The organism is Lentilactobacillus sp. SPB1-3 (genome assembly GCF_026913205.2).
Taxonomy (GTDB): domain Bacteria; phylum Bacillota; class Bacilli; order Lactobacillales; family Lactobacillaceae; genus Lentilactobacillus; species Lentilactobacillus terminaliae.
On sequence record NZ_CP168151.1, the window covers coordinates 749,730 to 807,400 of the forward strand.

Annotated in this window: 60 protein-coding genes and 1 other RNA gene (2 of these 61 cut by a window edge); 54 read left to right on the top strand and 7 right to left on the bottom strand. The window is 37.9% G+C overall.

Translation table 11 applies throughout. The features are described 5' to 3' along the window. The 10 genes from mprF to O0236_RS03775 form a co-directional block, all read left to right on the top strand. Positions 1 to 879: the final stretch of a bifunctional lysylphosphatidylglycerol flippase/synthetase MprF gene (gene mprF / locus O0236_RS03730; protein ID WP_268912779.1), read on the top strand. 1,707 nt of this gene lie to the left of the window's left edge; 879 of the gene's 2,586 nt are visible here — the last part of the coding sequence; its start codon lies off the left edge, out of view; it ends in the stop codon at positions 877 to 879. A gap of 240 nt (positions 880 to 1,119) precedes the next feature. Then, entirely contained in the window at positions 1,120 to 1,548 is a 429-nt protein-coding gene (locus tag O0236_RS03735) for a hypothetical protein (RefSeq protein WP_268912780.1), read from the top strand. Between the two features lie 20 nt (positions 1,549 to 1,568). Continuing rightward, entirely contained in the window at positions 1,569 to 2,171 is a 603-nt protein-coding gene (locus O0236_RS03740; RefSeq protein WP_268912781.1) for a hypothetical protein, read from the top strand. A gap of 42 nt (positions 2,172 to 2,213) precedes the next feature. Next, the gene (locus tag O0236_RS03745) at positions 2,214 to 2,531 is read left to right on the top strand and encodes a hypothetical protein (RefSeq protein WP_268912782.1); all 318 of its coding nucleotides are present in this window, start codon (positions 2,214 to 2,216) and stop codon (positions 2,529 to 2,531) included. Between the two features lie 16 nt (positions 2,532 to 2,547). Beyond that, positions 2,548 to 2,766, top strand: a complete 219-nt coding sequence (locus O0236_RS03750; protein ID WP_268912783.1) for a hypothetical protein — start codon at positions 2,548 to 2,550, stop codon at positions 2,764 to 2,766. A gap of 352 nt (positions 2,767 to 3,118) precedes the next feature. Next, positions 3,119 to 3,283 carry a hypothetical protein gene (locus tag O0236_RS03755; protein ID WP_268912784.1) on the top strand — a complete coding sequence of 55 codons (165 nt, stop codon included), beginning with the start codon at positions 3,119 to 3,121 and terminating at the stop codon, positions 3,281 to 3,283. A gap of 426 nt (positions 3,284 to 3,709) precedes the next feature. Then, on the top strand, positions 3,710 to 4,876 hold the full coding sequence (locus O0236_RS03760) for a galactokinase (protein ID WP_268912785.1): 1,167 nt from the start codon (positions 3,710 to 3,712) through the stop codon (positions 4,874 to 4,876). 21 nt (positions 4,877 to 4,897) lie between these two features. Next, the gene (gene galE, locus O0236_RS03765; protein ID WP_268912786.1) at positions 4,898 to 5,899 is read left to right on the top strand and encodes a UDP-glucose 4-epimerase GalE; all 1,002 of its coding nucleotides are present in this window, start codon (positions 4,898 to 4,900) and stop codon (positions 5,897 to 5,899) included. Between the two features lie 7 nt (positions 5,900 to 5,906). Next, positions 5,907 to 7,367: a UDP-glucose--hexose-1-phosphate uridylyltransferase gene (locus tag O0236_RS03770; RefSeq protein WP_268913301.1), complete on the top strand. Its 1,461-nt coding sequence runs from the start codon at positions 5,907 to 5,909 to the stop codon at positions 7,365 to 7,367. 91 nt (positions 7,368 to 7,458) lie between these two features. Beyond that, entirely contained in the window at positions 7,459 to 8,454 is a 996-nt protein-coding gene (locus O0236_RS03775) for a D-2-hydroxyacid dehydrogenase (protein WP_268912787.1), read from the top strand. A 35-nt stretch (positions 8,455 to 8,489) separates the two neighbouring features. Here the strand turns inward: O0236_RS03775 and nrdF are convergent, their stop codons facing one another. From nrdF to nrdH, 3 genes are all read right to left on the bottom strand, one after another. Beyond that, positions 8,490 to 9,446, bottom strand: coding sequence for a class 1b ribonucleoside-diphosphate reductase subunit beta (gene nrdF / locus O0236_RS03780; protein ID WP_268912788.1), 957 nt, complete (start codon positions 9,444 to 9,446; stop codon positions 8,490 to 8,492). Between the two features lie 13 nt (positions 9,447 to 9,459). Further along, positions 9,460 to 11,625 (bottom strand): class 1b ribonucleoside-diphosphate reductase subunit alpha, encoded by a 2,166-nt coding sequence (nrdE, locus tag O0236_RS03785; protein ID WP_268912789.1) that lies wholly within the window; start codon positions 11,623 to 11,625, stop codon positions 9,460 to 9,462. A gap of 95 nt (positions 11,626 to 11,720) precedes the next feature. Beyond that, entirely contained in the window at positions 11,721 to 11,951 is a 231-nt protein-coding gene (gene nrdH, locus O0236_RS03790; RefSeq protein WP_268912790.1) for a glutaredoxin-like protein NrdH, read from the bottom strand. 173 nt (positions 11,952 to 12,124) lie between these two features. Here nrdH and O0236_RS03795 point away from each other — a divergent pair, with 173 nt between their 5' ends. From O0236_RS03795 to tsaD, 16 genes are all read left to right on the top strand, one after another. After that, the gene (locus O0236_RS03795; protein ID WP_268912791.1) at positions 12,125 to 12,736 is read left to right on the top strand and encodes a class I SAM-dependent methyltransferase; all 612 of its coding nucleotides are present in this window, start codon (positions 12,125 to 12,127) and stop codon (positions 12,734 to 12,736) included. Next, positions 12,737 to 13,216 carry a tRNA adenosine(34) deaminase TadA gene (tadA, locus tag O0236_RS03800; protein WP_268913302.1) on the top strand — a complete coding sequence of 160 codons (480 nt, stop codon included), beginning with the start codon at positions 12,737 to 12,739 and terminating at the stop codon, positions 13,214 to 13,216. A 47-nt stretch (positions 13,217 to 13,263) separates the two neighbouring features. Beyond that, positions 13,264 to 13,350: signal recognition particle sRNA small type (ffs, locus tag O0236_RS03805), an RNA gene on the top strand. Between the two features lie 131 nt (positions 13,351 to 13,481). After that, the gene (gene dnaX / locus O0236_RS03810; protein WP_268912792.1) at positions 13,482 to 15,362 is read left to right on the top strand and encodes a DNA polymerase III subunit gamma/tau; all 1,881 of its coding nucleotides are present in this window, start codon (positions 13,482 to 13,484) and stop codon (positions 15,360 to 15,362) included. A gap of 21 nt (positions 15,363 to 15,383) precedes the next feature. Beyond that, a complete protein-coding gene (locus O0236_RS03815; protein WP_268912793.1) occupies positions 15,384 to 15,695 on the top strand; it encodes a YbaB/EbfC family nucleoid-associated protein in 312 nt (103 codons plus the stop codon). A 21-nt stretch (positions 15,696 to 15,716) separates the two neighbouring features. Then, the gene (recR, locus tag O0236_RS03820) at positions 15,717 to 16,316 is read left to right on the top strand and encodes a recombination mediator RecR (RefSeq protein ID WP_268912794.1); all 600 of its coding nucleotides are present in this window, start codon (positions 15,717 to 15,719) and stop codon (positions 16,314 to 16,316) included. Positions 16,317 to 16,332: 16 nt separating this feature from the next. Then, the gene (locus O0236_RS03825; RefSeq protein WP_372791688.1) at positions 16,333 to 16,602 is read left to right on the top strand and encodes a YaaL family protein; all 270 of its coding nucleotides are present in this window, start codon (positions 16,333 to 16,335) and stop codon (positions 16,600 to 16,602) included. 114 nt (positions 16,603 to 16,716) lie between these two features. Continuing rightward, positions 16,717 to 17,364 carry a dTMP kinase gene (tmk, locus tag O0236_RS03830; protein ID WP_268912796.1) on the top strand — a complete coding sequence of 216 codons (648 nt, stop codon included), beginning with the start codon at positions 16,717 to 16,719 and terminating at the stop codon, positions 17,362 to 17,364. Positions 17,365 to 17,369: 5 nt separating this feature from the next. Next, entirely contained in the window at positions 17,370 to 17,696 is a 327-nt protein-coding gene (locus O0236_RS03835; RefSeq protein WP_268912797.1) for a cyclic-di-AMP receptor, read from the top strand. 23 nt (positions 17,697 to 17,719) lie between these two features. Further along, the gene (holB, locus tag O0236_RS03840) at positions 17,720 to 18,727 is read left to right on the top strand and encodes a DNA polymerase III subunit delta' (protein WP_268912798.1); all 1,008 of its coding nucleotides are present in this window, start codon (positions 17,720 to 17,722) and stop codon (positions 18,725 to 18,727) included. Between the two features lie 15 nt (positions 18,728 to 18,742). Beyond that, positions 18,743 to 19,072, top strand: coding sequence for a DNA replication initiation control protein YabA (locus O0236_RS03845; RefSeq protein ID WP_268912799.1), 330 nt, complete (start codon positions 18,743 to 18,745; stop codon positions 19,070 to 19,072). A 21-nt stretch (positions 19,073 to 19,093) separates the two neighbouring features. Further along, positions 19,094 to 19,981 carry a 16S rRNA (cytidine(1402)-2'-O)-methyltransferase gene (gene rsmI, locus O0236_RS03850; RefSeq protein WP_268912800.1) on the top strand — a complete coding sequence of 296 codons (888 nt, stop codon included), beginning with the start codon at positions 19,094 to 19,096 and terminating at the stop codon, positions 19,979 to 19,981. An 11-nt stretch (positions 19,982 to 19,992) separates the two neighbouring features. After that, complete coding sequence (locus O0236_RS03855) at positions 19,993 to 20,748, top strand: acyl-[acyl-carrier-protein] thioesterase (protein WP_268912801.1); 756 nt, start codon at positions 19,993 to 19,995, stop codon at positions 20,746 to 20,748. Beyond that, positions 20,749 to 21,468: a tRNA (adenosine(37)-N6)-threonylcarbamoyltransferase complex dimerization subunit type 1 TsaB gene (tsaB, locus tag O0236_RS03860; RefSeq protein ID WP_268912802.1), complete on the top strand. Its 720-nt coding sequence runs from the start codon at positions 20,749 to 20,751 to the stop codon at positions 21,466 to 21,468. Next, on the top strand, positions 21,452 to 22,027 hold the full coding sequence (gene rimI, locus O0236_RS03865; protein WP_268912803.1) for a ribosomal protein S18-alanine N-acetyltransferase: 576 nt from the start codon (positions 21,452 to 21,454) through the stop codon (positions 22,025 to 22,027). The genes tsaB and rimI overlap by 17 nt, the downstream gene beginning before the upstream one ends. Before the next feature lie 13 nt (positions 22,028 to 22,040). Further along, positions 22,041 to 23,063, top strand: a complete 1,023-nt coding sequence (gene tsaD / locus O0236_RS03870; RefSeq protein WP_372791693.1) for a tRNA (adenosine(37)-N6)-threonylcarbamoyltransferase complex transferase subunit TsaD — start codon at positions 22,041 to 22,043, stop codon at positions 23,061 to 23,063. 45 nt (positions 23,064 to 23,108) lie between these two features. Here the strand turns inward: tsaD and abc-f are convergent, their stop codons facing one another. Then, positions 23,109 to 25,052, bottom strand: coding sequence for a ribosomal protection-like ABC-F family protein (gene abc-f, locus O0236_RS03875; RefSeq protein ID WP_268912805.1), 1,944 nt, complete (start codon positions 25,050 to 25,052; stop codon positions 23,109 to 23,111). Positions 25,053 to 25,224: 172 nt separating this feature from the next. On the opposite strand from abc-f, the gene O0236_RS03880 reads away from it, so the two are divergent. The 4 genes from O0236_RS03880 to O0236_RS03895 all read left to right on the top strand — a co-directional run bounded on the left by O0236_RS03880 (position 25,225) and on the right by O0236_RS03895 (position 29,990). Next, positions 25,225 to 25,857, top strand: a complete 633-nt coding sequence (locus O0236_RS03880) for a redox-sensing transcriptional repressor Rex (protein WP_268912806.1) — start codon at positions 25,225 to 25,227, stop codon at positions 25,855 to 25,857. Positions 25,858 to 26,032: 175 nt separating this feature from the next. Next, positions 26,033 to 26,317, top strand: coding sequence for a co-chaperone GroES (groES, locus tag O0236_RS03885; protein ID WP_191984815.1), 285 nt, complete (start codon positions 26,033 to 26,035; stop codon positions 26,315 to 26,317). A gap of 45 nt (positions 26,318 to 26,362) precedes the next feature. Continuing rightward, entirely contained in the window at positions 26,363 to 27,979 is a 1,617-nt protein-coding gene (gene groL, locus O0236_RS03890) for a chaperonin GroEL (protein WP_268912807.1), read from the top strand. Between the two features lie 169 nt (positions 27,980 to 28,148). Then, a complete protein-coding gene (locus O0236_RS03895; RefSeq protein WP_268912808.1) occupies positions 28,149 to 29,990 on the top strand; it encodes an APC family permease in 1,842 nt (613 codons plus the stop codon). A 149-nt stretch (positions 29,991 to 30,139) separates the two neighbouring features. Here O0236_RS03895 and lrgB read toward each other — a convergent pair whose 3' ends face one another. Further along, a complete protein-coding gene (lrgB, locus tag O0236_RS03900) occupies positions 30,140 to 30,877 on the bottom strand; it encodes an antiholin-like protein LrgB (RefSeq protein WP_268912809.1) in 738 nt (245 codons plus the stop codon). Between the two features lie 30 nt (positions 30,878 to 30,907). Next, positions 30,908 to 31,336, bottom strand: coding sequence for a CidA/LrgA family protein (locus tag O0236_RS03905; RefSeq protein WP_268912810.1), 429 nt, complete (start codon positions 31,334 to 31,336; stop codon positions 30,908 to 30,910). Positions 31,337 to 31,595: 259 nt separating this feature from the next. On the opposite strand from O0236_RS03905, the gene O0236_RS03910 reads away from it, so the two are divergent. After that, positions 31,596 to 32,687, top strand: a complete 1,092-nt coding sequence (locus O0236_RS03910; RefSeq protein ID WP_268912811.1) for a glycosyltransferase family 4 protein — start codon at positions 31,596 to 31,598, stop codon at positions 32,685 to 32,687. 58 nt (positions 32,688 to 32,745) lie between these two features. On the opposite strand, the gene O0236_RS03915 is transcribed toward O0236_RS03910, so the two are convergent. Next, entirely contained in the window at positions 32,746 to 33,387 is a 642-nt protein-coding gene (locus tag O0236_RS03915) for a YigZ family protein (RefSeq protein ID WP_268912812.1), read from the bottom strand. A gap of 264 nt (positions 33,388 to 33,651) precedes the next feature. Between O0236_RS03915 and O0236_RS03920 the strand changes: the two genes are divergently transcribed. From O0236_RS03920 to uvrA, 23 genes are all read left to right on the top strand, one after another. Beyond that, positions 33,652 to 34,758 carry a DEAD/DEAH box helicase gene (locus tag O0236_RS03920; protein ID WP_268912813.1) on the top strand — a complete coding sequence of 369 codons (1,107 nt, stop codon included), beginning with the start codon at positions 33,652 to 33,654 and terminating at the stop codon, positions 34,756 to 34,758. Between the two features lie 157 nt (positions 34,759 to 34,915). Beyond that, the gene (locus tag O0236_RS03925; protein ID WP_268912814.1) at positions 34,916 to 35,446 is read left to right on the top strand and encodes a ComF family protein; all 531 of its coding nucleotides are present in this window, start codon (positions 34,916 to 34,918) and stop codon (positions 35,444 to 35,446) included. A gap of 125 nt (positions 35,447 to 35,571) precedes the next feature. Further along, positions 35,572 to 36,144 (top strand): ribosome hibernation-promoting factor, HPF/YfiA family, encoded by a 573-nt coding sequence (hpf, locus tag O0236_RS03930; protein ID WP_268912815.1) that lies wholly within the window; start codon positions 35,572 to 35,574, stop codon positions 36,142 to 36,144. A 225-nt stretch (positions 36,145 to 36,369) separates the two neighbouring features. Further along, complete coding sequence (gene secA / locus O0236_RS03935; RefSeq protein ID WP_268912816.1) at positions 36,370 to 38,733, top strand: preprotein translocase subunit SecA; 2,364 nt, start codon at positions 36,370 to 36,372, stop codon at positions 38,731 to 38,733. Between the two features lie 64 nt (positions 38,734 to 38,797). Continuing rightward, positions 38,798 to 39,920 (top strand): peptide chain release factor 2 gene (gene prfB, locus O0236_RS03940; protein WP_268912817.1). Its coding sequence is split into 2 segments (ribosomal slippage): positions 38,798 to 38,875 and positions 38,877 to 39,920, totalling 1,122 coding nucleotides; the frame shifts between segments, so codons are not numbered across the junction. 146 nt (positions 39,921 to 40,066) lie between these two features. Continuing rightward, positions 40,067 to 41,224: a PDZ domain-containing protein gene (locus O0236_RS03945; RefSeq protein ID WP_268912818.1), complete on the top strand. Its 1,158-nt coding sequence runs from the start codon at positions 40,067 to 40,069 to the stop codon at positions 41,222 to 41,224. Between the two features lie 13 nt (positions 41,225 to 41,237). Beyond that, a complete protein-coding gene (locus O0236_RS03950; RefSeq protein WP_268912819.1) occupies positions 41,238 to 41,945 on the top strand; it encodes a response regulator transcription factor in 708 nt (235 codons plus the stop codon). 1 nt (position 41,946) lies between these two features. Then, on the top strand, positions 41,947 to 43,299 hold the full coding sequence (locus tag O0236_RS03955; protein WP_268912820.1) for a sensor histidine kinase: 1,353 nt from the start codon (positions 41,947 to 41,949) through the stop codon (positions 43,297 to 43,299). A gap of 153 nt (positions 43,300 to 43,452) precedes the next feature. Continuing rightward, positions 43,453 to 44,337 (top strand): phosphate ABC transporter substrate-binding protein PstS family protein, encoded by an 885-nt coding sequence (locus O0236_RS03960; RefSeq protein ID WP_268912821.1) that lies wholly within the window; start codon positions 43,453 to 43,455, stop codon positions 44,335 to 44,337. Position 44,338: 1 nt separating this feature from the next. Then, positions 44,339 to 45,268: a phosphate ABC transporter permease subunit PstC gene (gene pstC / locus O0236_RS03965; protein ID WP_268912822.1), complete on the top strand. Its 930-nt coding sequence runs from the start codon at positions 44,339 to 44,341 to the stop codon at positions 45,266 to 45,268. Beyond that, positions 45,265 to 46,152 (top strand): phosphate ABC transporter permease PstA, encoded by an 888-nt coding sequence (gene pstA, locus O0236_RS03970; RefSeq protein ID WP_268912823.1) that lies wholly within the window; start codon positions 45,265 to 45,267, stop codon positions 46,150 to 46,152. The genes pstC and pstA overlap by 4 nt, the downstream gene beginning before the upstream one ends. A 10-nt stretch (positions 46,153 to 46,162) precedes the next feature. Next, entirely contained in the window at positions 46,163 to 46,972 is an 810-nt protein-coding gene (gene pstB, locus O0236_RS03975) for a phosphate ABC transporter ATP-binding protein PstB (RefSeq protein WP_372791703.1), read from the top strand. 11 nt (positions 46,973 to 46,983) lie between these two features. Next, complete coding sequence (gene pstB / locus O0236_RS03980; protein ID WP_268912824.1) at positions 46,984 to 47,742, top strand: phosphate ABC transporter ATP-binding protein PstB; 759 nt, start codon at positions 46,984 to 46,986, stop codon at positions 47,740 to 47,742. A gap of 9 nt (positions 47,743 to 47,751) precedes the next feature. Continuing rightward, positions 47,752 to 48,408, top strand: a complete 657-nt coding sequence (gene phoU, locus O0236_RS03985; RefSeq protein ID WP_268912825.1) for a phosphate signaling complex protein PhoU — start codon at positions 47,752 to 47,754, stop codon at positions 48,406 to 48,408. An 81-nt stretch (positions 48,409 to 48,489) separates the two neighbouring features. After that, complete coding sequence (locus O0236_RS03990) at positions 48,490 to 48,804, top strand: PspC domain-containing protein (RefSeq protein WP_268912826.1); 315 nt, start codon at positions 48,490 to 48,492, stop codon at positions 48,802 to 48,804. A 2-nt stretch (positions 48,805 to 48,806) separates the two neighbouring features. After that, on the top strand, positions 48,807 to 49,160 hold the full coding sequence (locus O0236_RS03995) for a phage holin family protein (protein WP_268912827.1): 354 nt from the start codon (positions 48,807 to 48,809) through the stop codon (positions 49,158 to 49,160). A 54-nt stretch (positions 49,161 to 49,214) separates the two neighbouring features. Further along, entirely contained in the window at positions 49,215 to 50,249 is a 1,035-nt protein-coding gene (gene hprK / locus O0236_RS04000) for an HPr(Ser) kinase/phosphatase (protein WP_268912828.1), read from the top strand. Between the two features lie 11 nt (positions 50,250 to 50,260). Next, positions 50,261 to 51,106: a prolipoprotein diacylglyceryl transferase gene (lgt, locus tag O0236_RS04005; protein WP_268912829.1), complete on the top strand. Its 846-nt coding sequence runs from the start codon at positions 50,261 to 50,263 to the stop codon at positions 51,104 to 51,106. Further along, positions 51,106 to 52,122 carry an NAD(P)H-dependent glycerol-3-phosphate dehydrogenase gene (locus O0236_RS04010; RefSeq protein ID WP_268912830.1) on the top strand — a complete coding sequence of 339 codons (1,017 nt, stop codon included), beginning with the start codon at positions 51,106 to 51,108 and terminating at the stop codon, positions 52,120 to 52,122. Before lgt ends, O0236_RS04010 begins: the two co-directional genes overlap by 1 nt. A 23-nt stretch (positions 52,123 to 52,145) precedes the next feature. Then, entirely contained in the window at positions 52,146 to 53,048 is a 903-nt protein-coding gene (gene galU, locus O0236_RS04015) for a UTP--glucose-1-phosphate uridylyltransferase GalU (protein ID WP_268912831.1), read from the top strand. Between the two features lie 74 nt (positions 53,049 to 53,122). Then, positions 53,123 to 54,067: a thioredoxin-disulfide reductase gene (trxB, locus tag O0236_RS04020; RefSeq protein WP_268912832.1), complete on the top strand. Its 945-nt coding sequence runs from the start codon at positions 53,123 to 53,125 to the stop codon at positions 54,065 to 54,067. A 162-nt stretch (positions 54,068 to 54,229) separates the two neighbouring features. Then, positions 54,230 to 56,233, top strand: coding sequence for an excinuclease ABC subunit UvrB (gene uvrB / locus O0236_RS04025; protein ID WP_268912833.1), 2,004 nt, complete (start codon positions 54,230 to 54,232; stop codon positions 56,231 to 56,233). A 13-nt stretch (positions 56,234 to 56,246) separates the two neighbouring features. Then, a protein-coding gene (gene uvrA, locus O0236_RS04030) for an excinuclease ABC subunit UvrA (protein ID WP_268912834.1) crosses the window boundary here: on the top strand, positions 56,247 to 57,671 show its beginning. 1,431 nt of this gene lie beyond the right edge of the window; 1,425 of the gene's 2,856 nt are visible here — the first part of the coding sequence; the start codon lies at positions 56,247 to 56,249; the stop codon falls past the right edge of the window.

Below are 57,671 nucleotides of genomic sequence, written 5' to 3' on the forward strand. Positions count from 1 at the left end.
GTCATGGGAGAACCTGTTGGGAATCCAGAAAAATTCAGTGTGGCAATTGACTATTTTATGGAACAGGCTGATAAACAAGGATATAAATTAGTATTTTATGAGATTAATGAAGATTTAACGATGTTATTGCATGAAAAGGGATTTGATTTCATCAAAACTGGTGAAACAGGCCTTGTGGATGTGCAAAATTTCACTCTCGCGGGAAAGCGTCACCGTGGTGAAAGAGCGTTAATGAACAAATTTGATCGTGATAATTACTCTTTCGAGATTTTACAACCACCTTTCTCTAAAGAATTTATTCAGAGGCTTCGAGAAATATCGGATGAGTGGCTAGACGGCAAGGAAGAGAAGGGATTCTCATTAGGATTCTTCGACGAATATTACTTAAATCAGGCACCAATTGCCGTTATGAAAACGCCTGAAGGGAAGATAGTTGCCTTTGCTAATATTATGAGTAGTGGCAACTCTTCTGTTACCTCAATCGATTTAATGCGTTCAAGTGCAGATGCGCCTTCTGGAATCATGGATGGTATTTTCGTTAACCTGTATAACCAAGCCAAAGATGACGGCTATCAGTACTTTGATTTGGGAATGTCGCCACTTTCGAATGTTGGTACGTCTAAATTTAGTTTTTTTGAAGAAAGAATCGTCCATATCATTTATGAATATGGTGCCAGTCTGTACAGTTTTGAAGGCCTCCGGTCATATAAAGATAAGTATGTTGATAAATGGGCTCCAAAATACATTTCTTATTTCAAAGGATCATCATTGGCCTTTGCGACGCTTCAAGTGTTTACAATCGTCAATCGAAGAGCGGATAAGCAACCTGGAAAGCTAAAAATAATTAAATATTTACCGTTTACTGAAGGTAAATGGTAGATAAAAGTATATATCTAATTAATCTGTATTTTTTAAGTAGGTGGAGTTTTGCTAATGTTTTGGCAAAATTCCACTTTTTTTAATAAATTTATTTTTTTAAATGAATTAAGAATGATATAACTAATGTATACATCATAAAAGTCATTGTATGATATAGATGTAAAAAAACATTTTAAACATTATTTGCTTCGCTGATTGAGTGATCCAAGTAATGTCGAGAATGGAGCGGGGGAGAGAAACATGAAAAAAAAATTAATTTTTTTATCAACATTGATTGGAACGATTTTGGGTGGAGGGGCTTTAAGTGTATCTGCTAATAGCAGCCAATATAAACCATTTGTTCCTAAAAAATTGGGAATTATTAAAGATTCAAATGTTATTAAATACAACAGCGTTAACTGGGGCTGGTATGATAGTGTTTATCAGAAAAAATATTTTACCAGTAAAAAAAGTACGACATTTATATATAACAAAAATAGTAGAACCATGATTATTCGTTACGTGAATACCAATAAACATAATTCCAAAGTGAAATTCAATTATATGAAGTTAGTGTTTAGTCACGGACGTAAGAATCCTACTATATCCTACTATTACAAATTAAATAATCATAAATTCAAATTTATAAATTCCGTTAAGTATCATTTAAAGAACAGTGGTAATTATTAAATTTAAAGGGGGATTTTTGTTTGAAATCTTATATTAAGCAACTTTTTTCTGTGAATAAGTTCGTAAAAATTTGGTTGGTTTTAGTTTTGGCAGTAGCCATTTTATTAAGTTTTAAAATTTCAGGAGATAGCGGATCATTTTCGGATAACAGTGGTGTCATTACCAGTGATAATTATTTTTCAAGTTATGTCATTGGATTAGAGAGTGCTTTACACATAGTTGTTAGTATTTTGGTTCCATCGCTGTTCCTTTCGATAATTCCAACCTATATTACTTCATCAATATGGATATTTTTATACGGTGGATTGACAATGACTTTTAATTTTTCAGTAATGTTTAGTATTATTTGGAGTTCAGCATCAAACTTTAATAGTTTTATGGCTGCAATAGTGCAAGTAATATATTCATTGGTCACCTTATACTTCATATTGATCATATTTAAGCTTGTGGCATTAATTTCTGATGTATTTATGGATAATCTAAGATTTAGAACTTACGGCAACTTATTTTCGAATTGGCTGCACGCGATTTTTAAAGTTGTTTATTCACAAAGAGTCGAAATCGTATTATCGACCGTCGCTGTTTTTTTGGTTAATTTGTACTTGATTGGTGGCTTTATTTGATTCCAATGTGAAGTAATTCAGCAAATAGCTAGGATAGGTTTAATGAACAAAATTATAAGAAGAGTTCTAATTGCAATATTGATTTCAGTGGCTTTCGTCCTGATGTTATCAACATCTTCAAAAATGGCAGTTAGACTTGATTTATTATTGTGGGGAAATCCAATTTATGCAATTGAATCTAATCCTTACAATGATAAAGATGCAGCAGAATTGTTTCCACATAAAAAGGGAATAATGGTTTATTCCGTTTCTCCAAAATATAGTATTGATCCCTTTTATAGTACAGGTGATCCATTATACACATTTATCATCCACAAATATTGGATATTCAAGGTTGCCGAACCGACTATGACACCTTAACTTGGTGGAGATTATAATGAAAAAATTTGTAAAAAGATTGCTGATGGGACTTTTCATAGTTATAGCGTTCATTTTAATTTTATCAATATCACCCAAGCTTTCTGTTCGCACGACTATGGCATTTTCGGGACATCCAGTTAAAGCGATAATGTGTGATCCGAAACACATTGTGAGTGATGATGCCTTCGGTGAAAAGTATTATGCGATTACTGATAGATATTGGTATAGAGGTTAAGATATCACCCTCCCAATAGTATCTGCATTTAGAGTTCATAAATATTTTATATTTAATCTCGCATTTCCCACTGAATATCCTGATTAAAGTAAAGTGTATTATTGCGAATTGCTCGCTTATTAACCATTTAATACTCGAAAGGAAACCAGAGTGAAAAAAATAATTTTACGCATTATGATAATTTTAATCACATGTGTCGCTGTGTTTTTTGTTCTTATGTCATTAACGCCTAAGAACGCTGTTCGAACCAGAATTATACTATCAGGACATGTTATAACTGCTTTAAAATGCACTCCACGTAAAGAAAATTATGAAATAAATCCTGGTCACATAAAAATTTGGAGAATTTCAAATGAATACAGATATCCAAGCTCGGATGAAACATATCATATACAGATATTTGCAATCCAACATTTTTTATTTTTCTATCGCGCAGTATCGGCGCCTGGTTATGGATAAAGTTATGTTAGTTGTTAACATTGTCCCTAGAGAATTTAGAAGAGATCAAATAGCTTAATTGAAAAGCATGTGTTGCATGGTCGTATAGTTCATAAGATTTTTCGAACCAATTAAAGCTAAGTCAAAGCGTAATACATATGTTTTTATGTACTCTGAATAATTTTAAGTAGTAATTTATCATTAGATTAACGGTAAATTACTATTTTTTTGTATACATTTTTTTATTTGTTCAGTTATTAAATTTTTTTGGAATCCATTGGCATGAATGAAGAAATTTTACTATGTTTTACTAGTCAACTTAATCTAACGGAAGTGTAAAATCATTCTCTGAATGTAATTTATTTGCAAATGCTTACATGGCGCTGTAATAGGGAAAGTAATTTCAATACGAAACCAATTTTTTATTCAACAACATTGACAGTCACTAGTAAAAAGAGTAAATTTTAGTTAGTAAAAATTTAGTAAAATAAAAAGGGTGATTAATATGATTAATGATGATGCAAAAACCAAATTCAAAGAATTATACGGTAACGATTCGACGCGTCTTTTCTTTGCACCTGGAAGAATTAATTTAATTGGTGAACATACTGATTATAATGGGGGAAATGTTTTTCCTTGCGCAATCAGTTTGGGAATCTACGCCGCCTACGCTGATCGGGACGATGATGTCATTAGAATGTATTCGATGAATGTTCCAGATCAAGGTGTCATCGAATTTTCATTAGATGATTTGACTTATAACAAAGCCATTGGCTGGGGCAATTATCCTAAGGGTATGGTTGCAGAAATCATTAGTCATGGTCACAAAATAGGTCACGGCTTTGATTTAGTTATGAATGGTAATCTGCCGGATGGCGCTGGATTATCTTCTTCTGCTGCAATTGAATTATTGATGGCTGAAATTGTTAACGATGTATTTAAACTAGGAATTGACCAAAAAGAATTAGTTGAGTATGGTAAATTAGTTGAGAATAATTTCATTGGGGTCAACTCAGGAATTATGGATCAATTTGCTATCGGAATGGGTAAAAAAGATAAAGCCATTCTTTTGGATACCAACACTATGAAATATGAGTACGTTCCAGTTGAACTTGGTAACCGGGTAATTGTCATTATGAATACCAAGAAACATCGAGAATTACAAGATTCTAAATACAACGAACGCCGTTCAGAATGTGAAGAAGCTTTAAAACGTCTTCAAACAGGGATTGATATTCAATCTCTTGGTGATCTTGATGAATCTAATTTTGATCAACATAGTTATTTAATTAATGATGATATTTTAATTCGCCGAGCTCGCCACGCCGTCTTTGAAAATCAACGGACGTTGCAAGCTAAGTCGGCATTGATGAAGGGCGATTTAAAGACATTTGGTCACTTAGTGGATGCTTCTCATGTTTCATTGCATTATGACTATGATGTTACTGGGAAAGAATTGGATACTTTGGCTGAAACTGCATGGAAGCAACCAGGAGTGATTGGTGCGCGAATGACAGGAGCTGGCTTTGGTGGTTGTGCAATTGCGATTGTCGACAAAGACAAGGTTGACGACTTCATTAAAAATGTTGGCGAAACTTATGAACAAACCATTGGTCATCCAGGAGAATTTTATATTGCTGAAATTTCTGATGGTCCAAGAGAAATCAAATAAACTTTTTGGAGGTATTAATAAATGGCTGTATTAGTTTTAGGTGGTGCTGGTTATATCGGCTCACACACAGTTGATCGATTAATTATGAACGGCTACGACGTCGTGGTTGTCGATAATTTGGTCACTGGACATGTGGCTGCGATTAATGAAAAGGCAAAATTTTATCAAGGCGATGTTCGTGATAAAGAATTCTTGAATGATGTTTTCAGTAAAGAAGATATTGAAGGAGTTATTCATTTTGCTGCGTTCTCTATTGTTCCTGAATCAATGGAAAAACCTTTAAAATATTTTGATAACAATACTGGTGGCATGATCACTTTGCTTGAGGTGATGCATGAGCATAACGTTAAGTTCATCGTCTTCTCATCAACTGCGGCCACTTATGGAGAACCAAAACAAATTCCGATTAAGGAAACAGATCTGCAAGTGCCAACTAATCCATACGGTGAAAGTAAGCTAGCAATGGAAAAAATTATGCACTGGAGTGACGTTGCCTACGGAATTAAATTTATCGCTCTTCGTTACTTTAACGTTGCGGGTGCTAAAGCAGATGGATCAATTGGTGAAGATCATAATCCCGAGACTCACTTAGTACCAATTATTCTTCAAGTCGCAGCAGGAGAACGAGATAAATTAACTATTTTTGGAGACGATTACGACACTAAAGATGGTACTAATGTTCGTGACTATGTCCATGTAGTTGATTTAGCAGATGCTCATATCTTAGCTCTTGAGTATCTTAAAGATGGCAATGACAGCCAAGCCTTTAATCTTGGTTCATCAACTGGATTTTCAAATAAAGAAATGCTTGAAGCTGCAAGAGAAGTTACTGGTAAAGAAATCCCTGCTGAAATGGGACCTCGCAGAGCTGGTGACCCTAGCACTTTGATTGCCTCTAGTGATAAGGCTCGGAGTATTTTGGGATGGGATCCTAAATTTGATGATGTTAGAGAAATTATCAAAACCGCTTGGAACTGGAAAGTCACACATCCAAACGGATATAACGATAGGGAAGGAAAGTAATTCTGTGATGGAAACGGCAGTTGATAAATTCGTTACTTTAATTATTAAATCTGATTCACCTTATTCTGAAATTGATCGGATCTACGTCACTAATTTGATTTTTCGTTTGATTGGTGATGGCAAGGGAGAAGCAACCAATGATGAAGAACCAGTTGATTTAGCAAATGATCTGGTGGATTTAGCAATCACTCATGGAGTAATCGATGATTCGATTACTAATAGAGAAATTCTTGAAGATCAGTTAATGGATTTGCTTACACCGATTCCATCAAAAGTTAATACTATCTTTTGGAATAAATATAATATTAGTCCCGAAACTGCAACTGATTACTTCTACAAGTTAAGTCAATTTAATGACTATATTAAAACAAGGGCCATCGCTAAGAATGTTTCTTATGAAACAGATACCCAATACGGTAAGCTAGAAATTACTGTGAATTTATCTAAGCCTGAAAAGGATCCTAAGGCAATTGCGGCGGCTGGCAAGGCAAAGAGTAACACGTATCCAATTGGACCGTTAGCCATCGAAAATGAGGGCTATTTGGGCCGCTTGGGTTATGCTGCTAGAAGCAATCATCGAGTGATTAGGATGATGATTGGTGGTCAGCCATGGGGGTTTCAATATTCGCCATACGCTTACTTTGGTGAACATGCCATTTTTCTAAATCAAAAACATGTTCCAATGGCGATTAATCAACAGACGTTTATCAATTTAGCTGATATTATTCGCCAATTCCCACACTATTTTGTTGGTAGTAATGCTGATTTACCGATAGTTGGTGGATCTTTATTGGCACAGGACCACTATCAGGGTGGTCGCCATACATTTCCAATGATGAAAGCTGCAATCGATAGACAAATCGATTTGGGAATTGATGGACTGCAAGCCGGGATTGTTAAGTGGCCAATGTCGACAATTCGCTTAGCTAGCAGTGATGCTACTAAGGTAATTACGGCAGCTAACAAGATATTCTTGAGCTGGATGAACTATTCTGACGAATCTGTTGATGTTCGAGCATATACTGATAAAACTCGACATCATACCGTTACTCCTATCGCAAGGATGGATGGAGATCAGTTTGTTATGGATATCGTTTTGCGTGACAATCAAACGTCAGCAAAGTATCCTGACGGAATTTTTCATCCACATAAAGACGTCCAACATATTAAAAAAGAAAATATTGGATTAATTGAAGTCATGGGAAGAGCAATTTTACCCGCAAGGTTAAAATTAGAGATGAAAGAGGTTGAACAGTACCTATTAGGTAAGCCTAACGAAATCGCTGATTATCACCGGGAATGGGCTGACACAATTGCAGATAATAATTCAATTGATGAAGATAATGTTGAAACAATTGTCAATCGAGAGGTTGGTTTAGTCTTTTCAAGAGTTTTAGAGGATGCTGGAGTTTTCAAATGGGATGATCAAGGACAGACCGCATTTGATAAGTTCGTTTCTCAAATCTAATATTTTGATGATAATACACTGGGAAAGCCATTTTTCCAGTGTATTTTTGATAAAATTAAGGAAATAAGATTAACGAAAGTAGGGTAACACCATGAAGCTAATTGCATATAATGTGCGTGATGACGAAATTCCGTTTGTTAAAGCTTGGGGCGAAAAAAATAACGTTGAAGTTAGTTATTCTATTGATACATTGAATGCTGAAACTGTTAAGCAGGCTCAGGGATACGATGGTATTTCTGGTTTACAGACTATTCCTTATGATGAGGCGCTTTTTTCCGAGATGAAAGAGATGGGCATTTCAATGTTGGCTTTGAGAAATGTTGGCTTAGACAATGTTGATTTAACTGCCGCTAAGAAGGCTGGCATAGTTGTGACTAACGTTCCAGCATACAGTCCTGCAAGTATTGCCGAATTCGCAGTTACATTGGCATTGGCAGTTAATCGCAAGGTCGGGTATATGTACCATCAGCTTCATGAATTAGGTGAATTCCATTTTTCACCAGACTTTATGGGTCAATTAATTAGTAATCAAACAGTTGGTGTAGTGGGTACTGGTAGGATTGGTCGTGAAGCAATTAGAATGTTCACAGGATTGGGAGCAAAAGTAATCGCGTACAGCCAATCACACTTAGATGATTCCGACTTGAATTTTACTTACGTTGATAGTTTAGAAGAACTTTTGGACCAGGCAGATGTGATTGATTTACATATTCCTGGAGTGCCTGAAAATGAGCATTTATTTGATGAGAAAGCATTTAAGCACATGAAATCATCAGCTATTCTTATTAATACAGCGCGAGGGTCAATCGTTGATACGCAAGCATTAATCTGCGCTCTTGAAGAAGGAGAAATTGCCGGTGCAGGTATCGACACTCTTGAAAATGAATCTGCTGATCTGCAAAATTCTCGTTCTACAGCTCAGGTGACTGATTCAAATGTTTTGAAACTAGCTAAGATGCCTAACGTAATTGTTACGCCACATTCGGCCTTTCATACTGATGAAGCGGTCATGAATATGGTCAACATTTCATTTAATAATTTAAAACAACAATTAACGGGCGGCGAAGTTGATAATTTGGCCAAATAAAAAAAGCGCGTTGAGAAATTCTCAACGCGCTTTTTTTAGATGTCGTAATCACTATCATTCATTGATTCAACATTTCCAAGAAGGTATCCATTACCAACTTGGGAGAAGAAATCATGATTAGAAGTTGATGTAGAAATTCCGTTCATAACAACCGGATTAACATCAGCAGCAGTATCAGGGAATAGCGGATCTTGACCAAGATTCATCAAGGCCTTATTGGCGTTGTATCTGATAAATGTTAGCACTTCATCAGTCCAGCCAGTTTGATCATATAAAATATGAGTATAATTTTCTTCGTTTGAATACAATTCATACAAGAAATTGTACATCCAATCTTTTAGTTCCTGTTGTTTTGCTTTAGGTAGTTGATTGAAGGTAACTTGGAACTTGTAACCGATATAAGTTCCATGAACTGATTCATCACGTAAAATCAATTTAATGATTTCAGCGACGTTAGCCAATTTGTTATGACCCAAGTAATAAAGTGGGGTATAGAATCCAGAATAGAATAAGAAAGTTTCCAAAAATACACTGGCAATTTTCTTTTTGAGTGGATCAGATTCCTGAGTGTACAAGGCTTCAATCTTCAATGCTTTATTTTGTAAGAATTCTTCACTGTCACTCCAGTCAAAAATTTCATCAATTTCTTCTGGTGTGTTCAATGTAGAAAAGATTGAAGAATAACTTTTAGCATGAACAGATTCCATGAATTGGATGTTGTTTAACACAGCAGTTTCGTGCATGGTTTTAACATCTTTTCTCAATGAAGCCATTCCTTCTTGAGATTGCAATGTATCAAGTAAAGTCAAACCACCGAAGACATGACCTACGACCCATTTATGGTCGTCATCAAGTTCTCGCCAATCGGAAAGGTCATTAGATAGTGGAATTCGGGTATCTAACCAGAATTGTTCAGTTAGCTTTTCCCAAGTTGCTTTATCAATTTGATCATCAATTGCGTTCCAATTGATTGCTTTATAATTTTCAGTCATCAGAGTACCCCTTCTAAATTACACAACTTTCACATTCGTTTGAGCCGACTTCTTGTTGATCATCAGTAAATGTCCGAATGTAATAGATAGATTTGATTCCTTTTTTATGAGCATAGTTTCTTAAAATATTTAAGTCACGAGTGGTCATCTTGTCTGTTCGACCATCTTTCCAATCATAGATGCCTGCAGGGATGGTTGAACGCATGAATAAGGTTAAGCTCATTCCTTGGTCAACATGTTCCTGTGCAGCAGCATAAATATCAATAACTTTTCTCATATCCATATCATACGCCGATTTGTAGTAAGGCATAGTGTCATTTGATAAATATGGTGCTGGATAATAAATTTTACCGATTTTTGATTCTTGTCGTTCTTCAATTCGATTGATGATTGGGTGCAAGCTGGCAGTGGTGTCGTTAATATATGAAATTGAACCATTAGGTGCAACTGCCATTCTGTTTTGATGATAGAGGCCATCCTTCATTACGGCTTCTTTAAGAGTTTGCCAATCTTCTTTAGTAGGAACTGGAATATTGGTGAATAATTCAGCTACTGTATCTGTCTTTGGTGCGAAATCTTCTGATAAGTACTTATCAAAGTAAGTGCCGTCAGCGTATTTGCTCTTTTCAAACCCAACAAATGTTTGGTTGCGTTCTTTAGCAATTTCGTTAGAAGCCTTTAAGCTCCAGTAGTTAAGAAGCATAAAGTAGGCACTCGTAAATTCTAGTGATTCGGGAGAACCGTATTCCATATGGTTCTTAGCAAGGAAACTGTGAAGACCCATTGCTCCTAAACCAATTGAGTGAGATTCATTATTACCCTTTTGAATTGAAGGGACAACATCAATGTTTGAGTGATCAGTAATAAAGGTTAATGCTCTAACCATAGTCTCAACAGAGTGACCAAAGTCAGTTGCTTGCATCAAATTATTAATGTTAGTTGATCCTAAGTTACATGAGATGTCCTTACCAAGTGTACTATACCGTTGTTGATTATCAACAGTGGATGGTGTTTGTACTTGAAGGATTTCAGAACATAAATTACTCATAGTGATTTGACCATCGATAGGGTTAACACGGTTAGCAGTGTCAATATTAATTACGTAAGGATAACCAGATTCCTGTTGTAACTTACTGATTTCTGTTTCAAGATCACGTGCCTTGATTTTTTTCTTGGCAATGCTTTCGTTAGCAACCAAATTATCGTATTCAGCAGTAATGTCAACGTAAGCAAATGGCTTACCATATTCGCGTTCTACATCGTATGGACTAAATAGGTACATATCTTCATTGTTCTTGATCAATTCGTAGAATTTATCAGGAACGATAACACCAAGTGAAAGGGTCTTAAGTCTGATTTTTTCATCAGCATTTTCTTTTTTGGCAGCCAAGAAGTCAATAATATCAGGATGGAAGACACTTAAATAAACAACTCCGGCACCTTGACGTTGGCCAAGTTGGTTAGAATATGAAAAACTGTCTTCTAATAACTTCATGACAGGAACAACTCCTGAAGCCGCACCCTCAATATGCTTGATTGGTGCGCCAGCTTCACGAAGGTTGGTCAAGTTAATTCCAACACCACCACCGATTCGAGAAAGTTGTAAGGCGGAGTTGATTGTTCGACCAATCGTGTTCATGTCATCGGTGCTTTGAATTAGGAAACATGATACAAATTCACCACGGTTTTCCCGACCAGCATTCAAAAAACTAGGTGTAGCAGGTTGGTAACGTTGATGAATAATTTCATCAGCAAGATCCATAGCTAATTGCTCGTCGCCATCAGCAAAGAAGAGGGCATTAGCAGCCACTCTGTCGGTGAAGGTTTCCAGATATGAGTCATTATCATTAGTTTTTAAAGCATATTGAGCATAAAACTTGTATGCAGCCATAAATGACTTGAACTTAAAATGTTGTTGGCCTAAATAATCATATAATTTTTCAATGAATGCAAAGTCATACTTATTGATAAAAGCCTCTTCATAATAGTTATTATCGATCAAGTAATCGAATCGGTCTTTTAAGGAATCAAATTTAACTAAATTAGGTTCGACATTTTCTTTAATAAATGCGTCGAGGGCCTCTTTATCTTTATTTAGAGGGATTTGACCGTCAACTGGAATGTTGATTTGATTATTTAAATCGAAGTATGAGACATCCTGCAAATTGTGTAAGGACATGCTATAAACCACTCTTTCTTTGAATTTTGAATAATAAAATAGCGGGCTTGAATGTTGCCCGCTTTGGTAAACTAGTGTGTTAAAATGGACAAAGGCTAATTAGCGATTGACTGAAGTTGATCAGGACGGAATCCACTAAAAGCTTGTTGACCATCAACATCAACAACAGGAACGGCCATGAATCCACGTTGTTTTAAGTAATCAACGTATTCAGGTTGTTCGTTAATGTTGTGTTCTTCAAAAGAGATGTTATGTTCAGTAAGGTAACGCTTAGTCATCTTACATTGCATGCAGTTGTTTTTTGAGTATACTGTGATTTTTGCCATTATATGCACCTTCCTAATGGAAATAATTCCTTTGTTCTACGATTTATAGTTTACACTACCCGCAGGGAAAATCAAAGACAAAGCACAAGATATTGTGATATTTTTTCACGATAATACTAAATATAGGCATCTGTAGGCGTTAACGGCAGCTATTAATCTTAAGGAGTTTTATGATGACAGATAATCAATTTTACTATTCAGAGCACCCAGATGTTGTCTCTGACCCACAAAAATGGAACTTTACGTTGTTAGGAAACAACATTTCGTTTACTTCAGACAACGGAGTGTTTTCTAAGAAAACAGTGGACTATGGAAGCCGCGTGTTAATCGATAACATTGATTATGATAAGATTCCTCAGGGTCACATTCTGGATTTAGGTTGTGGTTATGGTCCAATCGGACTGGCGATTGCCAAAAAGTTCCCTGAACGGCATGTGGACATGGTTGATGTAAATGAACTTGCTTTGTCACTTGCACGACAGAATGCAACTGACAACGGAATCACTAATGTAAATATTTTTACTAGCAATGTGTATGAAAATGTGACTGATCAGTATGCCGCAATTATCACTAACCCGCCAGTTAGAGCTGGTAAAGACGTGGTTGATAGTATGATTGCAGAAGCAAAAGCGCACTTGCTTGCTGATGGAACATTAACAATTGTTCTGCAAAAAAAGCAGGGCGCACCATCGGCTAAGAAATTGATGGAAAAAACATTTGGAAATGCAGACATTCTGAAACGAGATAAGGGATATTATATCGTTCAAAGTATCAATGAAGGGTAGATAAATTTGGAAGCTGAACAAACTTATTTTATGCAACAGGCATTAGTTGAAGCGAAAAAAGCTTATTTGATTAATGAAGTGCCCATTGGGGCAGTGGTCGTTCATGATGGCAAAATCGTTGGTAGAGGACATAACCTTCGTGAATGGTTAGAAGATGCTACGGTGCATGCGGAATTGGTAGCCATTCAAGAGGCATGCAGGACATTAAATAGTTGGCGTTTAGTCGATTGTGATTTATATGTAACGATTGAACCATGCCTGATGTGTTCTGGTGCCATCATTAATTCTCGAATCAGTAGAGTATTTTATGGTGCTCCAGATCTAAAAGCTGGCGCAGTTAATTCTTTATATCAGACTTTGACTGATTCACGATTAAATCATCAAGTAGAAGTTTTTTCGGGGCTATATGCAGATAAATCAGCACAGTTGATGAAGGATTTCTTTAAAGCAGCTAGAAAAAAACGAAAATCGGTAAAATAAGCTGGTATTTGTTTCCATAATTTGTTATGATATTTAATGCCGTAAGGCCTTGAGACAAAGGTTGACTTACGAATTGTGTCAGGTCCGGAAGGAAGCAGCACTAAGTATTTTCGATCTTGTGTCTCTCGTTTATAGAAATTTAACTCCTGACAAGGTTTGTCAGGAGATTTTTTTTACGATTAATTAAGAATGTCTTGATTGGAAAGTTTCAAGCATTCATACTATAATTGTTTAGACGTGAACCAATATTTCGGGAGGAAAAACGATGAGTTATCAAGCTCTTTACCGGGTATGGCGACCACAACGATTTGGTGATCTAGTTGGTCAAGAAATTATTACTCAAACATTAAAAAATGCGTTAATTACTGGTCAAACGAGCCATGCTTATCTGTTTACTGGTCCTCGAGGAACTGGTAAAACTTCTGCGGCTAAAATTTTTGCAAAAGCAGTTAATTGCCATTTTCTAAAAGATGGTGAGCCCTGCAATGAATGTGAAACTTGTAAGGCCATTACAGATGGTAGTCTAAATGATGTAATTGAGATTGATGCGGCTTCTAATAACGGTGTCGAAGAAATTCGTGACATTCGGGATAAAGCAAAGTACGCTCCAACGATTGCAGATTATAAAGTCTACATTATTGATGAAGTTCATATGCTATCAACTGGAGCATTTAATGCCTTACTAAAAACACTTGAAGAACCACCTGCCAATGTCATTTTTATTTTGGCAACAACTGAACCTCATAAAATTCCTGCTACGATTATTTCTCGGACTCAGCGCTTTGATTTTAAACGAATCAAACCTAAGACGATTCTAGAACGGATGGAATACATTTTAGATCAAAAAGGTGTTACCTATGAGGAAAAGGCTTTGAAGCTAATTGCCAAATCCGCTGAAGGTGGTATGAGGGATGCGCTATCGATCCTTGATCAAGCTATGTCTTATGGTGATAATCAAATCACGTATGACAACGCACTACTGGTAACTGGTAGTGTTAAAAATAATTTATTATTGGACTATTTACAACAAGTGATCGCCGGTCAGACTAAGGATGCATTATCTACGATTCAGGCGATTCTAGATGATGGCAAAGATCCTAAGCGATTTGTTGAAGACTTAACCAGCACATGTCAAGATTTACTACTATATAAGCAAGACACTGAAATGGTGGAAGAACTTGAATTAGGAATCGTTGACGATAAGTTTAAACAACTAAGTGAAACCATCAGTGATGAGCAAATTTATGGCATTGTCGAAGTGTTAAATGATGTCTTAAATGCACTACGGTTTACAACTAATCAAGACGTGTATTTGGAAGTACTTACAGTTAAGCTAACTCATTTGCCAGCACAAGATAATACTGGACAGGCGTCCACGGCTCAAACTTCAGTTAATCAAGGAACTGATTATCAAGATTTGATGGATACAATCAATTCCCTACAAAATCAAGTTGCTGATCTAACGAAGAAAGTTAGTCAACAACCTTCACAGACTCGGACTGTTGAGACTCCAGTTCATGAAACGAAGCAAGCCAATGCAACTCCTGCTGCGAAGAAATCAACTGATGCCAAAATTGAATTAACTAAAATATATCCAATTTTGGATAGTGCTACGCGTAGCAAATTGAATCAATTTAAGCAGGTGTGGCCTGATCTAATGGACTCATTGTCCGTTACCCAACGGGCAGTCATGCATGTATCTACACCAGTAGCTGCAGGAACTGATGGAGTGATTGTTTCGTTTGAATATCCATTCTTATTTCAAAAAGCGCAGTCAGATACTGATTTAAAAGATGCACTGGAAAATGGTCTTGATCGAATTGTTGGTCAAGTTCCACAAATAGTATTCGTCCCCGAGAATCAATGGCCATCTATTCGAAGCGATTATTTAGCTAAGAATGGTACTCCAGAAACGAGCGGTAGTGTTAATCAAAAAACTACTCCAGCTGCAGATGAGAGTCACACCAATGATTCACAGAGCAGTGGGGATGATGAGGCACCTTTACCACCTGAACCAGCAAATGCTGATTTAAATGAAAATGATTTAGATAATGAACCACAAAATGATAGTCAACAACCAAATTTAGTTGTTCAAAAAGCTGAAGAACTTTTTGGCAATGAAATCGTTGACGTTAAAAATGATTAATTATTATGGAGGATTCACACAATGATGAACGGTATGAACATGAACAAAATGATGAAACAAATGAAAAAGATGCAACAACAACTTGCTGACGAACAAGAAAACTTGAACCAAAAGGAATTTATTGGTCAAGCTCCAGACGAAATGGTTACGGCCATTTTTGATGGCGGTCGTACATTAAAGGATCTTCAAATCAAGAGCGAAGCAATTGATCCAGATGACCCAGAAATGTTATCTGATTTGATTATTGCCGCCGTTAACGATGGTTTAGCAAAGGTTGAAAAAGAAACTGAACAAACCATGGGCAAGTACACTAAGGGAATTCCAGGACTTTAATAAAGAATCGAGTAAACGACTATGCAATATCCAGAACCTATCGCTAAATTGATCGAAAGCTTTATGAAATTACCAGGTATCGGTGCTAAAACTGCTACTAGATTAGCTTTTTACACGGTGGATATGAACAAAGATGATGTTATGGACTTCTCGTCGGCATTAAAATCTACCAAGGAAAATCTGAAGTATTGTTCAATATGTGGCAATTTAACGGAAGAAGATCCCTGCGAGATCTGTCGAGATAAGTCCCGAGACCAGACAACTATCTTGGTGGTTGAACAACCAAAAGATGTGATGGTTATGGAAAGAATTCAGCAGTACCACGGTTTATACCATGTATTGCATGGGGTACTTTCTCCAATTGAAGGAATCGGTCCCGAAGATTTGAATGTCAGTTCATTAATTAAACGACTACAAAAAAATGATCAGGTTAAAGAAGTGATCGTCGCCACTAACGCAACACCAGAGGGTGAGTCCACTGCTATGTACTTATCAAAATTAATTAGTCCATCCGGAATCAAGGTTACTCGATTAGCTCACGGATTATCCATGGGTGCTGATATTGAGTATGCTGATGAAATGACACTGTTTAAAGCTGTCGAAGGTAGAACAGAGATTTAATTGGGAGTTGATGGAAATGTTTTTTGGGCGTTCAAAGCGTAAGTTAAAAGCAGATTATGATAGAGATTTATTGGATTTGATCAACACTTTAAAAGAGAAGTGGGATTATGCTCAAAAAACTCAGGATGCAATTGCCGATGCTGACAATGAGATTCAAATTGAAACGGCGTTAGCCAAGCAAAAATATTTTTATATTTATCATGAGGCGCGGTTGCGAAATATCAAGAACGATCACATTCAGCCCTCTGTGATCAATGCCGATCACAGTTATGAACATTATGATTAACTATTAAGAGTAGTTGTGATATTTAAACATCAAACAACTACTCTTTTTTATTGAATAGACAAGTAAAAATTCATCAAGTACAATTACGTTAGATTAGTTTGGGGGTATTTTAAGTTGACCGGAAAATTTATTACTTTTGAAGGACCTGATGGTGCCGGAAAAACGACGGTTATGAACAACGTGGTAGCCAAACTGGTTCCGTTACTAGATGATCAATTATTAGTGACTAGAGAACCTGGTGGAAATAATATTTCTGAACAAATAAGAACGGTTATATTAGATAAGAAAAATACGGAAATGGATGCGCGGACGGAAGCTTTGTTATATGCAGCTTCTAGAAGACAACATTTAGTTAAAACTATTATTCCAGCGTTACAAGCTGGTAAATTAGTTCTTTGTGATCGATTTGTGGACAGCTCTGTTGCATACCAAGGCGCTGGTCGGCAAATTGGAATGGACGCGGTTTATCAAATGAATCAATTTGCAACGGAAAATACGTTGCCAGATAAAACAATCTATTTTGACATTCCTGTTAGTGTCGGTTTGGACAGAATTGCTAAGTATCGTGATAAAGATGCCGTTGATAGATTGGATGTAGAAACTAAGACATTTCATGAACGGGTCCATGATGGATATCTTGAAATTGCTAAAAAAAATCCCGATAGGTTTATTATGATCGACGCAACTAAGCCACTTGAAGAAGTAATCAGTGAGACATTTAGTGTCATTAAACGTGAAGGTCAGAATTTTTTTAAGGAGTGATTAGTATGAAGTTAATAATTGCAATCGTCCAAGATAAGGATGCTAATAAGTTACGATCAGCATTTGTTGCTAATGAAATTATTGCTACTAGATTTTCTACTTCTGGTAGTTTCTTAAGAGCGGGTAACACTACTTATTTAGTTGGTGTCGATGATGATAAAGTCGAAAAGGTACTGGAACTAATCAAGGAAACTTGTTCGTCAAGAGAACAATTTATGACTCCACCAGTTAGTTTGGGCGGAGATACTTCTGAACATGCCTTTCCAATTGAAGTTCAAGTTGGTGGAGCAACAGTGATGGTGCTTCCAATCGAATCATTTCATCAGTTTTAATGAAGAATTAGTGGGTGTAAACATTGGCAGTTGATGTGTTAAAAGTTGTAAATGAACGTCAGCCACAGCTTTTTGGTCAATTTATGAAGACGATTGAGCAAAAAGAACTTTCGCATGCGTATTTATTTACCGGCGAACAGGGTGCTGGAGAATTCGAAGTCGCTTTGGGAATAGCAATGCGGCTTTTTTGTGAAAACGTTCAAAATGGTTACCCCTGTGGCGAATGTCACGAATGTCAAAGAATTCTTAATTTTGATAATCCTGATGTAGTGATTGAGAATACTGACGATCGCAGCATTAAGGTTGATCAAATTCGAAGAATTAAAGATGAATTTTCTAAATCAGCCGTTGAAGGTAATCGAAAAGTATTTATTATTTCTGGTGCCGACCGACTTACATCGGGTGCCGCCAATAGCTTACTGAAATTTATTGAAGAGCCAATTGGAGACATCGTTACTATCTTAATCACTGAGAATAAGAACTTGGTTCTACCCACGATATTATCTCGAACTCAAGTTATTGAATTTCCTCATTTAAATCGAGAGGATATTTTGGATCAATTAACAAAGGTGGGAGTTCCACCTAGTTCAGTTAATTTGATGCTAAGTTTGACCAATGATTTATCTGAGATGCAGACTTGGCTGAAAGATGATTGGTTTGAAAACATTCAAGTAGCGATTGGCCAGTGGTTTAAGTATGTAATTAAAGGGGATGCAATGGCTTTTCCCTTTATTCAAACGCATTTACTAGGAATAATTAACAACCGTGAAGAGCAGCGAATCGTGCTAGCTATCATGGTTCAAATATTTAGAGAACCCCTAATGATTAAATTCATGGGTAATGATATACCCCGAGAATTCCCTCAGTTTAATGACAGCGTTAATGCTGCGAAAGACAACTTTTCTGCTAGACAACTGACTAGTAGCATTGAATTATTGTTGACCATGAACAATAGTTTTAATGGCAACATGAATTTTCAGAATATATTAGAAGAAACTACGTTAAAATTACTTGATATTGCTAAGCGATAGTGAGGATGGTATTAATTGAATCCAAATGATCTTTATGAAAAACTAAGAGACCTAAATCATAAACTTAACGAAACAGCGTCTGAGTTTTCTGAATTACACGAGGAAATGATCCATTTGATGGAAAAAAACGCTGAGTTAGTTATTGAAAATCAAAACCTTAGAGAGCGATTAAAAACAATCAACCGTAAAGAGGATGACTCTGAAGATGGATTGTCTAGTTCTCGAAAGAATTTAGAGAAGTTATATCACGAAGGATTCCATGTATGTAATGATTACTATGGTAAACGTCGTGAAGACGGCGAGGAATGTATTTTCTGTACTGAGATTATTTACGGTCGTCGTTAATCAATGAAAGAGGTAGCAAGTTTGGAAACTCAAAAAAGTTTTGCAGGTAACCAAGAATTTGGAACGCTTTATTTAGTTCCAACACCAATTGGTAATCTTGATGACATGACCTTTAGAGCGATTAACATTTTAAAAGAGGCCGATTTAATTGCTGCAGAGGATACGCGCAACACGGCTAAATTGTTAAATCACTTTGAAATCAGTACGCATCAAGAAAGTTTTCACGAACACAATTCACATAGTAAAATTCCTGAACTGGTCGATAAGTTGAAATCTGGCATGACGATTGCACAGGTGTCTGATGCGGGGATGCCGTCAATCAGTGACCCCGGACATGACTTAGTTAATGCGTGTATCGAACAACACATTTCTGTAGTGCCACTACCAGGTGCTAATGCAGGTATCACTGCCTTAATTGCATCCGGAATCAATCCGCAACCATTTATGTTTTATGGCTTTTTACCTAGAAAGGGCAAAGAGCAAAAGGATGCTTTAAAGGATTTGGCACAAAAACCTGAAACTTTGATTCTTTATGAAGCTCCGCATAGATTAAAAGAAACGTTAAAAGTACTAGCGACGGCTTTTTCTTATCAACGACAAGCAGTACTGTGTCGGGAGTTAACCAAACGCCATGAAGAGTTTATCAGAGGATCTTTTTCTGAGTTGCTTGAGTGGGCACAAGAAACTGAAATCCGTGGTGAGTTTGTTATTATTATTGATGGTAACGATCACCCAACTGTTGGTGTGATTGATAGTGAAAGTGATGCTTTATCAGGACTATCAATTAAAGAACAGGTTGATTATTTTGTTGAAAGTGGCCTGAAGGTTAATGACGCAATCAAAAAGGTCGCTAAACTGCACGGTATCAAAAAACAATTAATTTATAGGGAGTACCATCAACTAGATTAGGAAGGCGAATCATGACGGCAAAAAAATTTTCAGAAACTCATACAGTTCCATATTACGAAGGAAATATCACTAACCACATCACTTTGGCTATGTTGTTAAATATCGTCATTTTAGTATCTGAGCATCAAAATGAAATTCTTGGTGTTGATCATAATGAATTGATCAACAATTATGGAATTGGTTGGGTAGTCACATCTTATTCAATTAAAATTAATGAATTACCCAAAATCGATCAGACCATTAAGTTAACTACCAGAGGAACATCATACAATAAATATTTTGCTTATCGAGAATTCTGGATTGAGAACGAAGATGGCGAAGAACTTGTTAAGATCGATAGTATCTGGGTATTAATTAATGAAGAAACTAGGAAAGTTAGTCCGATCGATAACGATTTAATTGCACTATATGAGTCTGAAAATGTTAAGCGATTGCCAAGATTACCGCGACCAGAAAAGCTGGGGGATGAATTAGATTCCTCTAAAAAATATCAAGTGCGGATCAATGACATTGATTTTAATGGTCATGTCAATAACGCTCACTATATGGATTGGATGTTGGATGTCTTTTCAATAGACTTCATCACTTCACATAAACCAGTTCAAGTTGATATTCGTTTTGAAAATGAAGTAACTTATGGCAGCTGGGTGGAAAGCTCTGTGAAAATAGAAGCTATGCCAGATGGCCTTACTAAGACAGTTCATAGAATTGATTCTGGTAATGAAGTTTCAGCAATTGCCACAATCATCTGGGGGGACATTAAGTAAATGAAAATTTTAGCGATAGATACCTCAAATAAGCCGTTGACTGTTGCAGTTTTAGATAATAATGAATTGTTGGCCACGGAAACAATTACCACTCACCAAAAGCATGCCGAATTTTTGTTACCAGTGATTGAAGATTTAGTCAATAAGGCGTCATTAAAGCCAGTTGATATTGACAGAATCGTTGTTGCTACTGGTCCGGGATCATATACTGGGGTAAGAATGGCTACCACGGTTGCTAAGACATTGGCTATGACACTTAATATTGAGTTAGTACCTGTATCTAGTTTATTAAACATCGCATTGACAGTTGGCAAGGTCGACGGTTTTATTAATCCCATATTTGATGCTAGAAATGATAATATGTATACAGGATTATATAAATGGGATGGCGAAAATTTAGCTGAGGTTTTACCAGATCGGCATACAAACATTCAGGAGTGGGGTAAGCAAATTGCCCAACTCAATGATCCGGTCACGGTAGTTGCTAATACTGATAGCTTTGACGAAGAGTTAACCAACAACGATGCAGATACATCAATCGTTGATCATTTTAAGGTTGTACCCAGTGCAACTTTATTAGGCAGGTATGGAGCTAACTTAGAAGCAGTTACTGATATTGATGCAATGGTTCCAAGGTACCTCAGATTAACTAAGGCTGAAGCTGATTGGCGTCAAAATCATCCTAATGAGGACGAGAGTAATTATGTGGAAAAAAATTAAATCGTGGTATTCTGAACGCCTCATGGACAAAGAAGGTTCATTAAGACGACGCTATTTAGATATTAAAAATCATGATGTTGATATCAACGGCACCGAATTCTTTTTAGCGAAAGCAATGATTCCGGATATTCCAGAAATTCTGGGAATAGAACGGGCAGTGTATGGAGGCCAAACTCCATGGGATGATCGTGCATTTCGTGGTGAATTGATGCGAAAGAATGACCGTCTCTATTTGGTATTACGTCGAAATGATTGGCTGGTGGCCTTTATTGGCTGTTCCTTGAATTTTAAAACTAAAGATTGTCATATAACTAACGTGGCTGTCGCACCCAATTTTCAAAATCATGGATTGGGATATTTTTTGGTAAACACGATTGTGAAAAAGGCTCGCCAAATGGAATTTGAAAAAGTAACTCTTGAGGTTAGAATGAGTAATACTCGTGCTCAAGATTTATATCGAGACATCGGTTTTGTTGATAATGGTATCAACAAGGGATATTATTTCAATGATCGAGAAGATGCTTTGAACATGAAAATGGATATAACAAAGCTTGGATAAAAGAGAGGTAAGCATGGATAATAATTTAATTCTTGCGTTTGAAACTAGTTGTGATGAAACATCTGTTTCAGTTATTAAAGATGGTAATCAAATTCTTTCAAACATCGTTGCCACACAAATCAAGAGTCATCAACGATTTGGCGGAGTGGTTCCTGAAGTTGCTAGTCGCCATCATATCGAACAGATTACAAGCTGTGTGGAAGATGCCTTAAGCCGAGCTAACGTAACCTATGATGATTTGGATGCTGTCGCAGTCACTTACGGACCAGGTTTAGTGGGAGCATTATTAATTGGTGTTACTGCTGCCAAGACAATTGCTTGGGCTCATGGATTACCATTGGTTCCAGTTAATCATATTGCTGGCCATATTTACGGTGCTCGGTTGGTTAAGCCAATCGAATTTCCAGCAATGGCACTAGTCGTTTCAGGAGGGCATACGGAATTAGTTTACATGCCTGAAGAAAACAAATTTGAAATTATTGGTGAGACCAGGGATGATGCTGCGGGTGAAGCTTACGATAAAATCGGTCGAGTTTTGTCAATCAATTATCCAGCTGGCAAGGAAGTTGACGAATTAGCTCATCAAGGTGAAGACACATTTAAGTTCCCAAGAGCTATGGATAATGAAGATAATTTTGATTTTAGCTTTAGTGGTTTAAAGAGTGCTTTCATCAACACTGTTCACCATGCGGATCAAATTAACGAAACATTAAACCGTTGTGATTTGGCAACTAGTTTTCAACAAGCTGTCGTCGATGTATTAGCTGATAAGACTAATCGTGCGTTAAAACAGTTCCCAGTTAAGCAACTTATTCTTGCTGGTGGAGTGGCTGCAAATAAAGGGCTTCGTGAACGATTAACTGATGAGCTAACTAATTTTCCTAACACTGATTTAGTATTAGTTCCGTTATCTCTTTGTGGAGACAATGCTGCTATGATTGGAGCTGCTGGAGAAATGTTATATCGGCATGGAGTTCGCGCCGATGCAACTTTAAACGCTGATCCATCTTTAGAATTTGATTTAATCAATGATTAAAATTAAAAAAGCCATGACATTTTAAATGTCATGGCTTTTTGTTTACTATAAGTCTTCTAATTCCATACTTTTACTTTCCCAAAGTTCCTCTGTGTTTTCAATTTGTTCATTGATATTGTTGAGCTGATTTTGCAAATCAGCCGATTTTTGAACATCGTTGAAATTTTCTGGCAGGGTCATTTGAGATTCGACGTCATCTTTTTGAATTGTCAAAGTATCTAATTGTTCTTCTAATGCGGCAACTTCTCGAGTCAGCTTACGAACTTGTTTTTGGGCCTCTTTGTTGTTTTGATAATATTGTTTATCAGAGCTGACGGCTTGAGGAGCAGATTGAGTAGGTGCATTTTGTGATTCTTCTCGCTCCTTGTAAGCCAATTGTTCAGCTTTTTTATCAACATAATAGTCGTAATTACCAAGGTAAGCATTACTACCAGTGGCAGATATTTCGACTGTTGCAGTAGCCAACTGGTTAATAAAGTATCTATCATGTGAAACGAATAAGATGGTGCCTTCAAAGTCTCTCAAGGCACGTTCAAGCACTTCTCGGCTGTCAATGTCCAAGTGATTAGTTGGTTCATCGAGAATTAAGAAGTTATTGTGTTGCATAGCTAATTTAGTTAATAGTAACCGAGCTTTTTCACCACCAGATAAGTCCGCGACTAACTTGTCGACGTCATCACCTGAAAAGAGAAAACTACCTAGGATACCGCGGATATCACTTTCGTTAACAGTTGGATGATCGTCCCATAATTCATTGAGAACCTTTTTATTTTTGTGCAGACTTTGCTGTTCCTGATCATAATATCCAGTATCAACGCCGGTTCCAAAACTAATCGTTCCTTTGATTAAAGGAATTTTTCCTAAGATACTTTTAAGTAGAGTGGACTTACCAACGCCGTTAGGACCAACTATGGCAATTGCCTGGTGTCTTTTGACTTCTAAGTTAACCGGTTCGCTTAATATATGGTCATATCCGATAGCGGCGTCTGATACCTTCAAAACATTCTCACCACTTTTTTTATTAGTGGTAAATAAAAAGCGGGCTACTTTTGTGTAATCTACTGGTTTTTCGATCACATCCATTTTTTCTAGCTGTTTTCTGCGGGCCTGAGCTTGTTTAGTAGTTGAAGCTCGCACGATGTTTTTGTCAACGAATTCTTGAAGCTTGGCAATTTTAGCTTGTTGCTTCTCATATTCGCGCATCCTGGTCGTATTGCGCAGTTCTTTTTGATTTATGAAATCAGTGTAATTACCTTGATAATGAGTAAGGGTTTTATGCGCCATTTCATAAACTTCATTAACGATTTGGTCGAGAAAATATCTATCATGAGAAATAATCAGCAATGATCCAGCATAATTTTTGATGTAGCCTTCCAACCAAGTGATAGTTTCAACATCCAAATGGTTTGTAGGTTCATCTAAAATCAGTAGGTCAGGTTTCTCTAACAATAGTTTTGCAAGTGCCAGTTGAGTTTTTTGACCTCCTGATAATTCGTTGATGGGGTGGTCGTAGTCTGCTTCACCAAAGCCGAACCCGTGGAGAACACCTCGAATTTCGGCTTCGTACACGTAACCACCGTTTGATTCGAAGTCAGCTCTCAAATTGTCATAGGTTTTTGATATCTCAGCAAACTCTTCTTCACTCATTGTTGAGTTGTCTTGACTTATTTGCACTTCTAATTTGTGAATTTTGCTTTCGGTTTCTTTTAAAGAATCAAAAACAGATTCCATTTCATCATAAATTGTTTTATTTGAATCTAATCCAGTATCTTGAGCTAGATAACCGATAGTTAAGTTTTTCTTCTCAGAGATTTGGCCTTCGTCTGCGGCCATTTCTCCCATAATAATTTTTACTAACGTTGACTTGCCGGCACCATTTTGGCCAACAAGGGCAATTCGACTTTTTTCCTGGATATTTAAGTTAACTCCGGAAAAAATATTCTCGCCATTAAAACGTTTTGCAATGTCTTGGACCTGCAAAATAATCATGCGGCATCCACCTTTCTGAGTACTAATATTCTAACACATATCAAGATTTTCGGAAAAAGTGCAATTAATATTTGAATTTATTTTCACAAGCGGTAATACTATGGTAGAATAATTAAAGAAGTGAGTTTCACAAAGTTTTTTAACAATCAATAGATGTAAGGAGGAGTTATTCGTGACGGCTGAAAGCATTCCCAAGGCAACCGCTAAGCGATTACCAATATATTACCGTTATTTAAATATTCTCCATGATACAGGAAAAGAAAGAATTTCTTCAACGGAACTTGCTGACGCTGTTCAGGTTGACTCAGCAACTATTCGACGTGATTTTTCTTATTTTGGAGCATTAGGTAAACGGGGCTATGGCTATGATGTTGATAGCTTACTTAGCTTTTTTAAACAAATTCTAAATCAAGAACATCTGACTAATGTTGGATTAGTTGGGGTTGGTAATTTAGGCCATGCCTTATTGAACTTTAATTTTCACAAGGATGGTAATGTTAGAATTTCCGCAGCTTTTGATTCAAAGGATGATATCGTAAATACCATCCAAGATGGGGTTCCAGTTTACCCAGTTAGTGATTTAGCTGATCAATTGCAAGAACAACAAATTCAGGTGATTATTTTAACCGTACCATCTGATTACGCACAAGGGGTTGCTGATCAAGCAGTAGCCGGAGGAGTTCGCGGGATTCTTAATTTCACACCAATTAGAATTTCAGTTCCAGACCAAGTGCTTGTTCAAAATGTCGATTTAACTAATGAATTACAAACATTAATTTACTTCATTGAAAACTTCAGCAAATAATTTTTAGCCCGAGCGAATTTACCGCTGGGGCTTTTTTTGTATTCATTTATGAAGATTTTTTGGTGTTGAGGGTTGCATTTTAGAGCGGATAATAATATTATTAATGTCAGTGATTAGCACTTCTGACAAAGGAGTGCTAACGTTGCTAAAAATAACTATTTATGGAGGGACTAACGTGTTAAAACCATTAGGAGATCGCGTTATCATTGAAACGCAAGAAGAAGAAGAAAAAACAGTTGGTGGAATTGTGTTAGCAAGTAACGCAAAAGAAAAGCCTCAAACTGGTAAGGTTGTTGCTGTTGGCTCTGGTCGAGTTTTGGACAACGGTAATACTGTTGCCCCAATCGTTAAAGCTGGGGACGAAGTAATGTTCGATAAATATGCAGGTACTGAGGTTGAAGACGGCGACAACTCCTATTTAGTTTTACATGAAAAAGATATTGTTGCTATCGTTGAATAGTTCCGTAAAAAATTAAAAAAATATTTCATGAGGTGAATTTAAGATATGGCAAAAGAAATTAAGTTCTCTGAAGATGCTAGAACAAAGATGCTTGCCGGTGTCGACAAGTTAGCAAATACTGTAAAGACTACTATTGGTCCTAAGGGACGCAACGTTGTTTTGGAACAAACTGCTGGTAACCCAACAATTACTAATGATGGTGTAACTATCGCTAAGTCAATTGAATTACCAGATCATTTCGAAAACATGGGTGCAAAGTTAGTTTCTGAAGTTGCTTCAAAGACTAATGATATCGCTGGTGATGGTACAACCACTGCCACTGTTTTGACTCAAGCAATCGTTAATGAAGGTATGAAGAACGTTACTGCCGGTGCTAATCCAGTTGGTATCCGTCGCGGAATTGAAAAGGCTACTAAAGCCGCTGTTGAAGCACTTCACAACATGTCACATGATGTTGAAACTAAAGATGATATTGCACAAATCGCATCAATCTCTTCAGCTGACGCAGAAGTTGGTAAGTTAATTGCCGACGCTATGGAAAAAGTTGGTAACGATGGTGTTATTACTATTGAAGAGTCACGTGGTGTTGATACTAGCCTTGATGTTGTTGAAGGTATGCAATTCGACCGTGGTTACTTATCACAATACATGGTTACTGATAACGAAAAGATGGAAGCAGATTTAGATAATCCATACGTTTTAGTTACTGATAAAAAGGTTACTAACATTCAAGATATTCTTCCATTGCTTCAATCAATCGTTGAACAAGGCCGTTCACTTCTTATCATCGCTGATGATATTGGTGGTGAAGCTCTTCCTACATTAGTTCTTAACAAGATGAGAGGAACATTCAACGTTGTTGCTGTTAAGGCACCTGGTTTTGGTGATCGTCGTAAGGATCAACTACAAGATATCGCTATTTTGACTGGAGCTACAGTTATTACTGATGATCTTGGTTTGAACCTTAAGGACACTACTATTGATCAACTTGGTCAAGCTGGTAAGATCAATGTAACTAAGGACTCAACTATGATTGTTGAAGGTTCAGGCGCTAAGGATCAAATCAACGCTCGAATCGAAGAAATCAAGAACCAAATTGAAACTACTACATCTGACTTTGACCGTGATAAGTTAAAGGAACGTCTTGCTAAGTTATCTGGTGGGGTTGCCGTTGTTCGTGTCGGTGCTGCTACTGAAACTGAATTAAAAGAACGCAAGTACAGAATCGAAGATGCTCTTAATGCAACTCGTGCCGCTGTTGAAGAAGGATTCGTTCCTGGTGGTGGTACTGCATTGATCAACGTTATGGAAAGTATCAATAACGTTGAAGCTTCAGGAGACGAAGCAACTGGTGTTAAGATCGTTCGTCGTGCACTTGAAGAACCTGTTCGTCAAATTGCTGAAAATGCCGGAATCGAAGGCTCAGTAATTGTTGAAAAACTTAAGAATGAAAAACAAGGAATTGGATACAATGCCGCAGAAGATAAGTTCGAAGATATGATTGCTGCCGGAATTGTTGACCCAACCAAAGTTACTCGTTCAGCTCTTCAAAACGCTGCATCTGTTTCAGCATTGTTATTAACTACTGAAGCAGTTGTTGCTGATGAACCAAGTGACGATGCACCACAAGCACCAATGCCAGCCCCAGGAATGGGAATGTAATTTAATATTTACAATAAATTATGGGCGCTCATATATTGAGCGCCTTTTTTATGTTATTGTAGATGTCAGAAGAAGCGATAGGGCTTGTTTTTATAATCAATTTGGACTATTATTTGTTAGTTCATAATTAGTGTAGTGCAATTATTAATTTTAAAGGAGTTAACTCATTATGTGGCGATATATAAAACGGCTTCTAATTGGGAAACCGTTAAAAACTGCCGATGAAGGTGGTCAATCGTTAACAAAATTCAAGGCTTTGGCCTTATTGTCATCTGATGCGTTATCATCAGTTGCATATGGTACCGAGCAAATTACAACTGTGTTAATTACACTATCTGCAGCGGCCATGATGTATCAAATTTGGGTTGCTGCGTTGGTTTTAGTACTGTTAGCTGCAATAACACTGTCGTATCAACAAATTATTCACGCTTACCCATCTGGTGGGGGTGCATATGTTGTTGCCAGTACCAACTGGGGCAAGTCAGCAGGATTAGTAGCCGGAGGATCACTGTTAGTTGACTATATGTTAACTGTGGCGGTTTCAACCACCTCTGCTACTGAAGCTATTACTTCAGCGATTCCATCTTTGTATCAGCATCGAGTTTTGATCTCGTGTATGATCGTGGTTGGTATTATGCTTTTGAACTTACGAGGAATGCGGGAGTCGGCTTCATTCCTGACTTTACCAGTTTACTTGTTTATTTTGATAATTTTAGGAATGATTATTTACGGAATTTTCCAAATTACCACGGGTCATATTGAATATCACGCAGCGGCTAACGTTGGTTCGCCAGTTGCTGGTATGACCTTAATTCTGTTCTTTAGGGCGTTTTCTAGTGGTTCTTCGTCACTTACTGGGGTTGAAGCCATCAGTAATGCGGTGCCAAACTTCAAACAGCCTAAGAGTAAGAATGCTTCTGGAACATTGGCTATTATGGCCACGATTTTGGCGGTATTCTTTGGTGGAATCACATTCCTAAGTTTCTACATGGGAATTGCACCTAACGCTCATGTCACTGTTCTTTCACAAATTGGTGAGGGCGTACTTGGACATGGACTTCTATACTACCTATTGCAACTTTCAACAGCCATGATTTTGGCAGTGGCTGCTAATACCGGTTTCTCAGCATTTCCAATTTTGGCCTACAACCTGGCCAAAGATAAGTATCTTCCTCATGCATACCTAGATAAGGGTGATCGACTTGGTTACTCTAACGGAATTATCTCATTGGCATTGGGTGCCATTATCTTGATTCAAATCTTTAATGGTAAAACTAATTCATTGATTCCATTGTATGCAGTCGGAGTGTTCGTGCCATTTACGTTATCTCAATCCGGAATGATTATCCATTGGTTCCGTAATCGTGGTAAGAGTTGGCCACTAAAGATGACGATTAATTTCATTGGAGCATTTATCTCCTTGGCCTTAGTTGTCTTCTTGTTCTTACTGAGATTTGGTAATGTTTGGCCATATTTGATCGTTATGCCACTTGTTTTGAGATTGTTCTACAAGATCAACGCTCATTATAAGAAGGTTGCTAAGCAGTTACGTGTTTCTGATGACGCTACTGAATTAACACCAGTTCATCATTTTGATGGTTCCACTGTCATAGTTTTAGTTGGTGGAGTTACCAAGGTAACGGCGCGAGCAGTGAGCTACGCACAATCGATTGGTGACTATGTAATTGCAATGCATGTATCGTTTGATGCTGATCCTGAAAAGGAACATGAAATCTCTGAGCAATTTAGAAAAGAATTTCCAGATGTTAGATTCGTTGATATCCATTCTTCGTATCGTTCAATCACTCAACCAGCGCTTCGTTTCTGTGATGTTATCGCTAAACGAGCTGCTGATCGTAACTATTCAACGACTGTGCTTGTACCGCAATTCGTTCCTCATCACAGATGGGAACATATCTTGCATAACCAGACCAGTCTTCGATTGAGGGCAATCCTTAATTCACGCCAAAATATCATTGTTTCGACTTATAATTACCACTTACGTGAGTAGTTAACATATCTGTATAGATATAAATAAAGCGTACCTCAGAGGCCATTTTTAAAGGCTTAAGAGGTACGCTTTATTTTCGGATGATAATGATATATGAGGGTACAAAAAAACCGTTATCATAACTGATAACGGTTTTTATTTTATCTGGATTATAGTCCCATCATGTGAGCGAAGGTTGGTACAACCAAGTTAACAACGATAGAAATAATAACCACGGCAATTGCGGCCATAGCACCAGGTACAGAACCGATTTGGATAGCTTTAGCTGAACCAACAGTATGTCCGGCAGTTCCTAAACCAAGTCCCACTCCGATAGGTTCTTTAAGACGGAAGATCTTAACTAACCATGATGCTAATGCGTAAATTAATACGGCGTTCAAGATACATGCCATAGCAGTAATTGCAGGAGTTCCGCCAATAGCACCAGAGATAGGCATAGCAATCGCAGTAGTAGCTGCTTGTGGAAGAAGTGAAGCAATACCATTGTTGTCAAGACCAAGAACCTTAGCAACTCCGTAAATGATAAATAGTGAAATGAATAGTCCAACGATTAGTGAAAGTAGAATTTCTAGCCAGAAACGTTTAACAACATCGTTTCGTTTGTACAAAGGTACAGCGAAGGCAATAGTTGCAGGGTTCAAGAACCAGAAAATGATATCTCCACCAGGCTTGTAAGCGTTAGTATAGAACCAAGTAACGTCAACTCCAAATGCTTTAGCCATTAACCATAGAATAAAAATACCTAAAACCATTCCAACAAATAATGGTTGGAAAATAAATAAACCGTGACTAATTTTGAATAGCCATTGACCTAGTAAGAATACGGCCAAAGATAAACAAATCCCAAATATTGGGGTTCCAAGATACGTAAGAATTGTTGTTTGCATTATAAACTCACCCTTTCATGCTTTAGTATTTTATTCTTCAACGTTTGCGTCTCTGTGGAATACATTCTTGCGAATCATGATGAAGAATGATGTGGTGTAAGCAACAACAACAAGTAAGACAACGGTTGAAATAATAATTGCAATAACTAATTGTAATCCTTGGGCCTTCATGATATCCAATGAAGCTGTTAATTGAATACCTGATGGAACGAACAAGAATGCAATCATGCTAATCATAAAGTCGGCGAATTTTTCAACCCATTCAACCTTTACGATGTGTAAAACAAGTAATAAGTATAATAAAATTAATCCAATAACTGGTGTTGGAACTGGGAATGATTTAGGGAACAATGGTGAAATTAAACTAGAAACAAATAAAACTGCAGCAAAGATACCCATTTGCACTAAAATTGGTGCTTCTTTAGGTTCAACTTGTGCAGTGTTTTGTTTATCAGCCATAATAAAAACTCCTTTCATTTATAAAGTAACAAAGTGGAACTTAAACGTTTGTCTTACAACAAATAGTATAGATGTCTTTGTGAAATAAAACAACAGAAATGGCCTTTTGTTGGTGAATAAAGTGAATGTTTGAGCAATCCACGTACAAAATTCGCATAACATCTTATCGTTATGGTTTGTACTTAAACTTAAAGAACCTTGTATTTGTGCGTGACGGTTTGTATAATTTAGTTATCACTGGATTGAGAGGTTTCACAATTTGAGACTTGAAATAATTGTCACATTATTAGGTACCATGATTATCTCCGCGGTGTTAACACCGTTCGTCAGGCGATTAGCTTTTAAAGTTGGTGCTGTTGATAAACCTAACGCCAGAAGGGTGAATAAAATTCCGATGCCAACCATTGGCGGGTTTGCAATCTTTTTAGCGTACACCTTCTCAACGATGGTGTTATTAAGAAACCAGATGCCAACAAGGGAGTTATGGGGAATATTTGGTGGAGAAGTAATAATTATTTTAACTGGGCTTATTGATGATATTTTCGAATTAAAACCCAGACAAAAAATGATTGGTATTTCTGCTGCCGCACTATGGGTTTATTTTTTTGCAGGCGTCCGTATGACAACTGTGACCTTACCTTTCTTCACGATTCATTTGGGTTGGCTCTCATTACCAATTACTTGGTTATGGATTGCTGCAATTACCAATGCAGTGAACTTGATTGATGGTTTGGATGGTTTAGCAACTGGAGTTGGAATTATCGGTTTAACGACGATGGGAATCACTGGTATGTTCTTCCTTAATATCGGTAACATCTTCGTTTCAATCATGATCTTCACTCTGGTTGCTGCATGTATTGGCTTTTTGCCATATAACTTTTTCCCAGCCAGAATTTATTTGGGCGATACCGGAGCATTGTTCATTGGTTTCATGATTTCAGTCTTTTCGTTGTTTGGGTTAAAAAACGCAACGTTTATTACAGTGTTGATTCCTGTAATGATTTTGGGAGTACCGATTACAGATACTGTATTTGCTATTTTCAGAAGGTTACTGAACCGTGAACCAATTTCGCATGCTGATAAGCGTCATTTACATCACCGCTTAATGCAAATGGGATTGACCCATCGACAAACTGTCTTGGTAATCTATGGAATTGCGTTGATCTTCTCGTTTATTTCATTACTATATCCGATATCAACATTGTGGGGTTCAGTCTTATTGACGATCGCATCCCTAGTCGGTTTGGAATTATTTGTCGAAACCATCGGGTTGATGGGCGAGTCACGCCAACCACTATTGAATGGTATTAAAAAACTCGTTAAGGATACAACTAGTAAGAGCAATCACTAATAAAAGATAAAAAATAACCCTCAGACATTTTCTTGAATTGATGTCTGAGGGTATTTTTTTATTTGTTGTAATCAACTTCGAATATTTCACTTCCACCAATCTTACTTTGAAATTGGTTAGCTAAAAGATTAGTTATTGATTCAAGAAACTGATCAACCTGTTCCTCGCTAACCGCCACTGAAACTGTAACTTTATCAGTATAGTTGGTGTCTTTAATTGGATAACTATTTTCTTGTAAATAATAATTTAGTTTATCAAAGAGGGGATATTCAACAGTTAGCGCGATAATTTTCTTATTAACTAATTGAACAATGCCAATGTTTTCAATCGCCTCTGAAGCAGAATTACTGTAAGCCCGTATCAATCCGCCAGCACCTAATTTAATACCACCGAAGTATCTAGTGACCACAGCCAAGACATTTTTAACGTTATTCTTTTTTAAAACTTCCAGGATTGGAATACCGGCTGTTCCTGAAGGTTCGCCATTGTCACTTTCGCGTTGAATTTCGTTGTTGTCACCAAGCACGTAGGCGTAGCAATTATGGTTGGCTTTAACGTTGTCATGACTAATTTGAGCGATTTGTTCCTTAGCATCATTTTTGTCTGTAATTCTTCTTAAATTACAAATGAATCTAGATTTCTTAATTTCTAGTTCATGAGTACTGTTATCTTTGATGGTTAGTAAAAGTTTGTCTGCCAAAATAAATTCGCTCCATTTTTACGTAATTAATTATTGAGGTGATGATACATTATTAATAGTATAGCAGAACTGTTTGGTCGCCAATTAAACACACGTGGTTTATCGACCGAAATGCTAAAGTTGCAGCAAATACAGTTTCGACAGGCGATTTCATTTAACAAGCGAAAAGTGGTTTGCAATCGCTGCGGTTCGACCTTAGATAAACGGCTTGCCCGTTTACCTAACGATGATTATTACTGTTATTGTTGCATTCAACTTGGTCGGATGGACACGTTATCAAAGTTAGCGACGGTTCGGGAGCCAAATCAGTTCGAGAAAATTGACTGTCCACTACAATGGGATGGTCAACTAACTAATGACCAACAGAGATGTTCTAATAAAATCAAGCAAGTGATCCAAACAAATGGGTATCATTTGTTATGGGCCGTTACTGGTGCCGGGAAGACCGAGATGCTATTTGCTGGAATTGCCCAAGCGTTGGCAGAGGGGAAGCGGGTCGCACTTGCTTCACCCAGGATCGATGTAATCAATGAATTGCTTCCTAGATTTAAAGCGGCATTTCCAAGGACTGATATTTGTTTGCTTCATGGTCAAGTTGAGACAGGTTATCGATATTGTCAGTTGACGATTTGTACTACTCATCAATTAATGAAGTTTTATCGAGCCTTTGATGTGTTAGTCATTGATGAAGTGGACGTATTTCCGTATGCCGGTAATAAAATGCTGCATTATGCAGCAGATAAGGCCATTAAAACTAATGCGTGTCAGTTATACTTAACCGCTACTCCGGATGACATATTAATGAAGCAAATTAAAAATAAGCAGATCGGAGTGAGCTATCTACCTAGAAGATACCACGGTTTTCCACTACCAGAGATCACTACCGTCAAAATTAAAAAAATGCGGACTTTGATTGAAAAGAGAAAACTCCCTAAAACTATTATTGAAAAGATAGCCCAAATAATCGACACGCAAGCCCTATTGATTTTTGTACCCAAAATTGCTGACCTCGCATCAGTGGCTGAAACTTTAAAGCGTGCTAATCCAAATTGGCGATCCACGACCGTGTATTCAGCGGACCCTGAACGAATTGAAAAAGTGCAGATGATGAGGGATGGTAAACTAGATTTTTTAATCACGACAACGATTTTGGAACGCGGCGTAACTTTTAAAAACCTGAGTGTGATAGTTATTAGTGCTGACAACGACATTTTTAGTGCTTCATCCCTCGTCCAAATCGCCGGAAGAGTAGGTAGAAATGCTGCTTTCCCAACTGGTAAGGTGATTTTTTACATTGAACAGATAAATAGTTCGATTAAATCTGCCCAAGCGCAAATCAAAAAAATGAATGGTATGGCCAATGTCGATTGAACACTGTTTATTATGCGGAGATCATTTGCCACCGATATTTGAGTTAAATGATATTTTTTCGCTAAAATCGACTACGAAGCAGTTTTGTTGCCAGAATTGTTGGCATCATTTTAGAAACTTACAACAATGTCCAGTATGTAAAGACTGTGGGCGCCTGATGGAGACTAACACTATATGTCACGATTGCCAGAAATGGAATGATCAAAACAGTGTTTTTGTTAATACGGCGATGTTTGAGTATGATGAATTCATGAAAGAATTTATGTATCAATATAAGTTCAATGGTGACTACCGATTAAGATTGATTTTTGCTACATGCATTAAAGATTTTATAAGGTCTCATTTTAAAAAGACAAACTTGGTAGTCGTCCCCATCCCAGTATCAATGACTACCATGAATACGCGAGGGTTTAATCAAGTTTGTGGCTTGTTAGAATATGTAAACTATCAAGAATGTCTAACGGTTAAAAGCATCGACAAACCGCTTCAATCACATAAGAATCGTCAAGGCAGATTATCGACTGCTCAGCCGTTTGAGCTTATAAATTCTACCACGAAAAATTTAGCAGGGAAAAACATTTTAATTGTGGATGATGTGTACACTACTGGAACCACTATTAGGCATGCTGTTAAAGCATTAGAGGAGGTTCATCCGGCGAGTATTTTGGGGATGACTCTATCAAGATGATAGCGTTTTAGTTATTATTATTGTTAATTTTCTAACTTTAATCTATACTTTAGTTGTAGCCAATGATTGGATGGTAAAAATGTCATTGGACCATTAAACTGTTGATGGCGAAGGGAGAGAGTGTTATGTTAGATTTTAACATTCGAGGAGAAAACATTGAAGTAACGCAGGCAATTCGTGAGTATGTTGAAAAGCGAATTAGCAAGTTAGAGAAGTACTTTGAAAGTGATGTGAAAAACATCGCTCACGTAAACTTGAAAGTATATCCGAACAAGCAGGCTAAAGTAGAAGTAACCATTCCTTTACCATACTTGACTCTACGTGCAGAAGAGATGTCCAATGATCTTTATGCTAGTATCGATTTGGTAACTGATAAGCTAGAGAGACAGATTAGAAAGTACAAGACTAAGGTAAATCGTAAGTCTCGTGAAAAAGGATTCAAGAACTTAGAGTTTGCTTCTGCAGACCAAGATGTTTCTACTGATTCAGATGACTCAGATGCAACTACGGATTCAACTTTTGAAGTTGTTAGAAATAAGCGAGTTTCATTGAAGCCAATGGATAACGAAGAAGCTATCTTGCAAATGGATATGCTGGGTCATGATTTCTTTATCTATGAAGATGCTGAAACATCCGAAATTGACATTGTATATCGTCGTAATGATGGTCGTTATGGTTTGATTGAAACTGGCGACTAGACAATAATAAAACATGCACTATAATAATAAAGAGCTGCGACATTGTTTGTCGCAGCTCTTTATTATAGTTGTAAATTGTGTCATTGAATTGTGATGACAATTTATCCATGTTTATGTTTTAAATGTTTTCATGAAATGATACAATTAATAAGTATGTAATTGATGATAACGAGGAATTTATAAAATCCAATCAAGAATTTGTTATGCAGAAAGGGAATTTATTAGATGCGAAATGTCTTAAAGAAATGGGTCGAAAGTGATAAACATGAACTTAGACGACTCAGTAAATTGGCCGATCAAGTTGGGTCATACTCTAAAGAATATCGTGAGTTAAGTGATGCTGATCTTCAAGCAAAAACTCCCGAATTAAAACAACGTTATGCCGATGGTGAAACGTTGGATGATTTATTACCCGAAGCCTTTGCTGTTGCTCGGGAAGGTGCTAAGCGTGTCTTAGGCCTTTATCCATTCCACGTTCAAATCATGGGAGGAATCGTTCTTCATGAAGGTAACATTGCTGAAATGAAGACTGGTGAAGGAAAGACGCTTACTGCTACTATGCCCGTTTATTTGAACGCTTTAGCTGGTAAGGGTGTCCACGTTGTTACTGTTAACGAATATTTGTCTCAACGTGATGCTACTGAAATGGGTGAACTTTACAACTGGTTAGGATTAACCGTTGGAGTTAACCTTGCTGAAAAGAACTCAGATGAAAAACGTGAAGCATATGCTGCTGATATCACTTATTCAACTAACAGTGAAATCGGTTTTGATTATCTTCGTGATAACATGGTGGCTTACAAGGAAGAAATGGTTCAACGTCCATTAAGCTTTGCTATTGTGGATGAAGTGGATTCAATCTTAATTGATGAAGCTAGAACTCCATTGATCATTTCAGGTCAAGCTACTGGAACTTCACAGTTATACCAAACCACTGATCAATTCGCCAAGACTCTTCATGAAGGCGAAGACTTCAAAGTTGATTTAGAGACTAAGACAGTTTCATTAACTGATAAGGGAATTGAAAAGGGTGAGAAGTACTTCAACCTTACTAACTTGTATGATACCGATAATACAGCTTTGACCCACCATTTGGATCAAGCATTGCGAGCTAACTTCATCATGCTTCGTGATAAAGATTACGTGGTTCAAGAAGATGAAGTTTTGATCGTTGATTCATTTACTGGACGTATTATGGATGGTCGTCGTTTCTCAGACGGTCTTCACCAAGCAATCGAAGCCAAGGAAGGCGTTACTATCCAAGAGGAAAGTAAGACCATGGCTAACATTACTTACCAAAACATGTTCAGAATGTACAAAAAGCTTGCTGGTATGACTGGTACTGCCAAGACTGAAGCAGAAGAATTCCGTGAAATTTACAATATGGAAGTTATTTCTGTACCTACCAACAAGCCAGTCGTTCGGATTGACGAACCTGATGTTCTATATCCAAACCTTCAAACTAAATTTGATGCGGTAGTTAACAAAATTAAAGAATTGCATGAGAAGGGTCAACCAATGTTGATTGGTACTGTTGCGGTTGAAACTTCTGAATATCTTTCTCAACGATTAGATCAAGAAAATATTCCTCATGTGGTCTTGAACGCTAAGAACCATGCTCGAGAAGCCGAAATTGTTACTAATGCCGGTCAAAAGGGCGCTGTTACTATTGCTACCAACATGGCTGGTCGTGGTACTGATATTAAATTAGGACCTGGCGTAGTTGAACTTGGTGGTTTAGCTGTTATTGGTACTGAAAGACATGAGTCTCGAAGAATTGATAACCAACTTCGTGGACGTGCCGGTCGTCAAGGTGATCCAGGATTGTCACAATTCTACCTATCACTTGAAGATGACTTGATGCTTCGTTTTGGTTCTGAAAGAATTAAGAACTTCTTGGAACGTATGAATGTTGAGGGCGATGATGCAGTTATTCGTTCACGAATGATTACTAGACAAGTTGAATCAGCTCAAAAACGAGTTGAAGGTAATAACTACGATTCACGTAAAAACGTGCTTCAATACGATGATGTTATGAGACAACAACGTGAAGTTATTTACGGTGAACGACAAGAAGTTATCGAACAAGATAAGTCTCTTAAATGGGTAATTATGCCAATGATCGAAAGAACTGTCGGCAGAATTGTTGATCTTCATACTCAAGGAGATACTGAGGATTGGGATCTACAAACCATCCTTGATTTTGCAATTTCTGCAATGGTTAATCCAGATCAAGTTTCTTTGGATGACTTTAAGAACAAGTCAGCTGATGAAATTAAGAGCTTCTTAATGGGATTAGCTAACAAAGTATACGACGAGAAGAAAGAAGCATTATACGATGAATCACAAATGCTTGAATTCGAAAAAGTTGTTATCCTTCGAGTAGTTGATTCCCATTGGACTGATCATATTGATATGATGGATCAATTGAGACAATCAATTGGACTTCGTGGTTATGGTCAACAAAACCCATTGGTTGAATACCAACGTGAAGGTTTCAAGATGTTTGAAGAAATGATTGCTGATATTGATTATGATGCAACCAGATTATTCATGAAGGCTGAAATCAAACAAAATATGCAACGTTAATCCGACTAAAGAATCCAGGCAATTATGTTTGGATTCTTTGTTTTAAAAAGGAATGGTGACCAGAATGGTTTTCGAAATAAATGATGCCAAAAAACAATTAGCTGATATGCAACAAGCCATCGCCGGCTTTAGGAGGTCACTTTGACTTTGATGCTTTAAGTGAAAGCATTGAAATTAATGAGTCAAAGATGGCAGAACCTGGTTTTTGGGATAACCAACAGACTGCTCAAGGATTGATTGATGAAACCAACCAGATGAAAACTAAGGTTGATAGTTACACTCAATTAAAGAACGAGAGTGATGAGTTAGCTGTCATGCTCGAATTACTTGCCGAAGATGACGATCCGGACATGGTCAGCGAGTATGAAGCGGCTCAATCTAAATTAGCGAGTGAACTTGATAAATATCAATTACAATTGCTATTGAATGAACAATACGATCACAATAATGCCATTCTTGAAATTCATCCTGGAGCAGGTGGTACTGAATCACAAGATTGGGGTTCCATGCTGTTAAGAATGTACAATCGTTGGGCAGAAGCTCACGATTTTAAAGTTGAAATTTTGGATTATCAAGCCGGTGATGTTGCTGGAATCAGCAGTGTTTCATTGTTGGTTTCTGGAGCGGATGCCTATGGTTATCTTAGATCAGAGAAGGGTGTTCACCGACTAGTTAGAATTTCGCCATTTGATTCAGCAGCTCGGCGTCATACTTCATTTGCTTCAGTTGATGTGATGCCAGAGTTAAACGATGATGTAGAAATTGAAATCAATCCTGATGATCTAAGGGTTGACGTTTATCGTTCAAGTGGAGCCGGTGGACAGCATATTAATAAGACTTCTTCAGCTGTGCGAATTACTCATTTGCCAACAGGAATCGTGGTTGCGAGTCAGGCTCAAAGATCTCAATTACAAAACCGGGAAACGGCAATGAACATGTTGAAGTCAAAGTTGTATGAACTAGAAGAACAGAAAAAGGCTGAAGAGAAGGCCAAAATTGAGGGTGAACAGCTAGAAATCGGCTGGGGTTCTCAAATTAGGTCGTATGTATTTCATCCTTATTCAATGGTCAAAGACCATCGAACAAATTATGAAACATCTAATACCAGTGCAGTCATGGATGGAGATTTAGATCCATTCATCAATGCTTATCTGCAATGGAAACTTGCCCAACAAAATCCAGATTAATTAAAATAAGTCGCCCATTCCATTTTGATATGGAGTGGGGGGCTTTTTTTGTTAAAGTCACAATATAATAGCTAACCGTCGATTTGGGCGTTACTTAAAATATGGACAATGCTATACTTAAACTAAACTAATTAGGGGAAATTAAAATGAGAATTGTATTTTTGTTCCTCTTCTTCTTACTACAACCAGCTCTTTGGTTGACGGTAATTAGAAGCGGTATTTTATTTCTTTCCAGAGTCAGACGTGAAAGAAAACTATTTAGATCGGCAATATTTGAGGACTTTTTTGAAGGTCGCCATTTATTAAGAAGCACATTGATTTGCGGAGTTATTGCCTCACTATTGGGGTTATTGTTGGTGAACATTTCGGCCAAGTGGGTCATGGTATACATAGTAATTGAATTGATTAGTGTGGTTATTTTGTCGTTTACCAGTCTACCAATTACTTTGATTACAGTGACTGGATTATTAGTGACGTTCTTAGCTATTCCAAACAATTTCTTTGGTTTACACTTATTATCCTCGGGGTTAAGCACGTCATTACAATCAGTCCCAGTAGCTAATTTAGTGGCCATTCTTGGCATCACATTGTTGCTAAATGGAATATTCGTGACCGTTAACGGTGGCAAATATCCATCCCCAATAATTGATCGTAACAAACGGAATACTCGTATCGCTAAGTTCCGTTTTAATGAATCTGCAGTTGTTCCAATGTTGTTACTAGTTCCAGGTAACTGGTTTGAAAGTCATTTGGCTTTCTGGCCAGTCTTTAATTACGCTGGTCATTCTTACACATTATTGATATTGCCATTACTGCTTGGCCTGAGATTCACTGTCAGGCGGGGCGTGTTTAGCACTATGCTGACTAAAGTTGCCCATGCAACGATGATTGTCGGGGTTATCGGACTAATTGGCGCGGTCGTCTCTCAATTCATTCCTGCAGCCGGAGTTTACATTTTGGCAGCGGTTTGGGTAATCTATGTCATTAGTTTGATAACCATTAAAATGCAGGATCGCCGTATTGAGTTTGAATATAGTGAAGTCATGGACGGAGTTCGAGTATTGGGTATTAAGCCGGTAACACCAGCTTCTAAGATGAATCTTGAAATTGGGGACATCATTTTAGAAGTCAATGGTGAGCCGGTAACCAACGAATCTGATTTATATCGAGCAATCTCGAAAAACTCCACGTATTCTAAGCTTAAAGTTAAGGATCGTAACGACCAACTTAAAATTACAGAAACAGCTATTTTTAAAAATTCACCGCATGAAATTGGTATTAAGACATATTCAGATTATGAATAATGAGGGCTAAACTGTGAAAAATGTATTGATAGTTGACGATGAACCAGCAATTGTTACCTTGCTTCAATATAATTTAAAACGAGAAAGCTTTGAAGTAGACACAACTGGTAATGGCCGTGAAGCTTTGGATAAAATCAGAAAAAACAATTACACAATTGTGCTTTTAGATTTAATGTTGCCCGAACTAAGCGGGGAAGAAGTTTTAAAACAAATGCGAATGGATCGAATCGCGACCCCGGTAATCATTTTAACTGCGAAAGACACTGAATTTGATAAAGTTTTTGGCTTGGAGATGGGCGCAGATGATTATATCGCCAAACCATTCAGTCCACGTGAGGTCATTGCTAGAATCAATGCAGTTCTTCGGCGGACCAGTGCTTCCGACAATGGCAATGATTCTCAAAATTCAAGTGACCAGCTGGTTGTTGGTGAGTTTGTGATCGACAAGAAACAGTATCGAGTCTTAGCTAATGGGAACAATCTTAATTTAACTCCCAAGGAATTCGAATTGTTTAGCTATTTAGCCAGCCATGATCGACAAGTATTTAGTCGTGATCAATTGCTATCAGGAGTCTGGGGCTTTGATTACGGTGGCGAAAGTCGGATGGTAGATATTCAAATTGCTCATTTACGCGATAAAATCGAACCGGATCCTAAGCATCCAATTCACTTAAAAACTATCCGTGGAGTTGGATATCAATTTGTAAGCGGGGATGAATAGATTGAATAAATCTACAAAAAAACTAGTCTATCTCTTAGGGTTGCAAGTAATCACGGGCCTATTTTTGATTCTGGCAATTACTTATCAAAATAAAATTATGATGGTTACCTCGCTGGTGATTTTAATCGGTACACTGACGTATTTGGCTTTGGTTTTGGTTCAAAATTATCGAGATAATCAAATAGTTGATCGGTTGACGCAATCAGTTAAGAACATTAATGCACACGAGGCTGCTCAACCAGTGTTAATCAAGCCGGGTGAAAAGTACAAAGAGCTCGCGGATGCCATCAATAATCTGTCAGATACGAAGAATGAACAACTGCGAGAATCGGGTTTAGTTGATAATGAAGTGTTGAAAACCGTTAATGCTCTTCCGGTTGGTGTCATGCTGATAGATCAGAGTAGCAACGTTATTTTCGCAAATCCACAGATGGCGAATATACTTGATCGAAAAATTGCTAGTGATGCCCATCCATACACAATGGACGTTATTAATTACAAATTACTCACGATGATTGATCACGTTTTTGATACTCATAGATCGACTAGAGCAGAAATTACTGAAACCACAAATGGTAATAAAACATTGGATGTGCAAGTGGTATTCAGTCAAAACAACTCGTCATTTCACCTAATCGTGATTGCTTATGATATTTCTGAAGTAATCAACATCACCCAAATGCAGGTGGATTTCTTGCGCAACGCTAGTCATGAATTGAAGACGCCAGTTACTGCTATTTCAGGGTTTGCGAAGACTTTGTTAGACGGAGCTAAAGATGATCCAGAAGTTTTAACCGAATTTTTGGAGATAATCAATCGTCAAAGCGACCAGTTAACCTCGCTTATCAATGACATTTTGACGATTTCTCATATTCAAAAAGACGAGGTCAAGCTCACTGATTCTGTCGTATTACGCGATTTTGTCAATCAAGAGATTGAGACTCAAAGTAACCAAATTAAGCAACATCGCTTACAGGTTCACAATTTAATTGATGAGCATATTGAAGTTAATATTGACGCTGAGTCGCTGCAAAGAATCGTTCGCAATTTGATTTCAAATGCGGTTAAGTATAATCGCGACGATGGTGAAATAATGATCAACGCTTCTATTCAAGGAAACTTTTGGTATTTCAGTGTGCAAGATACTGGTATCGGAATTGCTAAAAGTGATTTATCCCGAATCTTTGAGAGATTTTATCGCTCAGATGAATCACGAAATAAGCAACAAATTTCTGGGACTGGTTTGGGACTTTCAATCGTCAATGAGTTAGTTCAATCTTTATCCGGAAAAATCACAGTAGATAGTCAACGAGGAGTCGGGTCAACATTCACGGTTCGTCTTCCTAGAAAATAAAATAGATTCGCACGAGTCAGCATGTTGAAGAAATTTAGCATGCTGGCTTTTTTGATTTCAAATGTATTTTTACATAACTTTTACAATTGGCCAGATGAATATTTACATTGATTATTTACAATAATAAGTGAATTAAGCGAGGAGGAGTTCGCCATGCGAAAACAGACACTTATTAATATTTGTATCGGCATTTTATTAGTATTTGGAGTTGGCTATGCTTATACCACTAGGAATAGTTCTGAAACTACTGGAGAATCAATTACCGCTGTTGGTTCGACAGCCCTGCAACCACTGGTTGAAGCTGCCAGTGAGGAATACATTGCTAGTCATCCTGGGATGTTTATCAATGTTCAGGGTGGCGGTTCAGGTACTGGTCTTAGTCAAATCGAATCTGGGGCAGTTCAAATGGGAAACTCCGACTTGTTTGCCGAAGAAAAAAGTGGGATCAATTCCCAAAAATTAGTTGATCACCGAGTTGCCGTGGTTGGTGTAGCACCTATCGTTAATAAAGATACCGGTGTCAGGTCATTAACTACCAACCAATTAATTAAAGTTTTTACCGGCAAGATTACCAACTGGCAACAACTTGGTGGCAAAAATATTCCAGTAACATTGATTAATCGGTCACAGGGGAGCGGAACTCGTGTGACATTTGAAGAATATGGTTTAAAGGGCAAAGAAAGTGCGGTTGCTCAAGAGCAAGATTCATCTGGAACGGTTAGACAAATTGTTAGCACAACTCCTGGGGCAATCAGTTATGTGGCGTTTGGTTATCTAAATAAATCGGTAGCGTCGGTTAAACTGAATGGTGTAGCCCCAACGGCTGCGAATGTTAAGAACAATCGTTGGAAAATTTGGTCTTATGAACACATCTACACGAACGGCCAACCTAAAGGATTAACTAAATCTTTTCTATCGTTTCTAAATAGTCGGCATATTCAAAAGGAATTATTTCAAAAGTTAGGCTATATTTCCGTCAACGATATGCAGTATCAACGTTCTTGGGACGGTAATATTTCAAAAGAAGTGGGTGAGTAATTTGGAAAACAAAAAGTTAGCATCACAGCTCTTAAAAAAATCTAAAACTGCTCGTTATGAACGGTTTGGTCGACTTATCAGTCTGGCAGCATTGTTATTGATTATGCTAGTCGTTGTCAGCATCATCGTCTTTGTGGCTTCTAAGGGAATTTCCACATTTACTAACGATCATATTTCTTTAAAAGATTTCTTCTTGGGTACGATATGGAACCCAGGAACTAACACTCCTAGCGGTCATCCTGCCGTTGGTGCATTACCTATGATCATTGGATCATTCTTAGTGACACTCTTGGCAGCGTTAGTTGCAACACCATTTGCCATCGGAACCGCAGTTTACATGACCGAGATTTCGCCTAAAAGAGGAGCAAAATTCCTGCAACCAGTGATTGAGTTGTTAGTGGGAATTCCATCAGTTGTGTATGGATTCATTGGTCTTTCAGTAGTTGTGCCGTTTGTTAGAAATGTGTTTGGCGGATCAGGATTCGGGATCCTCTCAGGAACTTTTGTCCTCTTCGTAATGATCTTACCAACAATTGTTTCCATGACAGTTGATGCATTAAAGTCGGTACCTAACTACTATCGGCAAGCATCTCTCGCCCTAGGAGCCACCACTTGGCAAACTATCTGGAAAGTAGTTCTTCGTTCCGCAACTCCTGGTATCCTAACTGCAATCGTATTCGGAATGGCGCGGGCGTTTGGTGAAGCACTTGCTGTGCAAATGGTAATTGGTAACGCGGCTTTGATGCCTCACAGCCTGGTTTCGCCAGCTTCCACACTAACGTCAGTGTTAACTTCAGGAATGGGTAATACGGTCATGGGATCACTACAAAACGATGCTCTCTGGTCGCTAGCACTGGTACTTTTATTCATGTCGTTATTCTTCAACCTACTGGTTCACTTCATTGGTCGGAAAGGGGCATTTAAAAAATGAAAACTCAATCACAGAGTCGATTTGCAATCGGCGTCTTAAAAGGGATAGCAGTCTGTGTTGTCCTGATCCTAGCATTTTTATTGGGTTATATTTTTATCACCGGATTACCAAATGTCAGCTGGGGCTTTCTGACTAAACCTGCTAAAGCTTTCCAGGCTGGTGGTGGAGTAGGAATTCAACTTTTTAACTCATTTTACTTACTAATTTTAGCGATGCTGATATCAACACCGATCGCTTTAGGTGCCGCTATTTACTTGAATGAGTATGCTAAAGATAATTGGTTCACTTCTACTATTCGCACCATGATTGAAATCTTAAGTTCATTACCCTCTGTGGTAGTCGGGCTGTTCGGATTCTTGTTATTCGTCGTTCAGTTCAACTATGGATTCTCCATCTTATCTGGGGCTCTCACGTTAACGATTTTTAACCTACCACTGTTGACTAGAAGCATGGAAGACTCGCTAGCTAGTGTGTCTGATGATCAACGCCAAGGAGGACTTGGCCTAGGACTATCAAAATTTGAAACGATTACCCATATCGTTGTTCCGGCAGCACTCCCAGGAATTATCAGTGGGATGATTCTTTCATCAGGGCGAATCTTTGGTGAAGCTGCTGCCTTGATCTACACAGCTGGACAAAGTGCCCCAGCATTGAATTTTGGCGATTGGAATCCATTCAATATCGACAGTCCATTGAGCCCGTTGCGACCTGCTGAAACTCTGGCGGTCCACATTTGGAAAATTAATTCTGAAGGAATCATGCCTGACTTGACCCAAGTTTCTTCTGGCGCATCAGCAGTGTTAGTGTTGGCGATTCTAATCTTTAATTTATCTGCACGTTACTTCGGTCGGAAAATATTTGAAAAGATGACTTCAGCAAAATAGGAGAATGACTATGGAAGACATGTTAAGTAATCAAACTCAAGAGCGCTTTATTTATCAATTTGATGAAAATGATGAAATTGCTATGGCAACAAAAGATCTGCAAGTGTTTTATGGTGATTCATTAGCGATGAGTAATGCCGACCTAACATTTAAAAAGAATACCATCACGGCTTTGATTGGTCCTTCCGGTTCTGGTAAGTCAACTTATCTAAGAAGTCTCAACCGAATGAATGATGATGTTGCGACTGTTAAAGGCCAAATCTTGTATCAGGGTGTTGATATTAATCAGCCTGGTATTGATGTTTACGAAGTTCGCCGACGAATCGGGATGGTTTTTCAACGACCTAATCCATTTGCTAAGTCAATTTATGACAACATTACCTTCGCACTTAAACGTCGCGGGATTCACGATAAGCATCAGTTGGATGAAATCGTTGAAACCACGTTAAAAGAAGCTGCAGTCTGGGATCAAGTCAAAGATTCTTTGAACAAGAGTGCCCTGGCATTATCCGGTGGGCAGGCGCAGCGAGTTTGTATCGCTCGAGCCTTAGCGGTCAGACCAGATGTTTTGTTACTAGATGAACCTGCGTCAGCTTTGGATCCTGTATCGACAGTGCAACTAGAACAAACTCTGCAAGAATTAAAGAAAGATTACACGATTATTATTGTCACTCATAACATGCAACAAGCTGCTCGACTAAGTGATTACACGGTATTCTTTAATCTAGGTGAAGCAATTGAGTACAATAAAACTAGAAAAATCTTTACCCGACCAAAAATTAAACTAACTGAAGATTATGTATCCGGAAACTTTGGGTAGGAGGGACAACGATGAGTGAACCAATTATTTCATCAAAACATTTAGATTTATTTTACGGTGATTTTCAGGCTCTAAGAGATATTAATTTGGATTTTGAAGATCATGAGATATCTGCCTTAATTGGGTCATCGGGATGTGGAAAATCCACGTTTTTACGATCTTTAAACAGAATGAATGACATGATCGACAATGTGACGATTACTGGCTCAGTTCAGTTTAGAGGTAAAAATATTTATGCTCCACAAACCAACTTGGTTGAATTAAGAAAAGAAATTGGGATGGTCTTTCAACAACCTAATCCGTTTCCGTTTTCAGTTTATGACAACGTCACTTACGGTCTTAAAATTGCTGGGATCAAAGACAAAGCCAAGTTAGATGAAATTGTGGAACGCAGCTTACGACAAGCAGCGGTTTGGGATGAAGTTAAGGATCATCTGTACGACAACGCTCTATCATTCTCAGGTGGTCAACAACAACGAATTTGTATCGCTCGGGTGTTAGCAGTGTCACCAGACATCATCTTGATGGATGAGCCAACATCAGCCTTAGATCCCATTTCTAGTGCCAAGATTGAAAATACTTTACTGGATTTAAAGGAACAGTACACGATTGTAATCGTGACGCATAACTTGCAACAGGCCTCTCGAATTTCAGATAAAACGGCATTTTTCATGGATGGTACCGTGATTGAGTACGACAAGACCAGTAAAATTTTTGTTAATCCAGAAAATCAAAAAACTGAAGACTACGTATCAGGTAGATTCGGATAGGAGAAAATTATGGGAAAAATATTTGACGAAGAGTTGACAGCCCTTAAGGCTGACTTCATGAAGATGGCAGCGCTAGTTAGGGATGCAGTTGCTAACAGTGGCCAAGCATTTATCGATCATGATGTCGATGCAGCAAATGCGGTAATTGATCACGATCATGAAATCAATGAGTTACAAACTTATCTGGAAAAACGGTCGTTTGAACTGATTGCGTTGTATCAGCCAGTCACCACTGACTTACGAGAGGTAGTTGGCGTGCTTAAAAGCGTGACGGATTTAGAACGGGCTGGAGATCACGCCCGCAATATTGCCAGGTCAACCGTCAAGATCAAAGGTCAGGACCGAATCCCTGAGGTCGAAAAAGTGATCGCAACGATGGTCAACGAAGTTGTTAAAGAATATTCACAGTCAATTGATGCTTACGTAGCAGTTGATGATAGTCGTGCCAAAGAAACGGCTAGCATTTTCAATGAAGAAATTAATGGCCTGTATAACGGTGTAGCATCACCAAGTTATCGCACAATGACTGAGAAACCAGATATCTTGAACTCAGCAATCATTTATTTAAATGTTGCCAAGGATCTTAGTCGAATTTCTGATTACAGTACTAACATTTGTGAGTGGACAGTTTATCTAGCCACTGGAAAAATTATCGAACTAGGTTAAGATTTTGTGTTTTTAGCGTTGCATACTTGAATGTAACGCTTTTTTTTAATAACCTTAAGATATTATAGAGGAGGATTTATAATGAAATGGTTAAACACTATTAAACGATCTACGACTGATCGCTGGGTTGCCGGTGTTTTAGGCGGAATTTCTCAGTCGCTTAACTGGAATTCAACGTTAGTTAGAGTATTATTCTTGGTGTTACTATTTGTTCCAATTATTAATATCATAATAATAGTCGGTTATATCGCTGCTGTGATCATTATGCCAACGGATGGATCAACTGGTTCTTTCTTTGATTTGTTCAAGGGATTCAATCAAAAGCAGCCGGATAATTCACGAAAAGTTATCCATAGTGTTGAAGAACACGATGTCGACGATAATAAAGGAGAATAATTATGCGCTTTTTATGGAGTTTATTGATTAACACAGTTTTATTCATGGCAATTAGTGGTTTCTTACCAAATTATTTTTATGTAGCTAGCTTCGGAATTGCATTCTTAGCAGCCTTTGTTTTAGCATTCTTGAATTTCTTGATCAAACCAATTTTAAAGCTCTTGTCATTACCAATTACAGTATTGACCTTTGGATTATTTAGTTTAGTTATCAATGGATTTATTTTGGAATTAACATCCAGAATCGTTGGTTCTGGTTTTGAATTCTCATCATTTTGGATCGCAATAATTGTGGCAATTTTGATGTCGATCTTGAACAGCATCATTACTGGATTCTTTTCACGAGAAGTCCATTAAGCGCTAACAAAGTGGTAAAATTAAACTAATATAATGCATTGAGGAGGGGTTAATTTGGCAGACAGTGTGACGATTGCTGATTTAGTTAAGATGGCAAGATTGGATGTTTACTCTGGTGAAGACTATCTTGAGGAACGCAGTGTCTCTACTAGTGACATTTCGCGGCCTGGTTTGGAATTAACTGGCTTTTTTAATTATTACCCATCGAAACGAATCCAACTGTTAGGAATTACCGAAATTTCATACTCAAAGGGGCTATCTCACGAAGAACTGTTGAAGGTTATGAGGCAGATGTGTCAGCCTGAAACACCTGCATTTGTGATTTCTACTCAACTAGATCCACCTGAAGAGTTGATCGAAGCTGCTGAAGAGAAGCGCATTCCCATTTTAGGTTCTAAGCTAACCACTTCACGGGTATTAAGTAACATGACGAACTACCTTGAAGAAAAGCTAGCAGAACGCCAATCTATCCATGGTGTTTTAGTGGATGTGTATGGTTTGGGAATCTTGATCACTGGTGATAGTGGAGTTGGTAAAAGTGAAACGGCTCTTGAGTTAGTTAAACGGGGCCATCGACTAATTGCTGATGACCGAGTTGAAGTTTATCAACAGGATGAACAAACCTTAATGGGAGAAGCTCCTGCCATTTTGAAGCATTTGTTGGAGATTCGGGGAATCGGTATCATTGATGTAATGACTTTGTTTGGAACTGGTGCCGTTAGAAGCCGAACCAAAGTCGCACTGATCATTCACTTAGCCAACTTCTCCAAAGATGCTAAATATGATCGTCTGGGAAATGGAACTGAAGATGTTAAATTCTTTGATGTGACTGTGCCTAAGATGACCATTCCAGTTAAAACCGGTCGAAATTTAGCTATCATTATTGAAGCTGCTGCCATGAACTTCCGTGCTCAAAGCATGGGTTATGATGCAACGGAGACATTCGACCGTAACTTAAACAATCTAATTAAAGTGAATAGTAAAAAAGATGAGCTTGAAAAAAAGCAAGCGGATGAAACTAAGAAAGAAAACCAGGAAGCCTTATCTGATTCTGACAAACCGGAAGATAAAGCGGATAGCAAAGATTAGGAGTTTTGATTTTGACAAATTCAGTGTTACTGGCTTTAAATCCAATTGCCTTTAATTTAGGACCGATTCAGGTTCATTGGTATGGAATTATTATTGCCACTGGAGTGATTTTAGCGGTGGCCTTAGCCGTTGCTGAGGGTAATCGTCAAGGCATTAAAGATGATGACATTTATGACATGATCTTGTGGGCGTTACCAGCAGCCTTGATTTGTGCTCGAGCTTACTATGTTATTTTCCAGTGGAGTTATTACAGTGCCAATCCAGGTGAGATCATTAAAATTTGGGATGGTGGAATCGCCATTTATGGTTCTTTGATCGGGGCGATGATCGTCGTCATCCTATTCTGTCGTAACAGACATATCCCAGTCTGGAAGATGCTCGACGTGGCCGCTCCAACAGTTATCATGGCGCAGGCCATTGGTAGATGGGGTAACTTTATGAACCAAGAAGCGTTCGGTAAAGTTACGTCGTTACACTTTTTACAAGGATTACATTTACCAAATTTTATTATTAACCAGATGTATATTTCTGGAGCCTATCGTCAACCCACATTCTTGTATGAATCAGTTTGGAGCTTCTTAGGATTCCTATTGCTGATCTCACTGCGACATAATCCACAGTTATTTAAACGAGGGGAGGTTTTCCTCACATACGTCATGTGGTATTCATTCGGTAGGTTTTTCGTTGAGGGAATGAGAACGGATAGCTTGTATTGGGGACCATTAAGGGTTTCGCAAATTCTCTCAATCTGTTTGTTTGTTGGCTCATTAATTATTTTTATTGTACGTCGCCATCGAAACAACGATGTTTGGTATGTTGATGACAATTCAAAGCAGAAGATTAAAGGAGAAGTTTAATGACAAGCAAAATTGCAGTTTTAGGTGCAGGTTCATGGGGCAGTGTATTGGCCAGTGTATTGGATGAAAATGGCAATGACGTTAAATTGTGGTCATATAATAAGGAACAAGTTGATCTATTTAACTCCACTCATACTAATCCCAACTATATTAAGAACCACACTTTCTCAGAGTCATTAGTTGCATATAATGATTTGGCTGAAGCAATTGACGGGGTGGAATACATCTTGTTCGTAGTTCCAACTCAAGTCACCAGATCAGTAGCTAAACAAGTTTCAGAAATTTTAGCTCGTAATAATCAAAAAGTTGGTTTGATTCATGCTTCCAAAGGAATTGAGGAAGGCACATACATGCGCTTATCCGAAGTTTTGGCGCAAGAAATCAAACCAGAAAATCGTAAATCAATTTCCGTAATTTCTGGTCCTAGTCATGCAGAAGATGCTATTCAAAAGGACATCACTTTAGTTACAGTTGCAAGCCGTAACTTAGGAGATGCTGAACGAGTACAAAACTTGTTTATGAACAGTTACTTCCGTGTTTATACCAGTGATGACGTGATCGGTGTTGAAATTGGTGCTGCATTAAAGAACATTATCGCTTTGGGAGCCGGAGCATTGAACGGCTTAGGTTACAAAGATAATGCTAAAGCAGCTTTGATGACCCGTGGCTTAGCTGAGATTTCTCGCTTGGGAACATCATTTGGTGCTAATCCATTAACCTTTATTGGATTATCAGGAGTGGGTGACATCATCGTTACTGGTACCAGTACTAATTCACGAAACTGGCGAGCAGGTAATGAGTTAGGCCAAGGTAAGTCACTTGATGAAGTTATCAAGAACATGGGAATGGTGATTGAGGGTATTTCCACTACCAAAGCTGCATACGAATTATCTAAGAAGCGTGGTGTTGATATGCCAATCACCAGTGCTATTTATCACGTTTTATATGACAACGCAGATATTAAAACAACAATCAATCAATTAATGACTCGTGAAGGCCGTCCAGAGCTTTCATAGGAGAATTTGGAGACGAAGAAATAATGCCAAAAAAAGTTACTAAAGCCGTAATTCCTGCCGCAGGATTAGGAACCAGATTTTTACCAGAAACTAAGGCCTTACCAAAGGAAATGCTACCTATTGTAGATACCCCAACTATTCAATTTATCGTTGAGGAAGCTAAACAGTCAGGTATCAAAGATATCGTGATCGTTATCGGTAAGGGTAAACGTTCAATTGAAGATCACTTTGATTCTAATCCTGAATTGGAACAAAATTTGGAACAAAAACATAAAGACGAAATTTTGGAAACAATTCGTAAAACTAACGATATGAACATTTACTTTATTCGCCAATCACATCCTCGTGGATTGGGTGACGCTGTTTATACCGCAAGAAGCTTTATTGGTAACGAACCATTTGTAGTTATGCTTGGTGATGACGTTATGCAAGACAAAGAGCCTTTAACTAAGCAATTAATGGACAGTTACAAAGATACTGGAGCTTCAACATTGGCCGTTAAGCGAGTTGCTCATAAAGATATTTCTAAGTATGGGGTAATTGATCCTTCTGAAGAAATCACTGATGGATTATATAACGTTAAAAAATTCGTTGAAAAGCCTAAGCCAGAAGAAGCACCATCAGACTTAGCAATTATTGGTCGTTACTTGTTTACCCCAGAAATTTTTGGCATTCTTGAACATACCAAGGCCGATGCTTCTGGTGAAGTACAATTAACCTCAGCAATTGATGAGTTAAACCAAACTCAAAGAGTTTTTGCTCATGAATTTAAGGGTGAAAGATTCGATACTGGTAACAAATTAAGTTGGTTAAAGACTAATATCACTTTTGGTTTACGCCATCCCGAAATCTCAACTGGGCTTCGTAGTTATTTAATTGACTTAGGTAAACAATTAAGTGCAGAAAAAGATGCTGATAAAAAATAATTAAAACAATTTGCTTTACATACTTACCTTTTGATAGTAAATTGTATGGCAGAGACTTTTAAGGAGGATCCGTTATGACCAAAAGTTATGATGTTGTAGTGATTGGTGCCGGACCTGGTGGAATGACAGCTGCACTATATGCTTCTAGAGCGAACTTGTCTGTGGCAATGATCGACAGAGGTATTTATGGTGGCCAGATGAATAATACCGCCGAGATTGAGAACTACCCTGGTTTTAAATCAATTATGGGTCCTGATTTGGCTCAACAAATGTATGATGGTTCAATTAACTTTGGAGCAGAATACGTTTATGGAGCCGTTGAAGAGATTGTCGATAATGGTGATACCAAGACAATCAAGACTGATAGTGAAGAAATCGAAGCTAAAGTAGTCATTATCGGTACTGGTTCTGAATATAAAAAATTAGGCGTTCCTGGTGAAAAAGAATACGGTGGCAAGGGTGTATCATACTGTGCTGTCTGTGATGGAGCGTTCTTTAAGAACAAGGATGTTGTCGTTGTTGGTGGTGGAGATTCTGCAATTGAAGAAGGTTCATACCTTTCAGGAATCGTAAATAACGTTAAGGTTATTCATCGTCGTGACACATTGCGTGCTCAAAAGATTATTCAAGATCGTGCATTCAAAAACGAAAAGATGGATTTTGTTTGGAATACCAACGTTGTTGAAGTTCTTGGTGATGGCAGCAAGGTTACTGGTGTTAAGGTTAGAAATAACCAAACTAACGAAGAGTCTGTAGTGGAAACTTCAGGTGTTTTCATTTATGTTGGTTTGCTACCAATGACTGAACCATTCAAGAGTCTAAACATTACTGATGTATCCGGTTGGATCATTACTAATGATAAGATGGAGACTTCGGTTCCAGGAATTTACGCAATTGGTGATGTTCGTCAAAAGGATCTTCGTCAGATCACTACTGCTGTTGGTGAAGGTGGAATTGCTGGTCAACAAGCTTTCAAGTATGTTGAAGCATTAAACTCTAAAACTCCAGTAACTGACTAAGAAAAAAAATATAACCGAATAAATTGGCGAAAGTATGTTCGTATGGTAAAATACTTTTGTTAGTAAGGCTGACACAAAACATAGTTTTGCTGCAGCCTTTTTATTTGCGATTGGTATATTATTAATAAATCAACTGGGGTTAGCTGATTGGAGGAATGAAGTTTGATCGAAAGAAAAGAAGACAACAAATTTGATTTGGTTTCTCAATACAAACCAACTGGTGATCAGCCAGGTGCAATTAAAGAATTAGTTAATGGCATCGAAAGTGGTGAAAAAGCACAGATACTAATGGGGGCCACTGGGACTGGAAAAACTTTTACGATTTCAAACGTAATTTCTCAGGTCAACAAGCCAACCCTAGTGCTATCTCATAACAAGACTTTAGCTGGTCAATTATATAGTGAGTTCAAAGAATTCTTCCCTAATAATGCGGTAGAATATTTTGTTAGTTATTATGATTATTACCAACCTGAAGCATATGTGCCATCTAGTGACACTTATATTGAAAAAGATTCTGCCATCAATGATGAAATTGATAAGCTTCGACATTCAGCAACCAGTTCGCTTCTTGAACGAAATGATGTCATCGTCGTGGCATCAGTATCTTCTATTTTTGGTTTAGGAAGTCCAACAGAATATAGTAATCAAGTGGTTTCACTCCGAGTGGGGCAAACTTTGGAACGAGACGCACTGTTACGACAGTTAGTGTCGATTCAATTTGATCGCAACGACATTGATTTTCAACGTGGTCGGTTTAGGGTTCACGGGGACGTTGTTGAAGTATTCCCTGCGTCACGGGATGATCATGCATTAAGAATTGAATTCTTCGGTGATGAAATCGATCGAATTCGTGAGGTCGATACATTAACTGGTGAAGTAATCGGTGATCGAGAACATGTCGCAATCTTCCCAGCGACCCACTTCTTGACGAACGATGACATCATGAACCAAGCTTTACCAGAGATCAAAGAAGAGCTTGATGCACGAGTTAAGGAGTTTGAAGCTGAGGGTAAGTTATTGGAAGCCCAAAGATTAAAGCAACGAACAACTTATGATATTGAAATGATGAAAGAAATGGGTTATACGAGCGGAATCGAAAACTATTCACGATTCATGGATAGACGTAAACCCGGTCAACCACCATTTACATTATTAGATTTCTTCCCTAAAGATTTCTTGTTAGTAGTTGATGAGTCTCACCAAACTATGCCACAAGTTCGCGGGATGTATAACGGTGACCGTGCTAGAAAGCAACAATTGATCGATTATGGATTCAGATTGCCATCTGCACTAGATAACCGACCATTACAACTTGATGAGTTTGAAAAACACGTTAACCAAGTTGTTTACATGTCAGCTACTCCTGGTCCTTATGAGATGGAACAGACTGACAAAGTCGTTCAACAAATTATTCGACCAACTGGCTTATTGGATCCAACAATTGACGTTCGGCCAATTATGGGTCAGATGGATGACTTAGTGGGTGAGATCAATAAACGTATTGAGCGCAAGGAACGAGTCTTTGTCACTACTTTGACTAAAAAGATGGCCGAAGATTTAACTGATTATCTTAAAGATTTAGGAATTAAGGTTAAATATCTGCATTCTGATATCAAGACGCTTGAACGAACTCAAATTATTCGTGACTTACGACTTGGTAAGTTTGACGTTCTAGTTGGTATCAATTTGTTGCGTGAAGGAATTGATGTTCCAGAAGTTTCATTGGTTGCAATCTTGGATGCTGATAAGGAAGGGTTCCTTCGTAATGAACGTTCATTGATTCAGACCATTGGTCGGGCATCTCGTAACGAACACGGAGCCGTGGTTATGTATGCTGATAGGATCACTGATTCAATGAAAGCTGCCATTGATGAGACGCAACGACGTCGAGATATTCAGATTAAGTACAATGAAGAACACGGCATTACACCACACACAATCAAGAAAGAAATTCGTGGTCTGATCACATCAACTGTTAAGACAGATGATAGCGGTGAAAAAGATGACTTTGTTGAAAGTGATTTCCAACAAATGTCGCCTAAGGATCAAAAAGCAATGATTGCTCGACTTGAGGACGAAATGCGTAATGCCGCTAAGTCATTAGACTTCGAACAAGCCGCCACTCTAAGAGATACCGTGATTGAATTAAAAGGCGAAATGGATTAAAGAGGGATATAAATTGGCAAATGACAAGATAGTTATACGTGGGGCTAGGGCCCATAATTTAAAAAATATTGATGTGTCCATCCCTAAGAATAAATTAGTCGTTATGACTGGTTTGTCAGGTTCTGGTAAAAGTTCTCTGGCGTTCGACACATTATATGCTGAAGGACAACGGCGTTATGTTGAGAGTCTCTCCTCGTACGCTCGTCAGTTCTTAGGCCAAATGGATAAACCAGATGTGGACTCAATTGATGGGCTCAGTCCAGCCATCTCTATTGACCAAAAAACCACCTCTAAGAATCCACGTTCAACAGTTGGAACGGTTACTGAAATCAATGATTACCTTAGATTGCTCTGGGCTAGAGTCGGGACACCTATTTGTCCAAATGATGGTACTGTGATTTCTAGTCAATCTGTTGATCAGATGATTCAACAAATTATGCAATTACCTGAACGGACTAGACTACAGATTTTTTCACCAGTTGTCCGGGGCAAAAAAGGTGAACATAAAAAGGTCTTTGAAAAAATCAAACGTGAAGGATTCGTTCGGGTCCAAGTCGACGGCGAAAATTATGATATCGACGACGATATTGAGCTAGATAAGAACAAGCAACACGATATCAACATCATTATTGACCGAATCGTGGTTAAAGATGGTATCAATAATCGGTTGTCTGATTCACTAGAAGCTGCACTTAGATTATCTGGTGGTTACGCGGTTGCTGACTTCTTAGGCGAACGAGATCCACTAATGTTTTCTGAACACTATGCTTGTCCAGTCTGTGGATTCACTGTGGGCGAGTTGGAACCTAGATTATTTTCTTTTAACTCACCATTGGGCGCTTGTCCTGATTGTGATGGTTTAGGGATGAAGTTGGAAGTAGATCCTGACTTGATCGTCCCAGATCAGACTAAGACATTGAACGAAGGAGCACTTGTTCCTTGGAGTTCATCTAACTCTAAGTACTATCCCAACATGTTGGAACAAGTTTGTTCCGCTGAAAAAATCGACATGGACACTCCATTCAATAAGTTATCTAAAAAAGAACGCGATTTATTATTATTCGGTTCTAAAAAATCGAAGATCTATCATTTCCACTTGAGCAGTGACTTCGGTGGTATCAGAGACGTTGACGGTCCTTTTGAAGGTGTCGTTAATAACGTCGAACGTCGTTACAACAGTACTTCAAGTGACTTTGTTCGTGGCCAATTAGGTTCATACATGACCGAATTAACTTGTGCTACTTGTCACGGTATGCGATTAAACCGTAAGGCCTTGGCCGTTAAAGTTGATGGTCGCAACATCGCTGAAATTTCTGAATTAAACGTCGGTAGAGAATTAACATTCTTCAACGAAGTTAAATTTGGCGAACAAAGCACGATGATTGCTAAACCAATCATAAAAGAAATTGGTGACCGACTGACCTTCTTGCAAAACGTT

Excerpts from the sequence above, each read along its gene's own strand:
- O0236_RS03960 (WP_268912821.1), top strand. The coding sequence starts at position 43,453 with ATGCGAAAACAGACACTTATTAATATTTGTATCGGCATTTTATTAGTA.
- O0236_RS03750 (WP_268912783.1), top strand. The coding sequence starts at position 2,548 with ATGAAAAAATTTGTAAAAAGATTGCTGATGGGACTTTTCATAGTTATA.
- nrdH (WP_268912790.1), bottom strand. The coding sequence starts at position 11,951 with ATGGCAAAAATCACAGTATACTCAAAAAACAACTGCATGCAATGTAAG.
- O0236_RS03835 (WP_268912797.1), top strand. The coding sequence starts at position 17,370 with ATGAAGTTAATAATTGCAATCGTCCAAGATAAGGATGCTAATAAGTTA.
- O0236_RS03825 (WP_372791688.1), top strand. The coding sequence starts at position 16,333 with ATGTTTTTTGGGCGTTCAAAGCGTAAGTTAAAAGCAGATTATGATAGA.
- O0236_RS03735 (WP_268912780.1), top strand. The coding sequence starts at position 1,120 with ATGAAAAAAAAATTAATTTTTTTATCAACATTGATTGGAACGATTTTG.
- O0236_RS03920 (WP_268912813.1), top strand. The coding sequence starts at position 33,652 with ATGGACACGTTATCAAAGTTAGCGACGGTTCGGGAGCCAAATCAGTTC.
- pstA (WP_268912823.1), top strand. The coding sequence starts at position 45,265 with ATGAAAACTCAATCACAGAGTCGATTTGCAATCGGCGTCTTAAAAGGG.
- galE (WP_268912786.1), top strand. The coding sequence starts at position 4,898 with ATGGCTGTATTAGTTTTAGGTGGTGCTGGTTATATCGGCTCACACACA.
- secA (WP_268912816.1), top strand. The coding sequence starts at position 36,370 with ATGCGAAATGTCTTAAAGAAATGGGTCGAAAGTGATAAACATGAACTT.
- trxB (WP_268912832.1), top strand. The coding sequence starts at position 53,123 with ATGACCAAAAGTTATGATGTTGTAGTGATTGGTGCCGGACCTGGTGGA.
- O0236_RS03760 (WP_268912785.1), top strand. The coding sequence starts at position 3,710 with ATGATTAATGATGATGCAAAAACCAAATTCAAAGAATTATACGGTAAC.
- dnaX (WP_268912792.1), top strand. The coding sequence starts at position 13,482 with ATGAGTTATCAAGCTCTTTACCGGGTATGGCGACCACAACGATTTGGT.
- O0236_RS04010 (WP_268912830.1), top strand. The coding sequence starts at position 51,106 with ATGACAAGCAAAATTGCAGTTTTAGGTGCAGGTTCATGGGGCAGTGTA.
- pstB (WP_372791703.1), top strand. The coding sequence starts at position 46,163 with ATGGAAGACATGTTAAGTAATCAAACTCAAGAGCGCTTTATTTATCAA.
- nrdF (WP_268912788.1), bottom strand. The coding sequence starts at position 9,446 with ATGACTGAAAATTATAAAGCAATCAATTGGAACGCAATTGATGATCAA.
- O0236_RS03755 (WP_268912784.1), top strand. The coding sequence starts at position 3,119 with ATGAATACAGATATCCAAGCTCGGATGAAACATATCATATACAGATAT.
- lrgB (WP_268912809.1), bottom strand. The coding sequence starts at position 30,877 with ATGCAAACAACAATTCTTACGTATCTTGGAACCCCAATATTTGGGATT.
- O0236_RS03775 (WP_268912787.1), top strand. The coding sequence starts at position 7,459 with ATGAAGCTAATTGCATATAATGTGCGTGATGACGAAATTCCGTTTGTT.
- recR (WP_268912794.1), top strand. The coding sequence starts at position 15,717 with ATGCAATATCCAGAACCTATCGCTAAATTGATCGAAAGCTTTATGAAA.
- tsaD (WP_372791693.1), top strand. The coding sequence starts at position 22,041 with ATGGATAATAATTTAATTCTTGCGTTTGAAACTAGTTGTGATGAAACA.
- O0236_RS03995 (WP_268912827.1), top strand. The coding sequence starts at position 48,807 with ATGCGCTTTTTATGGAGTTTATTGATTAACACAGTTTTATTCATGGCA.
- O0236_RS03855 (WP_268912801.1), top strand. The coding sequence starts at position 19,993 with ATGACGGCAAAAAAATTTTCAGAAACTCATACAGTTCCATATTACGAA.
- pstB (WP_268912824.1), top strand. The coding sequence starts at position 46,984 with ATGAGTGAACCAATTATTTCATCAAAACATTTAGATTTATTTTACGGT.
- nrdE (WP_268912789.1), bottom strand. The coding sequence starts at position 11,625 with ATGTCCTTACACAATTTGCAGGATGTCTCATACTTCGATTTAAATAAT.
- O0236_RS03795 (WP_268912791.1), top strand. The coding sequence starts at position 12,125 with ATGACAGATAATCAATTTTACTATTCAGAGCACCCAGATGTTGTCTCT.
- O0236_RS03990 (WP_268912826.1), top strand. The coding sequence starts at position 48,490 with ATGAAATGGTTAAACACTATTAAACGATCTACGACTGATCGCTGGGTT.
- groL (WP_268912807.1), top strand. The coding sequence starts at position 26,363 with ATGGCAAAAGAAATTAAGTTCTCTGAAGATGCTAGAACAAAGATGCTT.
- O0236_RS03895 (WP_268912808.1), top strand. The coding sequence starts at position 28,149 with ATGTGGCGATATATAAAACGGCTTCTAATTGGGAAACCGTTAAAAACT.
- O0236_RS03945 (WP_268912818.1), top strand. The coding sequence starts at position 40,067 with ATGAGAATTGTATTTTTGTTCCTCTTCTTCTTACTACAACCAGCTCTT.
- O0236_RS03815 (WP_268912793.1), top strand. The coding sequence starts at position 15,384 with ATGATGAACGGTATGAACATGAACAAAATGATGAAACAAATGAAAAAG.
- abc-f (WP_268912805.1), bottom strand. The coding sequence starts at position 25,052 with ATGATTATTTTGCAGGTCCAAGACATTGCAAAACGTTTTAATGGCGAG.
- hpf (WP_268912815.1), top strand. The coding sequence starts at position 35,572 with ATGTTAGATTTTAACATTCGAGGAGAAAACATTGAAGTAACGCAGGCA.
- O0236_RS03745 (WP_268912782.1), top strand. The coding sequence starts at position 2,214 with ATGAACAAAATTATAAGAAGAGTTCTAATTGCAATATTGATTTCAGTG.
- O0236_RS03925 (WP_268912814.1), top strand. The coding sequence starts at position 34,916 with ATGGAGACTAACACTATATGTCACGATTGCCAGAAATGGAATGATCAA.
- tsaB (WP_268912802.1), top strand. The coding sequence starts at position 20,749 with ATGAAAATTTTAGCGATAGATACCTCAAATAAGCCGTTGACTGTTGCA.
- O0236_RS03770 (WP_268913301.1), top strand. The coding sequence starts at position 5,907 with ATGGAAACGGCAGTTGATAAATTCGTTACTTTAATTATTAAATCTGAT.
- phoU (WP_268912825.1), top strand. The coding sequence starts at position 47,752 with ATGGGAAAAATATTTGACGAAGAGTTGACAGCCCTTAAGGCTGACTTC.
- O0236_RS03905 (WP_268912810.1), bottom strand. The coding sequence starts at position 31,336 with ATGGCTGATAAACAAAACACTGCACAAGTTGAACCTAAAGAAGCACCA.
- galU (WP_268912831.1), top strand. The coding sequence starts at position 52,146 with ATGCCAAAAAAAGTTACTAAAGCCGTAATTCCTGCCGCAGGATTAGGA.
- rimI (WP_268912803.1), top strand. The coding sequence starts at position 21,452 with ATGTGGAAAAAAATTAAATCGTGGTATTCTGAACGCCTCATGGACAAA.